The sequence below is a fragment of the Silvanigrella aquatica genome, assembly GCF_001907975.1.
GTDB classification, from domain to species: domain Bacteria; phylum Bdellovibrionota_B; class Oligoflexia; order Silvanigrellales; family Silvanigrellaceae; genus Silvanigrella; species Silvanigrella aquatica.
In genome coordinates, this window is the sequence record NZ_CP017834.1 from 451,016 (window position 1) to 508,686 (window position 57,671).

A 57,671-nucleotide genomic window follows, 5' to 3' on the forward strand; every position below is an offset into this window, starting at 1 on the left:
ATTCAATCCTTACAATATCTTTCTCAACTCTTAATTCGCATAATTACATTTTAACAGATGCTATTGAGATTATGAAAAAAAGAGCCAAGAAAGAGCCTTGTTAAAACAGCAAAAGAGATCCTAAGTCATAAGAAATACTCAGTATTAAAGGTAACTAAAAGCTTAAAAATATCAAGACAATCAATATATAAGATCAGAGACAAGGTCGTCTTTATGAGAAATTATTTAAAAGAAGAAGATAGTATTTTATTGCCTATGATAAGAAATATTATCGAAACAAGACCAACATATGGCTATAAAAAAATAACAGCCATGATCAATAATATTTTTCATGGTAATAAAAGAAAAGTTAATAAAAAAAGAATATAAAGAATCATGAAAATAAATGGTTTGTTATTGCCAAAAAATGAGATTCAAAGAAAACCTCATACAGGAACTGGTAAAATAATAACGTTACATTCAAACACGCGTTGGTGTTCAGATGCTTTTGAAATTAGGTGTTTTAATGATGAAAAAGTATATGTTGCTTTTTCTTTAGATTGTAGAGATAGAGAAGCAATAAGTTATGTTGCTTCAAAAGAACCATTATTAGGAAAAGATATACAAGAATTAATCATTAATTCTGTGGAAAAAAGATTTAATAAAATTAGAACCCCTAGACAAATTGAATGGCTCACAGATAGAGGCTCAATTTATAGAGACAAATTAGTACAACAATTAGCAAGGAATCTTGGTTTAAAACCATGTTACACTGCTCCTTACAGCCCTTCAAGTAACGGTATGGCTGAAGCATTTGTTGGGACATTTAAAAGAGATTATGTTTATGTCAATGATTGTTATTCTGCTGATTGGATTTTAGGACATTTAGAAGAATGGTTTTATGATTATAATCATCACGCACCCCATTCAGGATTTGCAATGTTGAGTCCTGTACAGTATCAAAATTCACATTAATCATGTGTCAACTTAAATGAGGTCCAAAGCAATTTGAAAAGTGAATGATGTAGGTAAGGCTAAATTTTTGTCTCGCGCATACATTATTACTTAAAAATAAATAAGTATTTACACCGAAAATTTTTAAGCCTATTTTTTTGGTAATCTTAATTAAATCAAAAAAATTTAGGTAATCAAATTAATTAAAATAATTTAATTTAAAATTATGATATTATTTATATTTTTATATAAAAAGTTATTTTAAAAATTTATTTAATATAACATCTTGACTTAATTTTTTATTATATATAGATAATTTTTTGATAATTTTTTTATTTCATAAAAAATTTATTAAAAATTATCAATAATTTATTAAAAATTGAAAGTATTTAAATATGAAAATATTGAGTGATATTTGTATCGACTATTTATCATTAAGAAAAAATATTGATGAAAATGGAGTAATCAATCTTACTAATTATTTTAGCAAATCAATTTTATCATTGTTGCAAAATGAAATTGTAGAGATTTTTACAAAAAACAAAAAAAGACGAGATATATACATGAGGGAAACAGATAATACTCCAAGAAAAATGTATACAGTATCTCAAAAAGCAATTTATGAATCATCCGATTTAATACCCGCATTTTATAGCTCTAAAGATTTAAATTTACTTTTAAATAAAATAACAGGCAAAGATATTTCTCCAGTACCAGTTGAAAGTGGTGAGAGATTTGTAATTAACGGATTAGAAAATGCAAAAGATACACATGGCTGGCATTGGGATGATTATACTTACGCTTTGGTATTTATTGCAAAAGCACCGAGCGTTGAATTTGGTGGCTATTTAGAAGCTATTCCAAATACATTAAATGAAAAAAATGAATCTAATGCTTTTACAGCTATTAATAATAATAAAATTGATAGACATTTTTATTCTGAGAAAAATATATATTTCATGAAATCCGATACAACTTTGCATAGAGTTACTCCAATTAATAATGAAAATTTAAGAGTATCTCTTGCTATGGCATGGGCAACCGATAAAGACTTAAGATTAGATTTAGATCATATGACTATAAAAAATCTATATGGAATTTAAAATTTAAAATTTAATATGAAAATATAAATAAATATAATAAAATTAAAATGTGTCTATAAATTCTGGAATAATTTAATTAAATAGAATAATTTAAAGGATTTTTTATGTATAAGATTGAAATATCTCCGTATTCAAAAACGTTTTATATAGAATGGAAAATAGATCCTAATAGTTATAAATTTAATATAAACTTTGACCAATATTTATATGGAGATTTAGACGTTTGTAAACTTGATAAATCTGTTAAAAAATTTGCATCAGAATATTTGTTATTTAATAGTCATATTCAGAATATAAATGATCATATTTATTGGGTGGCCAATGATGAAATTTTTGGAATTGATTATTATTCAAATGCACTATCTGATTATGGAATTCAAGAATATATAACGAGACCATTTAATTTAGAAAAAGGGCCTCTATACAGATTTTTAATAGCAAAGATTGATGAAAAAAAATATAGGTTCTTGTGTGTTATTCATCATATGATCATAGATGGTCTCTCTGCGAACAGTTTTATAGAAGAAATATCAAATTTTTATAATAAAGAAAATCATTTTAATAGTATTACATTTGAAAATCAAATATTAAAAATTAATGAATTTAATAATTATTTTAACAATCATATAAAAGAAAACATAAGTAGTTTTAAAGAATACTGGAATAAAAAAATACTTGATGTTGATTTTATAGATTTTAAATTTCTTAAATGTGAAAATAAAAATAAAATAAAAAATTTAAATGATAATATAAACTATCAAAGTAATATACAAAAATTATTAAATATTTCTGAGATTAAATTTTCATTAAAAAGCAACATAAATATTAAAAGAAAATTTAAAGTTACACCGTATATTTATTCAATGGCGATTTATGCCATTACTCTTCATAAATTTACAAGGAAGAATAAATTTTGTATAACATATCCTATTGGAATTAAAGAAGGATCTGAACTAATATTTGGTGCAAACGTAAATTTAAGTTTAATTAAATTTGATTTTAGCATATTAAATAATATTAGTGATGTAATTAATGAAATAAAATGTCAAATTTTAGAGTCTAAAAGTAGCATAAAGCATTCTTATGCCCCTATTTATGAAATTATTTCTAACAAAAATAAAGATATTTTAAAAATTTGTTTTGGAAATACAAATTTCAAAAATAAATTATTTAATTTTAATAATATTAATTGTGATATCATTAGGACAAATATAGAGTTGGAACATGAATTTTCCTTTGATATAGAAATAAATGATAATATTCATTTTCGAATTTTGTTTTCTGAATTAAGTATCAATAAATTTCTAATTAATCAATTTGCAAATACATATATTGAATTATTTTCAAAAATAAATGATGATATTTCAAATAATCTTGATAATCTTGATTTAATTGCCTATAAAACAGTTACACATGATGCATTGTCTAAGCAAATTAATCTTGATCATATAAAAGAGTATAAAAATGAAAATCTAATTCATAATTATTTTGAATACTATGCTAAATTATTTCATAATAAATTGGCAATAATTTATGGAATTAATAGCATAAGTTATGCAGTATTAAATGAAAAATCTAATCAAATTGCAAATTATCTCAAAAGTAATTATTTAATTTCGGGAGATGATTTAATAGCTGTTCTTCTTGAGCGTGATGAATTTTTTCCATTGTATGTACTAGGAATATTAAAGGCAGGAGGAGCATATGTTCCATTAGATCCTGAGGCTCCATTTGAAAGAAATAATTTTATTGTCAATGATTCAAAGCCAAAAGTAATAATAACAAATTCAAAATTTAAGAAAAATTTTGAAGATACTAATTTTAATTGTAAAAATTTTGAACTAGTTTTAATTGATACAGAAAAAACACAATTAGAGTTCAGTGAATATTCAAAAATAATTCCAAAATTAAACATTAATTCAAATAATTTAGCATATGTAATATATACATCTGGAACAACTGGCCATCCTAAAGGGGTAATGATTGAGCATAAAAATGTTGTAAATTTAAGAAATAATTTAAGTGATATGGAAATTAATGGAGACATTTTAGCTTATTCAAATTATATATTTGACGCAAGTATTTTTGAATTATGTGTCAGTATATTCAGTGGAAACTCTCTACATATTTTGAGCAATGAAATTAGAAAAAATACGATATTAATTGAAAAATATATATTAGAATTTAAAATTTCAAATGCTTTATTGCCACCAATACTATTAGAAAATTTGAATATTACAAATATTAATATGCTGTTTACTGGAGGTGATAAAACCTCCAGAAGAGTTGTTCAATCTTTTCTTGATAAAGGAATTAATTTCTATAATGCTTATGGACCAACAGAAATAACTGTTTTGTCGACTATTCATAAGTTTAATAGTGCGGATGAAAGTAACTTAATAGGCAAGCCCATATGCAATACGAGCGCGTACGTATTAGATGAGCAAATGAATTTGGTGCCCATAGGAGCCGTGGGAGAGCTCCATATTGGCGGTGTGGGTTTGGCGAGAGGTTATTTAAACAGACCTGAACTGACTAAAGAAAAGTTTGTAGAAAATCCGTTTCAAAGTGATGAAGAAAAAAGAACAGGCAAAAATTCGAGATTATATAAGTCGGGAGATTTAGTTCGTTGGCTTCCAGATGGAAATTTGGAATATATAGGTAGAAATGATTTTCAGGTTAAAATTAGAGGTTATCGAATAGAGTTATCAGAAATAGAGAATATAATTTTAGGAAAATCAGAGATAAAGCAAACCTTAGTAGTAGCAAAAGAGCAAAAAGGAATAGAGGGAATTTTAACAGGAAATAAATATTTAGTATGTTACTATGTCTCAGAAAGTAAGTTAAATGAGAATGATATATTAGCTTTTTTAAAGCAAAAGTTGCCCGATTATATGATTCCGAATTTTTTTATCTATTTAACAAATTTTCCAGTTAATAGCAGCGGAAAGATAGATAGAAAATTATTGCCAGAAGTAAATTTTACAAAGAGTAATAATTATGCATTGCCAAGAAATGCAATAGAAGAAAAATTATGTGAGATATGGTCTGAAATATTAGGCATCCCAAGTAACGCCCTAGGAATAAAAGATGATTTTTTTCGCTTAGGTGGTGATAGTATAATAAGTATACAAATATCTAGCAAAGTACGTCAAAAATTAAAAATAGATATAAGTGTAAAAGATATATTTGAGTGTAGAACAATTGAAGTGTTATATAATCAGGTTATTTCAAAGTATTTACAAGAGAAAAAAGAGATTAAAAGGATACAGCAAGAGGAATTATTGCCAATGGGTGAAGTTCCATTATTGGCAATTCAAAAATGGTTTTTTGATTCGAACTTTTGCAATAAAAATCATTGGAATCAATCCTTTTTAATAGCGACAACAGAATTAGATAGCAAAAAGTTAGAGTTAAGTATAAATAAATTAATACAACGACACAAAACATTTCAACTTAGATATAAGAATGAAAATGGAAAATGGATTCAGTACTATACAGATAAAATAGAATATCCCGAATTAAGAACATTAGATTTAAAATCAATTGGCTATGTTGAAGGCAGTAAAGAATTTGAAGAAGAGCTTCAAAATGTATTTACAAATTGGCAGAATGATTTTGAAATTACAAATGGTAAATTATATTCATTCGGATATGTTTATGGATATAAAGATAAAAGTGCAAGAATATATGTAGCAATTCATCACTTGATTGTAGATACAGTAAGTTGGAGAATTTTAACAGAAGAATTAAATGACATATATCTAGAAAAAGAATTAGAACTCAGAGGTTCAAGTTATAGACAATGGGTAAATTCAGTAAGAGATTATTCAGAAAAACATCATAATGAAAAAAGTTATTGGGAGAATATATTAAATAAATATAAATTTTATCATGAGCAAAATAAATTATATGAATTAAGCATTCAATATTCAGGAAACAGAAATTCATCATCAATTGAATTAACAGAATTACAAACAAATAATTTGTTATCTATGTGTCATGAAGTATATAATACAAATATAAATGATTTATTATTATCATCATTGCTTCTCACTTTAAAAGAGACAACAGATATAGACAATCATTATATATTGCTTGAAGGACATGGCAGAGAAGAGATAAATGATACAATTGATATATCTAATACAATTGGTTGGTTTACAACGCTGTATCCGGTTAATTTAGAGTTAAAAAGTGATTTAAAAAATACAATAATTAATACAAAAGAGATTTTAAGAGAAATTCCAAATAAGGGTATTGGGTTTGGTCAGTTTTATAATTATGATAGCAAAAATATTCCGAAAATAAGTTTTAATTACTTAGGTCAGCTAGATAATAAGAATAGCATGGAATGTACAAATGAAAATAAATGGTCAATTTCATGGGACTCGGCAGGAGTATCTGTAGATAAGCAAAATAAAGATGATTTAGTTATAAACATCAATGGGCTTGTTATAAATGGAGCGTTAAAAGTATATTTTTCATGCAAATTACCAATAGAAATAACAAATAAAATAGCAACAGTTTTTAAAGTATCATTAGAAAAGATAATAGCTCATACAATAAACAAAAATAGGTGTTATTTAACGAGTTCAGATGTTGAAAATATTATAAGCCAAAAAGAGTTAGATAATCTTCAGGAAGAGAAAGAAATAGAAGCAGTTTATTTAGCAAATAGTTTGCAGCAAGGATTTATTTACCATGCTCTAAATCAGGGTCAGGTTGATGATGCGTACTTTGTTCAAACAGTATGGGAATATAAACAAAGAATAAATATTGAATCTTTGAAGCAAGCTTGGATATTTGCAATTGAGAAATATCCTAGTTTAAGATTAAGATTCTCATGGGAGAACTCTCTACTTCAGATTATTGACAAATTTGGAATGTTAGATTGGAGATATATTGATTTATCTCATGAAAGTGATGATTTATTAATAAATGAAAAAATTAATGAGATTCAATTAAATGATAGAAATGAGAAATTTAAACTAGAAAAATCTTGTTTATTTAGAATATACTTAGTTAAACAATCTGACGAATTATATACTTGTATTTTTAGTAGCCACCACTCTATTTCTGATGGTTGGAGTAATCCAATTCTAATGAACTTTATTCATGAAAATTATTTTAAAATTGAAAATAGGGAGAAAATTTCATTTGAAACTGACTCAATTTATTTTTTATCTCAGAAATATTTGCAAATAAATAAAGATAAAGATACGAATTATTGGAAATCCAAGGTGAGCGAAATTCAAGAATTTTCAGATTTTAGAAATTTACTTAATCAATCATCAAAAAGTAGAGAAATTAACTTATATTCATATAAAAATATTTTAAATCCTAGAGAAATTAACTTATCAATTAGTGATATTAATTATAAAAATATTCAAAATATTAGTAAAAAAAATGGAATTACAATTAATTCGATTATTCAATATGCCTGGCATAAGACCCTAAGCATTTATGGGAATACAAAACAAACTATTGTAGGAATTACAAATTCAGGAAGAAATATACCTATAGAAGGAATAGAAAATTCTTTTGGTTTATATATTAATACTTTACCTTTAATTGTCGATCATTTTGATAATATTAGAATAATTGAGAAGATAAAAATTATTCAAGATAATATTAATGAAATTAATTCAAAATGGAATATTAATTTAGCAAATATTCAAATTAATGGCAGAAGATTATTTGATAGCATTTTTATATTTGAAAACTATCCTATGAATCTTTGTTCTAGTATTAAAATGAAATATAAGGAAAGTTTTGAAACTTTTGATTATCCGCTTGGTATAGTTGTAAATCAATTAAATGATTCGTTAAATATAAGTTTAAAATATGCAGGTGAAATATTTAATGAGCATATTATTAATAAAATGTTTTCTACAATGTATAATATTATTTTTAATATTGAATGTAATAAATATGAAAGTGAAATAAAATATATTGATTCAATTGAGTATATAAAATGCAATTCAATTAATGATAAATTTTTACAATTAAAAGACAAAAATATAGTTAGTGTATTTGAAGAATATGCTAAAAAATATCCAAAAAGAAATGCGGTAATATTTAATGGAAATAAATTTACTTATGAAAATATTAATGAAATTTCAAATAAAATAGCTAGATATTTAATAAATAATTTGCATGTTAATCAGGAAGATTTAATCTGTTTATTTCTCTCTAGAAACCAATTAATTATAATTGCGATTCTTGCAGTATTAAAATCGGGAGCTGCTTATGTTCCGATAGATCCATCTTATCCAGTGGAGAGAATTAAAAATATACTTGAAGATACTAAATCTAAAATTATATTAACTAATGATAAATATCTCGAAATAATTAGTGAAATTAATTCAAGCATTGGTATTGTATCTATTGATAATGATGATTTTAATAATTCATTGTCAAGTTATTCAAGTGAAAATTTGCAAATATCAATAAATGAAAAAAAATTAGCATATGTAATATATACTTCCGGAACTTCGGGTAAACCTAAAGGAATAATGATTGAACATAGGGGAGTTATAAATTTAATAAATGTTCTTAAATATGATCTTAATTTAATTAATAATCTATCTGTAAAAAAATGCGTACTTAATTCAAATTACGTATTTGATGTACATGTTTGTGAATTATGTGTTAGTATTTTTAATGGAAATTCACTTTATATTACTTCTGAAGAAACAAGAAAAGATCTTAATAAAATAAAGAATTTTATAATAGAGAATGAGATAGATGTATTATTTATTACACCAAATATACTAAATAATAGTGAAATTATTCCTGTTAAAACATTATTTTTAGCTGGTGATAAAGTTCCAAAAAATATAGTAAGAAATTATATAAATTCAGGAATTAATATAGTAAATTCTTATGGTCCTTCAGAAATAACAGCGTTTTCTAATAGATATTATCTGAGTAATGAATGTGAAAACAATGTTATAGGTCAATGTATTGAAAATACAAAATTTTATGTTTTGGATTCATATTTAAATCCCCTTCCAATTGGATCTATTGGTGAATTATATTTAAGTGGTGCTGGTATAGCTAGAGGTTATGTCAATAATATTGATTTGACAAATAAATCATTTATTTTAAATCCATTTCAAAATTTAGAAGAAAAAAAGTTAAATATTAATTCAAAAATTTATAAAACTGGAGATTTGGTAACTATTAATGAAAATAATGAATTGGAATTTATAGGAAGAAATGATTTTCAAGTAAAAATTAGAGGTCATAGAGTTGAATTATCTGAGATTGAAAATACAACACTTAATTATTCTATGATTAAACAATGTGTAGTTATTTCAAAGAAATATAATAATAATTCTTTAACTAATGATAAATATTTATTGGGCTACTTTACTTCAGATATAAAAATTGAATCAGAGGAAATATTAAATTATTTAAAAGAAAGACTTCCTGAATACATGATACCAAGGTCTTTTTTGCAATTAGATAAAATACCATTAAATCATAATGGAAAATTAGATATACATTCTCTACCAGAGCATAATTTATTAAAAAGTAACTCATTTTATCCACCAAGGGATGAAATGGAGAGTAAAATATGTCAAATAATATCTGAAATTATTGGTATTTCAAAAGAAACGGTTGGTATTAGAGATGATTTTTATCAGTTAGGTGGGAATAGTATTTTAGTAATTAATTTTGTAAATAGAATAAATAACGAATTTTCAATATCTGTAAATATCTCTGATATATTAAAAAATAAAAATGCCGAGAATATTAAAACATTAATATTATCAGAACAATGCACAAAAAATCAATTTGGATCTGAATATGAATTATAATGAGATAGTGTTATATATATATAATTTAAATGTTAAAGGTATTTTTATTTGGGAAGAAAATAATAATATTAAATTATTCATACCTAAAAATATTGAAAAACATGAATTTGATACAAATTTTATAAAGACAAATAAGGAAAAATTTATTCATGTATTAAAAGAAAATAATTTAAATACAAAAGAAATTAAAATTCTTAAAACTTCTTTTAAAAATACAGAATTATCTTTTTCTCAAGAAAGATTATTGTATATTGATAGATTGGATGAAGAAAATAATCATTATAATTTGCCAATATTATTCAAGTTTCCTGAAAACATAAATTTAAATTCACTTTTGAAAGCTTTAAATTTAATTTTAAAAAAACATGAAATATTAAGAACTATAATCAAGAAAGAAAATGGTAATTATTATCAAATAGTAGAGGAATGTATTAAAGAATGTGATGTTTTTTTTCATAAGAAATATGAAACAAAATCATCATTTGAATATGAACTATATAATGACTTTAATTATAAATATAATTTATTAAATGAGATTCCTATTAAGTTTTTTATTTATAGTATAGAAAATGATTTATTCTGCGAAAAATATTTATTGATACAAATTCATCATATTGCTTTTGATGGATGGTCATCTGGAATTTTAATCAGTGAAATTGATTATTATTATAGCTATTTTGAATCTCGAAAAAGTCAAGAATTAAATAATATTTTAGAAGATACTATTCAATATAAGGATTTTGCAATATGGCAAAAGCATTTTTTGCAAAATACTGTTTATAGTGCTCAATTAAAATATTGGAAAAATAAATTAGAAAATTTTGAAACTTTAAATTTGCCAGTTGATATTAATAGAAAAAGTAATAAATCTTATGGATTCGATATCCCATTTGAATTAGATTATGAATCTTCATTGAAATTAATAAACTTAGCAAAAAGTATGAATGTCAGTTTATTTAGCCTTTTATTAGGTGGGTTTTATATTCTATTAATGAATTATTGCAATCAAGATGATATTATAATTGGAGTTCCTTTAGCAAATAGAAATCACAAAAATATAAAAAGTACAATTGGATTATTTGTTAATACATTGCCTATCAGAATAAAAATAGATCCAAATTCTAAAATCATTGATTTTCTAAAATTGGTTGGTGAAGAAGTCGTAAATACACAAATAAATCAAGACATTCCTTTTGAGAAAATAGTTGAAGAACTCAAGGTTGAAAGAAATTTATTTAAAAACCCAATTTTTCAAGTAATGTTTACAATGGGGGATTTTGAAGAAAAAATTAGTAATTTATTATTACCATATAATGAAAAATATAATTATTATACCCCAGCTACTTTTGATTTAACTCTAGCAATGGAAGTTAATAATTCAAAAATTAAAGGCGCATTAAATTACTCAGTAAACTTATTTGAAATTGAAAATGTCAATGGAATAGTGAATTCATATATTGAAATTTTAAAAAGTATTTTATTGCTTAATGAATCAAAACAACAGTGTTATATAAAAGATATAAATTTAATTAATTCAGATCAGTATAATAAGTTTATTTTAAATAATAATTATAACTATAATTCTTTAAATAATTATAAAAGCATAATTGATATTTTTTATGAGCAAGTTAAATTGAATCCAAATGGAATAGCAATAATTTATAATGATATTTCAATTTCATATGAAAAATTAAATTTTATTACAAATCAAATTGCATTATATTTAAAAGAAAAATATTTATTAACTTCCGAATCATTAATTTCATTGTGTTTTGACAGAAATGAATATATTATTATTGGTATTTTATCGATTTTAAAATCAGGTGCAGCATATGTACCAATTGATCCAAATTTTCCTGATGATAGAATTAAATATATTATCTCGGATTCAAATTCTCTCTTAGTTATTTCTAACGAAAAATATCAAAATAAGTTAAGAGGTCTTTTTGGGGAAAAATATAATGATTTTATTCTTCCAATAGATTCTATAAAATTTTTGGAAGAAGTTGATTCAATGCCAAGAGATGACATTGAAGTAAAAAGAAATTTAAACAGTTTAGCATATGTTATTTATACATCAGGGACTACTGGAAAACCAAAAGGAGTTCTAATAGAACAATTGGGGGTTGTTAACTTAATTAGAGAGTTAAGTAAAAATTATGAAATGTCAAATGATACTGACTCAGAAACAATGGTATTATTGGCAAACTTTGTATTTGATGCCTCAATTGAACAAATATTTCTTGCAATATTAAATGGCTTTAGGTTATTAATTGTTCCAAATAATTTGTGGCTCGATAAGAAAGAATTTTTAAATTACTTAAATCATAATAACGCTACCCATATAGATGGAACACCAAGTCTCCTAAGTCAATATGACTTTAATTCATTAAAGTCATTAAAAAGATTAGTTTTCGGAGGCGAAAAGCTCAATTCGGAAATTTTTGAAAAAATTAAATCAAATTGTAATTTTAAAATTATAAATACATATGGACCGACAGAGGCAACTGTTACTGCAATTTTAAATACAGATCAGGAGAATCCAGTATATATTGGTAAACCAATTAAAAATGTAACTTCTTATGTTGTAAATTATAATTTAAAGCCTGTCCCAATTGGCGCAATAGGTGAATTATGCATTGGTGGAATTGCTCTTGCTCGAGGATATTTAAAGAATATTGAATTAACAGATTCAAAATTTATTTTAAATCCATTTCAATCAGAATGTGAAAAAATAATAAATATAAATTCTAAAATTTATAAAACGGGAGACCTTGTAAGATGGCGTTTAGATGGAAATTTAGAATATATAGGAAGAAGTGATTGCCAAATAAAAATCAGAGGATACAGAGTTGAGATTAGTGAAATTGAAAATACGATACTTTCTTATGAGAATATTAGCCAATGTGTTGTAGTTTTAAAATCAATGATTAGCGGTAATATAAATACTTCCGAAGTAAATTATTTAATAGCCTATTATATGTCAGATAAAAAAATTTGTGAAATTAGTTTATTAAGTTATTTAGAAAAGTATTTGCCAACATATATGATTCCTAGTCAGTTTATTCATTTAAATGAATTGCCTTTAACTGTAAATGGAAAAATTGATATAAAAGCATTAAAATATCAGCCAATTATTGAAAATAAGAATAATATTCCTCCAAGAAATATTCTAGAGGATAAAGTATCCCAAATATGGTCTGATATTTTATCAATTCCAAAGGATCAAATAAGTATATTTGATAGCTTTTACAAAATTGGAGGAAATAGTATTTTATCAATAATGTTAATTGATAAAATTAATGAGATATTTGATATAAACTTAAAAGTTTCTGAAATTATTTTAAATAATACAATTGAAAATATAGCAAGTATAATTTATTTTAGAGATAATTCCTTAAATTTAATTAGCAATATAAACTTTAGTATCAGTAATAAAAATATGTTTATGATTCATCCAGGAGATGGGGGCTGTGAAATTTATTTTTCGCTAGCTCATGCACTAAGAGATAATTTTAAATGTTACGGTGTCGAGTCTTATAATCTTTATAATGAAAATAAAATTTTATGCATATCTGAATTATCTGAATTTTATTTAAAAAATATTGATAAAATAATGGGTATCAATAAATCAGATGAGTATCATTTATTTGGTTGGTGTTTTGGAGGATTAATAGCGCTTCAGATTGCAAAAATTTTAGAAAATAGAGGTGTAGAAAAAATAAATTTATATTTATTAGATTCTTTTTTTATTGATAAAGATTTAAAATTAAATATAAGTGATATAAAGCCTGATAATGAAACATTAATAAATCATTTTAAATTGCTATATCAGGGTTTACCCATTGATAATTATTTAAATAAATTAGTTAGTAATTATGAATATGATGCGCAAGTTTTAAAGAATTATCATGAATTTAAATTGAAAAAATCTAAGCTTGTTTTATTTAAATCAATGATTAAAGGTGGTAATTTAGATGAATTAGAAGAGATTTTATTTAATAAAGAATATAATAATATTGATAAATTATTTGAAAATAAAAAAAATATTTATTTAGTTAAAATGCATAATAGTAATCATGATAATATTTTAAAGGATGAAGAATTAATTGTTAGTCAAATAATTAAAGGTAAAGGAAATTTTTGTGAATTTAGTAATTAAACTTGAAAATATCTCAAAATTTATTTATGAGAAAAAACATACTGAATGTAAGTCAATATTTTCAAAATTGAATTATTTGTTTTCTAGGGAAAACAGTGTAAAATATCTAATAAAAAATTGCAATATTGAATTATATAGAGGTGAATCATTAGCTATAATTGGTTTAAATGGTGCTGGTAAATCTACTTTGATTAAAGTAATTTCGGGAATTATGGAACCTAGCGAGGGGAATATAAAGGTATTAAATTATTTACCTTTCAAGAGAAATCCTAATTATTTAAAAAAAATTGGAGTTGTTTTTGGTCACAAAAGTTCATTAATATGGGATATTCCATTAAAATATAGCTTTGAATTACATAAATCTATTTATGGCATTAATAGTAATGATTTCAAAAAAAGATTACATTATTTATTAGAATTACTTTCATTAGATGAATGCTTGGATAAAAAAGTAAAATATTTAAGCTTAGGAGAAAGGGTGAAATCAGACTTATTAATGAATATGATTCATTCACCTGAATTAATAATTTTAGATGAACCTACTGTAGGCGTAGATATGGAATCAAAAATTATGATTAGAAATTTTATTAATTATGAAAGAGAGAAAAGTAAAACAACATTTGTAATAACATCACATGATCCTAGTGATATTGAAAATTGTTGCGACAGAATTAATATATTATCTAAAGGTGAAATTGTTTTTTCAGAGTTAACAAATAAACTCAAAGAATCTTATAATGAAATGACAAAATTTTCTGTAATAGATAATAATGATAAATTATTAAATTTATTAAATAAAAATGAATTTAATAATTTTAAAATTGAAAACTTTGTTAATCTTGGCTCTAAAATTAATATTATTGTTAATAAAAATTTTGAATCGAATTTTGCTAATTTTCTATTGCAATTAAGTTTAAATGATTTTGAATTAAAATCTATGTCTTTTGAAGAGATATTAGCCGATAAATTTAAAATATATAAAAATAATTTAATTATTGATGATGAGGAAGATTATGAATAATTGTAGTATTTTTTTGAATTCAAAAAAGCTATTCAAATTTATTAAAATTTACTCATATGAAGTTCTTTCTAATAAGGGATCTATATTTAGTGAGTTAATTGCTAGCCTTTTCTTTCCTATTTTGATTCAGCTATTGACATGGACATATATTTATTCAAAGAATGATGATATTCTTTTATATTCTCGTGAAAAGATGATTTTATATATTATTATTACTGTTTTTCTTGTTAATTTAAACAATGGGCATGATATTATTTATGAAACTTCAAATAGAATAAAATCTGGATTAATTGATACATATAGTATAAAGCCAATAGATTATAATAACTTTCAATTTTTTTCATTTATCGGCAAGAATTTTATAGTAATTGTAATATCATTAATAATTATATCATCAATAAACATAATTTTTGGAAATTTATTATTTTTATTCCCTGTCATTATATTTGTTTTGGTTTCACAATATATTTGCTTTCAATTATCTTACATATTTGGATTATCGAGTTTTTGGTTTGTCAATTATGGGTTTCTTACCTTTTTATATTATTCATTAACTAATATATTTGGTGGAGTATTATTACCAATAGAGTTTTGGCCAGAACCGTTTCAAACAATTCTTAGGTATAATCCATTCAGATTAACTGTGTCAGGAATTCCAGATTTAATTTTAAATCCAAATATCTATTCTTTTCTACAACTTTCAGCACTATTTTTATTTTATGGTATATTATTTAACTTAATAATTAAATATTTAAAAAATAAAGCTATAAATAAATACATCTCATATGGGGGTTAAATGTCAATAAAAATTTTATTTAAAACTTTATATTATAATTTTAAAACAGAGTTGAGTTATAAATTTGATTTTATTAGTGATTTTATTTTAACATTATCTTATTATACTTTTATACTCTATCTTTTTAAAATCATATTTTCTTATAATAATTCTTTTGATTTTTGGAGAATTGAAGATTTTTATATTTCTTTTTTAGTATTTTTATCAATGAATTTTATTTTAGAAGCTACAAGTGATTCTTTAAATGACTTTTTTGACAAGTTATTTCAAGGAAAAATTGATTCATATTTGTGTAAGCCGATTAAATTTTATTTTTTAATTTTTATCAGTTTTATGATGCCTACAAAAATTTTAATCGCAATAATTTTTAATATATATATGTTTTTTTACTTATATTTTAATAATTACTTTAATAGTTTTAAAAATTTAATATTGTTTTTAGTCTCTATTATAATTGTAAATATTATAAATATATTATTTACATTTATAATTCACTCATTAACTTTACTTTCAGATAAAAATTTATCTGTTGGAGTTATACAGTATAATATTATGCAATTGTGTTTTGTACCGCCAACAGTATTTAGTATAAGCACATTGACTACATTGGTCATAATATTACCAACAATTGTAAGTTCTGCTATTCCAGTATTAATCTTAATATACAGCAAATATTATTTCTTGTATTTATTGTTAATACCATTAATAATAATGACATTAATATCAATTATTATTATCAAAAAATTTATGAATTTTGTAAGATATTTTGGAGGATAAATTAAAATTTAGTAGTTTTGTTTTTTTAGTGAGATTTTAATAGGGTTAGTTAAATGATATATGAAAAATTTTATGAATTAAATGGTGATTTTGTATCTAGCGAGATTTTTAACAATATAATTAATAATTTTGATTACAAGATAAAAATAAGTGATAAAGTAAAAAATAATATTGAATCTTCAAGAAGAACATTGGATAAGTTCGTCAATGAAAATCGGATAATTTATGGCGTGAATACGAGTATGGGAGGATTTGTAAATTATTTAGTTCCAACTGAATTTGCTGAGGAATTGCAAAATAATTTAATTCATTCAGTCGCTTCAAATGTGGGTCAATATTTTAATGAAGTTGAAACCAGAGCCATTATGCTAGCAAGGATAATTTCACTATCTAAAGGAGCTTCAGCAATTAAATTAAGTAATTTTCTTACTTATGTTGAAATGTTTAATAAAAATATTTTTCCTTGTATTCCTGAAAAGGGTTCATTAGGTGCAAGTGGTGATTTAGGGCCATTGTCGTTTATTGCTTTAGCTGGAATTGGAAAATGGAAAGTTCGTTATCGAGGAGAAATAATTGACGCTCAGGAAGCATTACAAAGTGCAGATATAGTACCCATGAAATTGAGCTATAAAGAGGGACTTGCGTTAATAAATGGAACTTCAGCAATGGTGGGTACGGGGCTCCATAATTGGTTTAAAGCTAGTCAATTGTTAAAAATATATGACTTTGTTTCAGCATTGTCATTTGAAGGATTAAGAACAAAATTAAAGCCTTTTGATCCTAAGGTTCATAAGAGAAAATTACATACTGGTCAATTTAAAAATGCTCAAAATATTTTTAGAATATTAAGTACAAGTAGTTTAATTATTGATGAACAAAGTGAAGAGAAAAAAATTCAGGCTCAATGCACAAATAATGTAAAATGCTTAAACCATCAAATTGAAGATGCCTATTCATTAAGGTGTACTCCACAAATACTTGGACCAGTAATAGATTCAATGGAATTTATAAAAAATACTTTAGAAAATGAATTAAATTCCAGTAGTGATAATCCTTTAATTTTATCTGATGAAAATGATGTTTTTCATAATGGACATTTTCATGGACAATATATTTCAATGGTAATGGATTATTTATCAATAAATTTAACTACTATTTCAAATCTCTCTGATAGACGAATTGATCGTTTTATGGATAAAAATAATAGTAATGGACTCCCTCCTTTTTTATGTAAAGAAAACCAAGGGCTGCGTTTGGGATTAATGGGTAGTCAATTCATGAGTACCTCAATTACTGCTGAAAATCGTTCTCTTTGCGTTCCTTTATCAATTCAAACCTTAACTTCTACAGGTGATTTTCAAGATATTGTTTCAATGGGCTTAATTGCATCTAGAAGAGCAAGAGAAATTTTAAACAACACATATTATATTGTAGGTTTAGAATTAATATGTGCATGTCAAGCAATTGATATAAGAGAAGGTCAACATTTAATTTCAGATTTATCGAAGATTTTATATAATGAAGTAAGAAAAACTTGTCCTTTTTTTAATAATGACATTTGTATAACTCCATATATTGAAAATATTATAAGCATATTGCAAAATAATAGATTTATAAATGAATTAAATGAAATTCTTATTAATCGTATTAGTAATTAAAAAATAAAGGTATTAAATAATGAATAAATTAAATAGTATTGGATTGTCCATTCCAGAAAAAAATTTTATTGTTGATATTGAACATAAAGTTATGTTTAATCCAATTTCATTTAGCCCCTCAAAAGAAGGGGCTATAGGCGATGAAATTATATCTCCAAAATATTCTGAAATTAATAATTATACATGGAAAAAGCTTTTCTATAATCAATTTAATTGTATTAAAAATGATGTATGTGATGAATTTATAAATGGAATTAATTTATTGAATATTGATAGAAAAAAAATTCCAAAACTTTCGTCAGTTAGTAAAAAACTTAAATCAATTACTAATTGGGAAATTATGCGCGTAGAAGGATTAGTATATCCAAGATACTTTTTTGAGCTTCTTGCAAATAAATTATTTCCATGTACTGATTTTATAAGAGATATTTCAGAATTAAATTATATTAGATCACCAGATATTTTTCATGATCAGTTTGGACATTTACCTTTAATTTCGGATCATAAATTTGCAAATTTTTTTCATTTATTTGGATTAGCTGGGACTAAAGCAAAAAATGATGAAGAAATTGAATGGTTTAATAGAATTTATTGGTATACGGCTGAATTTGGTATTATGAAAAATAAAATAGAAAACTCATCTAAAAAAATATATGGAGCCGGATTAATTTCTTCTAAGTCTGAATTTATGAACTTTTATTCAAATAATATTGAAGTATTTCATTTAGATATCGACTATATGGCAAAAAATACTATTGTTGATATAAATGATTTCCAAAAATACTTTTTTGAGATTGAATCATTTGAAGAGTTAGAGTATAAATTCACAAATTGGGCAACAAAAAATGAATTTTTATGAATTAATATCTGGGTAATAAGAATAATTTAATATGAAAAAATACAATTTTATTAGAATAATATTAATATTATCATTTTTTGTTTTCTCATGTAATCACAAAAAATTTCATGAAGTTAATCAAAATGAAAATATAAACAATTTGAAAAAAATTTTTGATGACTATTATTTTCAATTTAAAGATATTGAATATTTTTCAGCAGTATCATTTACTATGCAATGCAATGGTTTTAACAATAGTTTACCTATTACCTTTCAAAATGGTTATAAAATTAATAGTAATAGTTTTTCTAGTGATGAAAAAATTAATTTAAGAAGCATTTTTCAAATTGGTAGTTTAACTAAGTCAATTATATCTATTTTATTGCTTCAAATTATGAATGATCCATTATACAAAGATAAAAATATTTCGTTAGAAGATGGAATTGAAAAGTGGATTAATATTAATGATTTTCCATCTCTTTATCCTTGGAGAAATGTTACACTTTTACAATTGCTAAATATGACAAGTGGGATTCCAGATTATTTAAAAAATTCAAAATTTTTAGATACTTTAATTAATAATCCTGATAAACACTTCTCAAAAAGTGAATTGTTTAGTTTTATTGATGGTAATAATTATATTTCGGAAAGTAATTTTGAATATTCAAATTCGAATTACTTGATTCTTGGAGTAATAATTGAGAATATTACTAAAAATTCATTAGAAAATGAAGTGTATAATAGAATTATAAAAAATTACAATATTCATTCTACCTTTTTTCCTTCTCATTTTCCTGATCAAAATTTGAATATTAATCTTGTAAATGGATATTATTATGATTTTAATTCATTAATTCTACCTTTAAAAACAAATATTTCAAATTACAGTTTGTCTTATGCAAACTCAGCTGGAGGGATGTTATCAACTACAGAAGATTTTAATTATTTTATTCAAAATGTATTTAATTCAAAAAGTATTTATTTAAAGAAGTTTTTAATTGATATGGCTGTAGAAATTGAAAGAGATCACGATTTTTCTGAATTCTATTCAATGGGTTTTGGAATTAAGAAAGATTTAAAAAATGAAGAACTTTCTTTTAAGCACACTGGAATGACTTTAGGATTTCGAAGTATGTTTACATATAATCCTGATTATAATTTATCTATGGTAATTTTTGTTAATAGTAGTATTGATAATGAAAATATTGAAAAACTAATTCATTTTTTAAATGAAGAAATATATTCAAGAAATTATTGTAAAAAATTATAATTACTTTTTGTAAACGAAAATATATTTAATTAAAATTTTTTTGATTGTTTACTAATTACAAATAAAGGAAATATAAAAGTGAAGTTGACTTTGAAAGTTAATTTAATAATTGCAACTGCTGCATTTAATTCATCAATTGCAGCGCATAATTTAGATAGACCAATTGTTAATTTAAGAGTGTATTGCGCTGATAGTAATGGAAATTGGAATTGGCTAAAAACTAATGATCGTTTTGAAACTTTAAATGGATTTTGGAATACTAGCCAAAGAAGCTGTAAGTTTAATATGACAGATTATCAATCTGATAGTTATAGCTATTTTATTGCTCTGGGAGGTGAGCAAGAAATAAATAAACTTGTTACTGCTTGCAGGAAAAAATTTACGACTTTAGCTACTCCATATGTTTATTATGTAAATGGTTCATCTAGTTGGTTTCCAATTGCTTCTCATGAAAATAGAATATTAAATGGTAGAATTACAATTAAATCTATTTTGCCAACTTCCTTTATTCCTATAAAAAGTAATTTAAATTTTGATATGATTTATCCAAATAAATTATTTATCACTAAAAGTGATATTTCTAATGATCCAAATTGCTTTAAATAAAATTTCAATTTTCCGATAAATAATGTTTTTTGAATATATTAAATATTTTATATCGAAAAATATGATGAAAATTCTCAATATATAAAAGAATACAATATTTAATTCATTTTCGTTAAAAACCAAGCGTAGTGTATTTTTTCGTTTCTAAAATCTTGAGGCAAGGTTTTCTTAGTAATATTTTCAATTTTAAAATTATTTGAAAAGAGTTCATTATCAAATTTAAAGCTACGCAGGTTACAGGAAAAAATAATTTTTCCGTTTGGGGTTAACATTCTTTCGCAGTGTTTTAGAATTTCTACATAATCTTTTTGCACATCAAAGCTATCTTGCATTTTTTTAGAGTTAGAAAAAGAAGGGGGGTCTACAAATATAAAGTCATATTTTTTCGCTTTTATGCTTGCTTTAGGCAGCCATTCCATAATATTTTCGCGGAGAAAATCGTGATCATCAACTGGAATGTTATTTAATTTAAAATTTTCTTTAGCCCAATTTAAGTAAGTATTGCTCATATCCACTGTTGTAATGCTTTTTGCATTTCCCATAGCAGCGGCAATACTCACGGAACCGGTATAAGCAAATAAATTTAAGAAATGCGTATTATGTGCGTTCTTTTTTACAATTTGTCTGGTTTTTCTATGATCTAAAAATATTCCACAATCAAGATAATCAGATAAGTTTACAATAAATTTCATATCTCCTTCATGAATAATTTCTGTAATACCTTGCTCTGTTTGTCTTTCGTATTGTGAAATTCCTTTTTGCTTTTTTCTCACTTTTAAATAGATATTATTTTCTTCAACGCAGAAAACATTTTTTAAGGTAAGAATCACTTCGTCTAATTGAAGCTTATCTGCCATTTCAAATTCTTCAGGCATGTCTTTTTGATTTTGTGAGCGTTCATATTGATATAAAACCACGGATTTAGAGTATAAATCTACAGCAAAAGGATATTGAGGAATATCCTTATCATAAACACGGTAGGCGGTGATATTTTCTCTTTTTGCCCATTTTTTAAGGAAATTATAATTTTTAATAATTCGGTTTTTAAACATTGATTCCATTGTGTTCCATCTGCATTTCGACGTTAAAATAGGATAAGTTGGCCTTCTTCCACCACAACTTGAAGTTTTTCAGGTGCGACAGGCTCATAACTGTCATTGATTTCAAGGCAAAATTCAACAAATATTCCTGCCACTTTTTCAAACAAAAAAGGGATTACCAAAACAGGTGACGAGCTTTTATAGTCTAAAATGTGAAACGGGTCGGTTAAAACAGAGGGTACGGTAATTTCGAACGTCATGCTTTTTTTCTTTAAAAACTGTTGCTTTGCTCTACCCATAATTTGGTTGCAAAGTTCACCGCACATATCTGCAATGGCTGTGTCATCTGTTTTCGCATTGGGTCCTAGCATTTTATATAAGCAAGATATGAGGATTTTTTTTGTTACGTTAATGGACATGGAGCCTTTGATTTGAGAACTCGAGAGACCAATTACAGCACTGATTTCGCTTAGGCTGTCGTTTCCTGACTTCAGGAAAGGCTTTCCTGCATTGACGCTTATGCTTCCTATGGATTCAAAAACATGGATGGTGGATTCTAAAAATATTTTCAAAATATCGGGTTCAAAGGCTCCATGATCTCCTTTATTGGGATTGATAGCATATTGAATTTTTTCAGATAATAATTTGTAGCGATAAGGTTTCACAAAAATATGATTAATACCAAGAGAACTAAATTTATTTAAATCTTCTTTATTAGGTGATGATGTTGTTATAATAATGTTTGTATTTGAATGTGCAGGATTTTTTAAAAATGAATTAATAATATCAATGCTACTCATTTCTTTGAAGCTATGGTCAACAACAACCAAATCAAATTTCGACTCTGCAAGCACTTCTATTAGAGGTTTTGAATTATCAAAAAAATAGGCTTCATGGCCATCTGTAGACAAAAAATGGCTTAAATTTTCTATCGATTTTTTGGAGGATTCAGCAATAAATAATTTTGCCATATTAATTTCCAAGAGTAACATCCATAAATTAAAATGAAGCTCACCCTCAACAACCTCTCAGTCGATTTCCTTTCATTTAGTTCTCAATTCTTGGTAAGGCATATTCTTCAAATAAGCCCCAGCAACGCATATCTTTACTATAAAATGCCAACATAATTCCCACATCTGACCAATATTTGTACCTTGCATTCCAATAGGTGTAGTAACGGAGAAATAAGTTTGATGTCTTTCCGCTGACTAAGGAATCAGGAGTAGGCAAAAAGTCGTCAATAAAGTAACACTCTCCCGCTTGTTCTAGGCGCAAAAATGGCAAGTTCACAGGAGTGGGAGGGGGACCTCTGACTACGGGGGGAGTGTTGCATCCATTTATTAAAAGACAAAAAAGAGCGAAAATAACAAGTCTTTCTCGTCTTATCTTTTTTGTGTATGTTGATAAACGCGATTGCATTTAAGCTCCTTTCTTACAAGCTAATTATCGGAAAGGTTTATCATTTGTTTAATTGCTCGAACTATAAATTTTAATTTTTTTGTGTGCGATGCGGCTTGCTTCTTCAGATGGAAAGGTGAAAATGTCTAATCACTACAATCTCCCCCTTAGAAAAAAAAGACTTTATTTAAGTGAAGAATTTAATCCTCTTGATAAAAATGATGTCAAGCAACTCATCGCATCTTTATCAAGTGAAATTCCAACGGATTTTAAAAGTGCAGCTTATTGGTATGGATTATTTCATGAAGCCTCCTGTGCTATTTCTGAGGCTCATACAAAATTAGAGCTTAAATTGAGTTTTGACTTTCATGATAAAGAAGCAGAAAAAGAGTTGAATGTTTTTGAAGAGCATATTTTATCGCAACTTCTCTCTGTGCGCAGTGAATTAATGGATATTTATTCTAATTCTCCCTGGCGCAATGCTATGCATGTTTATGATAATGATCGTGTTATAAAAGACTTATCCGTAAGAAGAAGTTATACAAATAATGAAATTTCATCGTTGCAAATCGAAGAAAATCAACTGATTCGTGAATATAAGAAGTTTGCTCATGGTGCGAAAACCCTATTTGAGGGAAGAAGCACTCTTGTTTCGGCAGTGATTGGAAAATTAAATGATAATGATCTTTACATAAGAAAGTCGGCATTTTTATCTTATTGGAATTTTGTGAAAACAAATGAGGAAAAATACCAAGAAATATTTGAATCTTTATTAATAAATAGAAAAAAGCAAGCGGAATGTGTAAAAGCGCATGATTACATTGATGTTGCTTTTGCTGAATTAGGGCGCATTGATTATGGAAAAAATGAATGTGCTGAATTTAGAAATTCTATTTTACATGAAGTTATTCCCCTTGTAAAAAGCTTATCTGTTTTGCAAAAAGAATCCTTAAAATCCGATTGTATTTCTCCCTGGGATATTTCTATTTGGCCTCAACTTATGCCTGAAAAATCTCCTGCAAATGGAAATTTAAATAGTTTAATGGCAGCAATGCAAAATATCACTTCAAAAATTCATCCTGCCTTTGGTAAACTCTTTCATGAAATGCAAAAAAATAATTTAATTGATGTGTTTCCTAGACAGGGAAAAGCCCCAGGCGCTTTTTGCGTGACTTTTCAAGAAAGCGGTTATCCTTATGTTTTTGCGAATTTCGGGGGATCTTTTCGTGATGCTATGACCTTTATTCACGAGTTTGGCCATGCTATTCATGGATATGCGGTGTCAAATATCGGTAATGTTTTATTAAGGCATCCAGGTTTTGAATATTGTGAAGTGGCCAGTATGGGGCTGGAGCTTTTAGCTAGTCCTTTTTATTCTGACTTGTGGGTAAATAAAAAAGACTCACAGAAAGCTCTGTCTTACCAACTCTTTCAAATGCTCAATTTTTGGCCTTTTATGGCCATGATGGATGAATGGCAGCATAGAGTATATTCTTTAAAAGAAATTCCATCGGCAGAACAGCGGAATAAAATATGGAGTGAAGTATCTAAAAAGTATCGTCCTCATGTGAATTGGGATGGTTATGAAGACTTCGAAGAACTCGGCTGGATGAGTCGTCCTCACATTTTTACATCACCATTTTATTATATTGATTACGGTATTGCTCAGTCTGGAGCTCTACAACTTTGGAAAAAAAGCAAAGAAAATTATTCCATAGCAGTGCAAAATTATATTTCTGGTTTAAGCTTAGGTGCGCAAAAATCATTACAAGGGTTGTTTGAAGCTACGGGAATAAAATTTGATTTTAGTAGAAAAATAATGAAAGAACTCTCTCATGATATTGAAAAAGAAATTATGAAAATATGTGAGCAGTAGTTTTATTAAGGAAGATAATCCGTTAAATTTTCTTTTTTTAAAACATTTTGTACTGCAGGGCGTTCAAAAACTCTTTTCATATAACTTGTTATATTTTTATGCCCGACAATGCTTATTTTTACCCACTTTGTCCATCCTAAAATAGTAAAAAGATAAGCGTCGGCAATGGTAAAATGATTGCCTATAATATAATCTTTTCCTACAAGATTTTGCTCAATATAATCAAGTAATGAGTGTATTTTCTTTGCTGCAAATTCTTTAATTTGATTTTGAGCTGATTCTGTATCTGCCATTTCCTTAGATTGAAAAAAGGGGCTAAAAGCTTTTTGTAAATCAGAAGCAACAAAAGCAACCCAGCTCATAGTTTGATTACGCTCAAAGGAATCCTTTTCTGCTAGGAGCTTTGCTGTTGGATTTTGATCTGCTAAATATTCAAGAATAGCAGCATTTTGGGTTAAGGTTTTTCCTTGTTTTGTTATTAAAACGGGAACTGCTCCTAAAGGGTTAACTTTATTAAGTTCCGCGACATTCTGATCTCTTTTCCAACTGACTTCTATAGGAGTGTATTCTAATCCCAGTTCTTCTAAAGCTATGTGGCAAGCGGTTGAACAAGTTGCGGTTGAAAAATAAAATTTCATCATTTTAATCCCTTTCTTGCAAATTGCGTTCTCGGACACTCTATCATCATTTTTTAAAATGAGGATCCATAATAAAAATAAAAAGTCATATTTATTTTCAGGTAATTAAAAATAAATATGACCTTTTAAGAGATCCTTCGCTTAGAAGTTCTATAATGAGTTTATTTTATTCATCATCCTCTTCTTCGTCGAAATCGTCGTCCTCGTAATCGTCGTCCTCGTCATATTCATCATCGTCGTCTTCGTCATATTCTTCATCATCATCGAAATCGTCATCGTAATCGTCTTCATCTTCATAGTCATCATAATCATCATCATCATCGTCGTCCAAATCATCATCTTCAAAGTCATCATCGTCGTCGTCCAAATCATCGTCGTCATCTTCGTCATCGTAATCATCATCTTCAAAGTCATCATCGTCTTCGTCATCGGCTGGTTTAGCCAATTCTATTGGCAAAATGTGTTGTTTTAAGATATTCTCATTGTTGTTATCTGCGAAAAGAACCATCAGAACCTCCAGGAATAGATCAAAATTTGTGTCACTTATATATACTTTATTTAAAAAAGCAACCGAGATATAACCTACAGTTACATACCGCAAAAAAATGTAATCAAATCTTCTTTCTCAGTGCAAGATCTAGACTCATATTTATGCTGACTTTTAAAAATCTCCTTTGGCATTAGCTATTTCTAATCTATTGAAACAATTTGAATTTCAGTAGCAAGCTTTTTTAAGCGTTGGATATGATCTTTTTCAAGCAAGGCCTTCTCTTTTTGGAGAAAGTCTAAATTTTTTTCTTGGGTATGAATTTCAGATAGAGATACGGATTTTCCTAAAGAGCTTTGCGAAACTTCGCCTTTATCAGGATAGCTTTGCGCTGTATTATACTTTTGGAAGCTCTGCATAATATTTTTTTGTGCATGGGAAATCTTGCCTGAAGTAGGAGATTTCTTTTGTAAAATATTTTGTGGATTTGCTGATTTATCCACTTTTTCATTATGATTTATGCCTTTTAAGGAGGGTTTGGGTGTATATTTACCTATAAAATCTGCATTTTGAAATTGAATTTCATAAATGCTTTCCCAATATAATTCAATGTCTTTTTCATTAAATGATAAATAACTCTGGTTTTCTGGTGAGTCAGAAAATTGAATTCTATTTTTGTCAAAATGCTCTACTTTGGCATAGCCGAGTCGTGCGGCCAGAGTTTTACTTTTTTGTTCCGTGAGTGCGACAAACTTTTTAAAGAAGCTCAAGTCAATTTGATGTGCATTTGTATTTATATTTTTGCTGGCTTGAATATCTGAAGCTGTCGTTATTACCTGTTTTTCTTGTATAGCTTGTGTTGTTGCTATTTCAGGTTTTTTGGGGGGCAAGGGAGTGCTTATATTTCGATTTATCTGCGGAGCAGATATAGGATTATTTGAAATGAGGGAAATAATTTCCGATGCCGAAAGCCAGTCTGCTCTTGAAATGCAATCGATAATGATGATTTCAGCCCATGCTAATCCCGCATTTGTTCTAGCGATGTCTCGAACGGCATTGGCAAGAAGTCTAAATATTTCGCTGATAGCTGCAAGACTTAAATTTTGGCTAGATTGTTCTAAAAAGTCGTACTCTTTAGGTAAGAGTTGCGTCAGTTTGAGAGCTCTTTCTTTATGATTTAAGCTTTTTATGATCATTGTGTTTCTAAAAAGCTGTGAAATATTGTCAAGTAGCGTAGCAATATCTAAGCTTGCTAAATCAGCTTGTTTGGTTAATTCGAGGGCTTCACCTGTATTTTTTTGGCAAATGGCTGAGAATATTTTTTCTGCTATTTCTTCGCCTTGAACACACAGCCCTTTTTTAGTTTGCTCTACGGAGATATAAGAATGGTTGCAAATAGCAATAATTTGTTCCATGAGGCTTAAAGAGTCGCGTATGGAGCCTTTTGCTTCGCGGGCAATTAAGGTGATGGCATCATCCTCAAAACCTATTTTTTCATTATTCAAGATATTCTTTAAATGTTGTTCAATGACATGTGTTTCAATTTTTTTGAATGAAAATATCATGCAACGAGAACGTACTGTTATAGGAACTTTATGTAATTCCGTAGTTGCTAAAATAAACACAACCTGCGGAGGGGGTTCTTCTAAAGTTTTTAACAGAGCATTGAAAGCTCCTGCGCTGAGCATATGAACTTCATCAATAATAAAAATTTTATAGCGTGCCGAGTTGGGAAAGAATCGTGTGGCTTCGCGTAGTTCACGGATATTGTCGACGCCTGTGTGTGACGCTCCATCAATTTCAAGAATGTCATCATGAGCGCAAGCTGTAATTTGAGTACAGTGAACGCATGTTTGGCAAGGTGTAATTGTAGGGCCTTGTGCACAGCAAAGTGATTTTGCCAGAATACGAGCGCTTGATGTTTTTCCTGTTCCTCTCGTTCCTGTAAATAAAAAAGCATGAGGTATTTTATTATGCGACAGCATTTTTTCAATAGAATTTGACACAACCTCTTGTCCTACAAGGCTTGAAAAGCTTTGGGGGCGTGTTCGTCTTGCAAGAACAATATAATTTTGCTCATTATTATCTGTAAGTTGATTCCGTTTCAAATTGATGTCTGTAGGCATACTTTGGGTACCAAGTGAAAATTTAAAAACAGGGCATAAATGGGGATATGTGGCAGAGCCATAAAGCCATTCCTTCATTTACAAGAAAGGGATAAGCCCCAATTGTTCATCAGTATGTGTGCTTGAAATCTAAAAATCAAGAAAGAGAGAGGGGCAATAATACTTTTTGCTTAAAATGGATTCGGTGTAATTAAAACAGTCAATAAGGAGGAGTATGGGTCAAAGTTTTCCAATCTATCCTCAGGCAAGGAACTATTGAGCTTTGAATGAAAGGTAACAATTCAAATTCTAGAAAAAACAAAATCACTTAATGGTAATCTATTTATAATTAATTAACATAAAATATTATCATTTTAAAATTAATTTTATATAAATAATAATTATAAAAAAATAAAACAACTGAAATAAATATTAGATTTGTTTGAGCAATCAGATTTTTATAGTAATTTAAAATTGAAGTCTAATAAAACAAAAATTTTTATATATTAGATAGATCGATAGAGGCTATTGATTTTTTTAAATTGCTAGGTACAAAGGATTGTTTTATAGTGAAAAAGAATTCAGTGATTAAGTTTTATAAATATATAATATTTTTCATTCCTATTATTGTTTTTTTGATAGCGTTAAAGCTAAATATTGACATATATATTAATATTCATTTTGTATTAACTCTTATTGCAGTTGAATTAATTATAGTTAAATTTTTTGAATTTAGAAATAACTTTGATAATTTTACAGAATCACATGCTCCAGAGGTATTAACTACAATTGGAATTGCAGGGTGTTTTATTGGTTTAATTATCGGTTTTTTTCCTATTGCAAAGATGTCGCTTTTAGAAAATGAAAATGCAGATATTTTTTCTAAAATTCCGGCTATTATTTCAAGCGTGACTCTGTCCTTTATATCATCGGCAATAGGAATTATTTTCTCTTTATTAATTAAATTTCAGCATAAAAAAATTAGCGATAGAAAGAAATTAAACTCTGAAAAAAATAAGTTAGAAATTCTAATTGAAGAAATTCAGTTACTAAATAAAAATATATTGTATTCAAGTAATTATTCATTAATTGAAGAATTTAAAAGTTTTCGCAAAGAAAAAAATGAACAATCTGCAGATTTAAAAAAGATGATTGAAATTAAAATAGATCAATTAATTGAAAATTTTAAAATTTTTTCCAATCATTTAGTTGAGAATAATATAAATGCAATAGTGAAAGCATTGAATGAAGTAGTGAAAGATTTTAATTCAAAAATCACAGGGCAATTTGGTGAGAATTTTAAAGAACTCAATTATGCAGTTAAAGATTTGGTTGTTTGGCAAAATCAATATAAAGATGAGCTTGCAATAATGAGGTTATCTCAGCAACAAGCAGTTGAAGATTTATCAAATGCTGCAAAAAGTCTTACAGATATTGTAAGTAATACAAAAATATTAAGCCAAATTTCAAATGAATTTCAAGCAATGATTGTTCAATTAAAAGCAAATTTTGATGGTACTTCAGAATCTCAAAAAAATTTCTATGAAATTCTTACATCTATGAAAAATGTAATTCCTGGATTTACTAAAAATACCAACGATTTAATATTTGACCTTGATTTAAATGTCAAGCAATTATTTGCTAATATAGAGTCCCATGAAAAGAATTTAGTTTTAAATTTACAAAAAAATCAAACCGAAATGAAAGATATTTTAATTGAATCGATAAAGGCAAATAATCAAGAAATATCATCTCTTATTAAAATTGTTTCAGAAGATATGTCTGATAAGGTTAAAATTCTTGATGCAGCTTTAGAAGCTGAATTAAATAAATCACTAGAATCGCTTGGAAGGGTATTAGGTGCATTATCGGAAAAATTTACTACCGATTATTCAGATATTACCGATAAATTCAAGAATTTTTTAAATGCAATTCAAGAGTTTAAGCCTGAAATTATGAATAGGGTAAATTGAAAATGTTTTATGAACAAAATTCGGGATCAAAACAATCTCATTGGATTCCGCTGAGTGATATGATGACTGGTTTAATGTGCGTATTTTTATTAATTTCTTTAATATGTATAATTGAACTTCAGTCTAGAGCGAAAGTTGCAATACAACTTGCCCAAGATTTTCAAGGTGCTAGAACAGATTTAGCGAACGATTTTAATAAGAATTTTGCTAATGAATCTTCTAAATATGGTGGAATATATTTAGGAAATACAGATTTTAGATTTACAGGAAATACTTTTTTGACGGGTAGCTATGAATTAAATGAGTCATTTAAGCATTATTTAAATAATTTTTTTCCAAAATATCTTTCTATTTTATTAAAAGAACAATTTAAAAAATATATAATTGAAATTCGAATTGAAGGGCACACTTCTCCTTATTGGACAGATGCAAAAAGTGAATTAGATGCTTATATAAAGAATATGGCACTTTCACAAGCTCGAGCAAGAGCAACTTTGGAATATATACTTAACATTGATAGTCCTATAATTAAAGATAAAAAAAATTTTTCTTGGCTCAAAGAAAAATTAACTGCAAATGGTCTTTCTTCTTCGCGTCCATTAAAAAAAATTAATACAAATAATATTGACTACTCAGCTTCTCAGAGGGTTGAGTTTAAAACATTATTACTTCCTGATCCTAAAATTGCTTGTAAACTTGAAAGTTTTTCAAAAAATCAGAATTTAAATTGTTTGGAAAAAATTAAATGAAATTAATTAATTTTTTAGAATTTGAACCATTGGTTAAAAATTGTCATAATATGAAAGCAGTTATTGGCGAGAAATTTAAATCTGATTTAGAAAATAAATTTTCTTTGAACTTAAATTTTCTAAATAAAGACTCTATAGATAATTTAATTATTCTTAAAAATTTTGATAATATTTTTAAGAATGATGATAATACTTTGCTTTTTGGTAAAAATAAAAGGGTTGTTTTATATATAAGAGAATTTATAAAAAAAGATAATTATTCTTATCCTAAGTATCATATTTCTGAATGTGATATTATAAAGAAATTTCGTTATCAGAATAAGTCAAATAGGTTTGTTATACACACAAAAGATGATAATAATTTTCATATTAATGAAATTGAAAATAATATTCCTAAAGCTATAATTGTTAAATTAAATGTTTGTACTTACTGTCTCAAAAATATTAATTGGAATGAAAAAGAGTTTACTCTTAAAAAGTTTTTTGAGAAATATCCTAGAAATTTGGTAAAAAATACTCCAGAGTTTACTTCTGATACAGCTGCTTTAAATTATTACTCATCGTACTGGAACGAAATAAGCAGAAAAACAAAAGAGGCAAATAATTTTAAATGTGAAGAATGCGGAATTTATTTAGGGGCAAAAGAAAGCTTAAATTTTTTACATGTTCATCATGTCAATGGTGATAGAAGCGATAATAGAACGAAAAATCTTCAAACTCTATGCTATGAATGTCACTCTAATAAGCCTAACCATGAGCATATGAAAAAGGATAATCAATTTGTTCGATTCCAAAAATTAAAAAGTAGTTTTTTTTAATGATATGACTAATAAAAAGTCTACCCGGCAAAAAAAAAACAACCATGAGGGGTGGTTGCAAGCTGATCTTACCTATCCTTATAAACACCGTTGCTGCCTTCCGACTCTGGCGGATTCATTAAAAGGATACTAAGGGCATACAACCACCTCTCATGGTTGCTTTGGGAAACAACAAAGAAAGACAGATGGCGGAGAGAGAGGGATTCGAACCCTCGTTACGGTTTTAGCGTAAACACGATTTCCAATCGTGCTCCTTCAGCCACTCGGACACCTCTCCACTGGAATCACTTCCGTACCTGACTGTTTAAAAAATTGCAAGCTTCTTTGCCCGAAAAAATAAACTTCTTGACCTTATTCAGAATTTGCACTATGTGCTAGCTTCCGACTCGTGTTGAGCCGTGTTTATGGCGTGGTAGCGCTTACCTAAAAACTAAGTGGCACAATCATTGTGGCACTAAAAGCGTATAAGGAAAATTGTTGTGAGTAGTAAAAACTATGCGGTAGTAAAGATTTTTGGCCGTCAATACAAGGTATCTGAAGGGCAAAAAATCAAAGCTAACTTTATCGATGCTGATGTAGACACCACAATGTCTTTTTCAGAAGTTTTAATGATGAATAAAGGTGGAGAGCTTAAAATTGGCGAACCACAAGTGAACGGCGCTAAAGTAACAGCTAAGGTTGTTGCGCATGGTCGTGAAGATAAAATCCTTGTTTTCAAGTACCTTCGTAAAAACAAATCAAAGAAAATGCACGGCCACCGCCAAGATTTTACGACTTTGGCAATCACAAGCATTGAAGGTTAATTGTTCTTTTGTTGATAAACTAAAGATATAATTAGATATTTTTCTTCTAACAAAAATCTCCTACACAGTGGGAGCTAAATTAAGGGATTTGTACAATGGCAAGTAAAAAAGCCGGTGGTTCAACCAAAAACGGACGCGATAGCAATCCAAAATACCGTGGCGTTAAAGCTTATGGTGGAGAATCTGTAAGAGCAGGTAACATTATTGTTCGCCAAGTGGGAACAAAAATTCACCCTGGTTCCAATGTAGGTATGGGAAAAGACTACACTTTATTTGCAAAAATTGATGGTGAAGTTAAATTTGAGCACATTAACCGTGAGCGTCAATGTGTGAGCGTTTATCCAGTAGACGCAAAAGCGTAATTATTTACGTTTCTTAAAATTATTTTCTAATCCTTTTTGATAAAGGCCAAGGTGCGTTTATAGTTTCTATGCGCATCTTGGTTTTTGTTTTATCTCCTTCCTTGATGTAAACAAGTTATTATTATTCTTAGCTTTTTTATATAAATGAGGGGTGCTGTGCAGAGGCCTTTCTACATTCACAATTTATGAATGCTTATTCTTATTCCCATGGTGGCTAAATTATGAAGTTTATTGATACGGCTGAAATCAAAGTAAAAGCAGGAGACGGTGGGCTCGGAATGTCTCACTTCCGTCGTGAAAAATATGTACCCGCCGGAGGTCCCGATGGGGGCAATGGCGGTAGTGGGGGCGACATTTACTTGGAGGCAACCAATGGCCTTTCCACATTACTCGATTTCAGATACCAGCGCTTTTATGAAGCAGAAACCGGCGGAAAAGGCGGCACAAATAATAAACAAGGACGTTCTGGTGATAACCTCACTCTTAAAGTTCCCTGTGGCACGGTCGCTTTTGATTGTGAATCTGGTGAAATTATTGGTGAAGTATTGTATGAAGGACATCGACTTCTTGTTGCCAAAGGGGGAAAAGGCGGAATAGGCAATACTCTTTTTGTAAACTCGCGCAACCAAGCTCCTACAAAAACAATTCCACCTGGAATTGGAGAAAATCGTGCTATCCGTTTGGAACTCAAAATGATAGCAGATGTGGGCATTATTGGCAGTCCAAATGCAGGGAAGAGCACACTTATTACAGTGATTTCCGCAGCGCGTCCCAAGGTGGCAGATTATCCCTTTACCACTCTCGTTCCGACATTGGGTGTTGTGAGTCATAAAGAATCTACGCCCTTTGTTGTGGCAGATGTGCCTGGTCTTATTCCTGGAGCGAGTCAAGGAAAAGGTTTGGGACACGATTTTTTACGCCACATTGAAAGAACCTCTGTCCTTATTCATCTAATTGATGGTAGTCAAGACACAGCAGAGTCTATGATTTCTGATTATGACGGCATTCTGGAAGAATTGTCTTTATACGATAAAACTCTCCTACTGCGCCCTCGGATCACAGTTGTTTCAAAGGTGGACTCCCTTGCAGGCGAAGAAATTGAGGGTCTGACAAATTTGGAAGCTCTAAATGGATTTCGAAATTATCTCAAACTTAAAAGAACTCCATTTCTTGAAATCAGTTCTGCATTCCGCGTAGGTATCACAGAGTTACTTGATAAAGTAATCGAACTTTTAAGTTTAAATAAAAATGGAGAAATAAATCAGTGAACGCAAATACAATGAAAACAACAATTACTGTGGGCGATAAAGAGCTTTCCCATGAAGACCTTGCCATGCTTGCCATTGCGGTCGCTTTAGATAAAAAAGCAGTTCGTCCTACTGCGATGGACTTAAGAAGTGTAGGCGCTTTTACAGAGCTTTTTTCTATTGTCAGCGCTTCTAACCCAAGACAAGTTTATGCTGTGGCAGAAGCTATCAGACAATTCTTTAAAAGCCGCTTGGGTATTATGCCCGTCTCTGTTGATGGTCTTGAATCCTGCACTTGGGTTCTTATCGATTATGGATTTTTATTTGTTCATGTTTTCCAAGAGCCCACTCGTGAATTATACCAACTCGAGCAGCTTTGGAGCAAAGCGCATATTATTCCTGTTTCTGAAGAAAAGTGCCAAGAATTATATCAAGAAGTTGTTGAAAATACGAATACCGTTCTTTCTGGAGAATCGGAATTTTCTCAAAACTCCATGGCGTGATTTTCAACAATGCGCTATGTTGTTTTAACTCCTTGGAAAATCCCACAGCAGTCTCTGCTTTTTGATTATGTACAAGAATTTTTAGATCGCATCTCTAAGTACACGCCAACGACTCATATTTATCCTTCCTCTTCTTTAGCGCAGGAAGATTTGGCTGCTTTTTATACAAAAGAGTTCAAAAAATTATCTGTGGAAAATCCTCTTTGCATCGCATTTGATGAAAACGGAGCCGCTCAAAATAGCTTTGAGTTTGCAAAACGTCTCGATCAATTCGAACAAAAAGGTGAAAAAATGGTTATTTTTTGTTTAGGCGGAGCCTATGGTCTTCCGCGCGAAATAAAAGCTCTTGGGAGAATTCATCTTATTTCTCTTTCAAAAATGACTTTCCCTCATGAGCTCGCATTGGGTATATTGCTCGAACAAATTTATAGAGCGCGCTGTATTTTAAGCAATCATCCCTATCATCATGGAGATATCTCCGCCTTGGCTCAGACATTTTCCAAAGAAATTCGCCAAAAATAAGCATTGTTACATTTAATTTTATAGTATTTGGAATAAATTTTGCGCTGTTACCTTTGTGTTTCTGAATCAAAATTAAATGATCTTATTTTCTGTCACAATTGTGAAAAAAAATTGCAGAATATTTTGTGGATCTCTTGTGCTCGATGTGGAAAGGATTCTTGTTATGGTTGTGAAGAGCTAAATGAATTTAGAAAAGTTTTTAGCCTTATTACCTATTCGTATGGAATTCCAGAAATATTAGTACTTGCCAAAGATTATCAAGATTATAATGCGCAATTATTATTTAAAGAGATGTTTTTTAATAGAACTAAAAATTATTTAAAACAACTTATAATCCATGAGCAGTATAATTGTATTTTGATTTCTCCCTTAAGAAAAGAAAGAATCATGAGTTCAAATTGGCATCCCTTTATTTTTTTTGAAAAAATATTAAATGATTTAAAAAAAGAACTTGCTGAAAGGCAAATATTTTTTCAGATATTAACTCCTCTCTTGAAAAAAAAATCTCATAGGCAAGCAATGACTCCTTCGCATAAAAGAAATGAAAATTCTGGAAATAAAGAAAATTTAGAGATTTTTTTTAGCACAGCAGATCAAAAAAAAATTTCTACTGAGATATTTCATAGAGTTTTATTAATAGATGATGTTTTAACATCTGGACAAACTGCAAAATCCATAAAAAAAGTTATTCCATTTTCATTTGAAGTTGATAATTGGGACTTATTTACCTTGTTTCGTTCTCATCAATCATAAACCCCATATTTTGCAACTTTTGTAAGCAATAAGATGCGATAAAAATCCTTTAAACTCTATTAAATGTATTTTATACAATAAAAAACAGCTCTAATATCTCATTGGTGATTAAAAAAGGTGCAAAAATTAGTCAGCTCATCTTATAAAAGGCGCTTATTTTTATGACAATCTATTGGACAAAAATATATTTACTTAATTACTATCCTATGTATATCAAGAGGAAATTAAATTTATTTATTAATTTGTTACGATAACAATTTTTTGGCGCGGTAGCAATTTTTCTTTCATGCTCAATTTCGATTTGATAGGTTGGAAGTAATGGAGCTTAAGTCTCTTAATTATATTTGAATATTATTTTTCGAAGTCTTTTATTATATAATACAGGTACATTGAATGAGATTATTAAAAAGTTTTGGAACAATTTTCTTACTTTGCCTTGTTTTTGTGGGTTGTACGACGACAAAAAAGGAATGGGGCTCAAAGAGCGAAAAGGTGTTTAGCAATTATGTTTTTTATGAAAGCGGATATGCTTCCTTTTATGGGAGACAATGGGCAGGAAGATCCACAGCAAATGGTGAAAAATTCGATCCAGATATCTTAACTGCAGCGAGCAAGACACTTCCTTTTAATTCCACTGTCATGGTTAAAGATGTAAAAACAGGGAGATATGTTGTTGTGCGTATTAATGATCGAGGTCCTTATGTAAAAGGCCGTGTTATCGATTTGAGTTCTGCCGCCGCAAAAAAATTAGGAATCAGTCGGACGGGTGTGGCTAAAGTTCATATTTATCTTGTTAGTAATTAATTCTTACCTTTATTTATCTAAAATATAATTTTTTTACTTTATATATCTAAAAACTATGTGAATATCTAAATTTTACATTTCTACAAATTAATATTATGAAATGACTCCATAAAAAAATATTGTTACCTAAAAATATAACTTTACATTTTTTACCACCATATTCACCCCAATTAAATCCAATAGAGCATTTATGGAGTTTCATTAAAAGAAATTATTTAAGTTTTAAAAGATACATAGACATTGGTGAAGTTATGCAGTCAGGAGTTGATGCTTGGAAAAATATAAATCAAAAAATTGTGAAATCAATTGGTTTTTCATAAATGATTTTTTTGAGGATGCAAGAACATTTAGGACGGCGTATAATATTTATTTTTTAAAATAAAAAAGTGAATTAATAAGATTTTGTTGAAGATTAAAGGTGTCAACTACAAAGTGGCCTGACAGTTTTATGCGCGATTTTTTTTTGCGTTAACTTCACAAGCAAACTATAAGCACAGGGCACTATAAATAATGTGAGTAGTGTAGATGAGAGCAATCCGCCCATAACTGTAATGCCCATTGCATTTCGACCGCTGCTGCCTGCACCTGAAGAAAAAATAAGAGGGATCATACCTGCAATCAAAGTGAGCGTGGTCATAAGAATGGGCCGGAAGCGAATGAAAGCAGCTTGTAAAAGCGCTTCATCAACATACATACCTTCAGCTACTTTTTGCTGAGCAAATTCCACAAGCAATATAGCATTTTTTGTAACAAGCCCCATGAGCATGATAATGCCAATCATGCCATTTATGGATAAAGAATGTCCCGTAACTAATAAGGCAATAAACGAGCCTGAAAAAGCTAAGGGAATGCTTAGCATAATAGCAATGGGGGCAATGAAATTCTCAAACTGTGAGCATAGCACGATGAAAATAAACAGGGCTGCAAAAAGAAGAGATGAGGATATTGTTTGTACCATATCTTGTACGTCTTTTGCTTGCCCATTGAAATTATTTGAAACCCCCAATGGCTTTGTTTTATCAATAAATTCATCAATTTGTTGTGTTATTCCATTTAAATCATTTCCCGAATATTCTGCTGATATTGTCATTTTTGCATTGCCATTGAGATGATAAATATTTGGTTCAATTTCTACTTTTTCAAGTGATGCTACGCTGGATAGCAAGACAGGTTTCTTATTCTTAGATATAATATGAACGCCTGAAATATCGGTTAATGTATAATGGTTATCTGAAGGTAACAGCATTTTTATATCATAATATCTACCATTAGAATAAAAATCACCAACCCGAACGCCTCCGTATAATAATTTTAAAGTTTTTGCCATTTCATTAATATTCACCTCTAAATCGGCAGCTTTTAAATTATAGGGGATAATACGTATTCCATAAATTGGATCTTTTGTTGAGTTTCTTATCTGAGTGACTTCTGGTATGGTGCTCATAAATTTAATTATTTCATTAGAATATTCATTCATTAAATCATAATTACTAGACATTAAATCTATTTGTATAGTTTCGTCACCACTGCTTCCAAAACCTATTTTTTCAAAGGGAGACCGAATAAATTTTTGTGCATCATTTTCAATAAATTCTGAAAACTCATTCTTTGTAAAATTTCTTTTATTTATATTTACAAGAGTAATATAATAATAAATTTTATTTTTCGAAATATTCATTACGACATTTTTGACTCCCGGATAATTTCTAATATGTTTATCTAATTCTTTACCACGTTCAATTGCAGATTTTAGAGGAGTTCCTTGCTGCAACTCAAATTTAAATTTTACAAAACTATTGTCTTCAGATTCATTAAAAATAATGGGAACAAATTTGAGAAAAATAATACTGATTATAAATATTACTATGGCGCTAAATACTGTGGATTTTTTGTATTTCAAAAAAAATCTTAATATTATTTGATAATAATTTTGAAATTTTTCAAATTTACTATCAAACAATTTCTTATATTTATTCTTATTTTTTTTATTATATTGAGATTCTATAAGCATTCTACTGCTCATCATAGGAACAAGAGTAAAAGCTACAAATAGTGAAATAAGAACGGCCGTGGCGACAGTAATGCCAAATTCAAAAAAATATTTTCCTAAAATACCATCCATAAAAGCAACTGGAATAAAAACAGCAACAACAGCAAGAGTGACGGCAATTGCTGCTAAGCCAATTTCCTGAGTTCCTTCATCCGCAGCTCGAAATGAATTTTTTCCAAGTATTTTATGTCTGTGAATATTTTCAATCACAACAATAGCATCATCAATTAAAATGCCAACAGACAATGTAAGTGCCATTAAAGTAGTATAATTTATTGTAAAATTAAAAATGTATATCATTCCTAAGGTACCAATGAGAGATGTAGGAATAGCAACGGAACAGATTAATGTATTTCGCCAGTCATGCAGAAAAATAAAGACAACTAATATTGCAAAGAAAGATCCTGTTAATAATTCTATAATGCTTGAATGATAATCGGAAGTAATATATTCAGATTCATCGTTATTAATTGCAATATTTATTTTATTATTATTTTCTAGTTTGATTTTTTCAATATATTCTTTAATTTTATTGGAAATTTTAATAATATTTCCTTGGTGATATTTAATAATGTCAAGTGATATTATTTTGTTTCCATTTAACTCACTATAACTTGTCTTTTCGGCATGAGTGTCTTTTATGGATGCAATATCTTCTAATCGAATAAGGGTTTTGTCATGAATGATAAGGGGTATTTTGGCAATTTTATCTAATGAATCTGGAATATTGTAAGTTGATAAATGAAAGGTATTATTTTTGTTAAGCAAAACTCCTGAGGGCTTATTTATAATGATATCATTTAAGCTACTTTCTATTTCGGTTGGTGAAATTTTCATTGCATTTATAATAGATGAATTTAATAGAATTTGAATTTCCCGAGTTTCATCTCCCACTATTTGAACGGCGGCCACACCATCAATATTTAGCAATTGAGGTTTTAAATTTTCTTTTACATAATATGATAAATCTTGAAAAGAATAATGAGAAGAAGAGACGCTGATAGTAAGAATACTTTTCGCATTGCTATTATCTTTTTCAATTATAGGAGTTTCTGTGCCCTCTGGAAAATTAATTTGACTTAATTTATCACGGATATTTGAGATAGATTTGTCAATATTTGCTTCTAAATTAAACTCAATAAATACTTCAGCCCCATCTTGATAAGCAGTCCCTTCCATCTTTTTTAAATTAGGTAAGCCTTTAAATTCCTCTTCCATGGGTTTTAATAATATTTCTTCTGCTGTTTTTGGATTCACTCCCTTATATTTTATATAAACTGTGGCAAAGGGATAATCGACATTTGGATTCGCTTGAATGACAAGTTTATTAAAAGAGAACAATCCAAAAATGATAATTAAAAAATTGAGCATTATAGTAAAAATAGGTCTTTTTATACAAATTTTTGAAATTAGCATGGTAAACTCTTTATGAAATTAATTTGAGCAAGAATTCTAAAAATGCACGAATATTTAAACGAAAAATAGGCAATAAGCCTTTGAGACTATTTTATATAACTTTATTTATAATTTTATGCAATATTATTTAAATATAAAAAATAATTATGATATTTTTTAATTTATCGATAAGCTGTTTAATTTTGTTTATTTAGTAAGCAATTTTGGAGTTGGATCGAGTAAAGAGAGGGCACGTTTCTTTATCAAAAACTGAAATTTTCTCCCAAGTAAACTTGTCTTACTTTTTCATTTGTAGCCACATCATCGGGTAAACCTTGGGCAAGAATTTGTCCTGCCGCAAGAATATAGGCTCTTCCGCAAAGAGATAAGGTTTCTCTCACATTGTGGTCGGTAATTAAAACGCCTAAATTTTCTTCAGCGACAAGTTTTTTTATGAGCTCTTGAATTTCTGCCACAGTCACGGGGTCAATTCCGGCAAAAGGCTCGTCCAAAAGTAAAAAACGCGGTGATATAACTAAGGTGCGGGCAATTTCAAGTCGTCTTCTTTCGCCGCCGGATAAACTGATTCCAAGGCTTTTTCGAATATGGCCAATGCCAAATTGTTCAATAAGTTTTTCGAGTAAGGCAGGCCGTTGCTTTCTTGGAGTTCCCCAAACTTCCATAATGGCGCGTAGATTATCTTCTACAGAAAGTTTACGAAATACGCTTGAATTTTGGGGTAAATAACCAATTCCCATGCGTGCTCTTTTATGAATGGGGAGTTCTGTAATGTCATTGCCATCAATGAGGACATTTCCCGAGCTTGGTTTTAATAAACCCACTGTCATATAAAAGCTTGTGGTCTTGCCCGCACCATTGGGGCCAAGTAAGCCTACAACCTCTCCACTATTTACAAAAAAAGACACGTCATCCACAACAGTGCGATTGCCAAACTTTCTTATGAGATTTGAAGAAATAAGTTGGTTTTTTATCATTTCGTAACCTTATCTTTCGGAGTATCTGAAAAGCTGTTACCTTTGCTTATTTTGGAGGAGGAGCGAGGATCAAGGGTTCCATGGGGTTCTTTTAAATTTATGTCGCCCGAATCTAAATTGATTTCAATATATTCGGCATTAATAAATTCTTGTGCTTTCCATACTTTCGCTTTGCCTTTTAAAATCATAATACGTTTGGGTACCAAAAATTCGATGGTGTTTGCTGAGGCTTTAATTTCTGGGGAATTATTTGAATTCTTTTTTAAAATATGAACATTTCCCGTAGCAATTGCTTTTTCAACAGAGGTTGAGCTTGAGCCAAATGAATTGCCAGGTTTACCAATAATTTGCGCTTTGTCTGAGGTGAGTTTTGTATCATCTTGAATAATGACGACATTGCCGACAAGATTTAAAATACCTGTTTTACGTGATCCTTCTGCAGTTTTACCTTCAAAATATACCGGTGCATTTGCATTATGTTTCGCAAAATCAGAATTTAATAAACCATTATCGTGTTTTTGTGCCTGTTGTTGTTTTGGTTTTTTTTCTGTTTCGTTACCATTTCGAATGGTATTATTTGAACTGCGATCTTCTTTTTCTGATTGTGATTGAGAAGGAGAATAATTTTCAGGTATAGTATTTTCAAAGTCAGCATATATGGGGCGGGATAAAATAATTAAAATAAAATATAAAGCACTTTGTTTTAAGTTGTTTGATTTTTTTATAAATAGAAACATTTTATAAGCCTTTTTTTATTCGTTATGACTTTTATTTAAATGATTTACTTTGAAATTACCATCAACATGTGATTTTATTTTAAATTCTTCATTTTTAATCGAATAATAAAACCCTTTGCCCCTGATTTTACCTTGCGGTCCTTCTGAGATAAAGTTTTTTGAAGAATGAATCATTTCTTTCTCCATATCAATAAATACATGTTCAGCTTGGCCTTGATTGCCTTCAAAATCAAATAAAACATCGTCAGGTAACACCGCACTTTGAATTTTACTATGGGCGCCTAAGGGGAACTGTGAGGAATTGCTTGGGTCGCCCTCGTTTGCAATTTGCCCAAAGGCCTTTTGTGTCTTTATAGTAATTGTTGCTTTTTTATTTTCATCATAAGCCTGGTATGTCAGATGCCCCTCAGCTTCAAAGTGGTTATCTGTGTAATAGGTGATTTTATCTCCAGAGAAGGAATATTTTAATTTTCCATCTTGATAAGAGTTTGTATTAAAGTTTTTTATGGTGCTAGTGGGTAAAATATTATTTTCAAAATTCAACTGAGAATTTAATTCATTTGCTGAGAGTTCAAGATATTTTTTTTGATACCATAATGAAAAAATAATAGTAGAGATAAATATTATGGCATATAAGCGACCTAGCATGAAATTAGCCTTAAAAATGATTTTAAAACAGCAGCTCCACCAGGGCTTGCAAAGCTTTCTGGATGAAATTGAACCCCAATTCTTGGAAACATTTTATGCTCTGTCGCTAAGACAAAGCCCTTTTCATCTGCCAGTGCTAACATACTTTTGGAAAAAACGGGATCATTTGTTTTGCATCCTAAGGAATTGTAAAACACAAATTTTTGATTGAGCACGTTGTTTTCAAAATATTTCGAGGGAAGATTTTGTTTTATAAGAATTTGGCGTCCGTGAATTGGTTTTTCCTCTATTTGAGTAATAACACCGCCTTCGGCATGGAGTAAAATTTGGTGACCCAGACAAACTCCCAAAAATGGGATTGCATGAGGAATTTTATGATAGAAATTAATTGATTTTTTATATTCGGAAGGGTGTCCCGGACCTGGCGAAAAGATGATCGCATCAATGTCTTTAAAAGAGGTCATTGTCTCTAATTTATCAAAGGAAATAACTTGAATATTGATATTCTCAGATAAAAACCAGCTCGTTAAATTATTTGTAAAAGAGTCATAGTGATCAACAAAAAGTATCATGATAATATTTCCTCTAAAACCGGTAAAAATGAAGATAATTTTATTTCAAACTCCTCAAACTCGAGTTGTGTTTCGGAGAGAGTCGTGATGCCGGCTCCTACTCCAAAATAGAGTCCTCTTTCACCCAAATAAACGCTACGGATGAGAATTGTCGAATCAAAATCTCCATTTACTTCAAGTATACCGCAAACTCCTGTATAATATCCTCTCGTGTTTTGCTCAAGATGGGCAATGATCTCACATACTCTTTTTTTAGGGGTGCCTGTGATAGAGCCCGCAGGAAGCATTTTTTCAAGGCAGGTCGCCAGATTTTCTTCTTTTTTTAATTTACCTAAAATAAAACTTTGCATTTGAATCAGAGAGCCCGATATGCGCGCATAAAAAGGGCGAAAGACGGTCACGCTTTCGGGCATGCAGACTTCATAGAGGTCGTTTCTCATGAGATCGACCACCAAGGTATGTTCATAGATTTCTTTTTCAATACTCCATATTTTATGAGCATCTACTAATTTGGGTTTGCTCTCTTTCGATTTGAGAGTGCCTTTAATGGGTTCTGTTGCGATAACACCTTGACTCATACAAATAAATCGTTCTGGAGAAAATGAGGCCAAGGCATTTGTTTGATCTTTAAAATAAATACCAAAACGTGAAAAAATGTGGATCCAAGAGTTAAAAAAATCTTGGCTTGAAATAAATTTATTTTCTCTAGAAACTGTTTCTGTCGTGGTTATATTTACTAAATAACAATCTCCTTTATTTAAATTTTTTTTCACTTTATCAATGATATTGACAATGTTTTTTGGAATTTTAAATGCAAAGCTTGATTTGGATTTTTTATGTGTGCTTATCGTTAGCGGATTGTGAAATAAGAATTTTATTTTTTCTATATAAGAGTTGAAAAAAGATTCTTTTTCATGATAGTTTATAAATTGTAAAATGACATTATCTTTTGTAATTTTAGCTTTTATTTCAAATTTTGGTTCAATTATATAGGATAACTCTTCATTATAGGAATCAAGATACGGAGTCATAAAAAAAAGGGGGCTATTGTTCTTTTTTTTAAGTTGGTTACAAAATTCTACATGATTTTTTTTAGAATAAATAATATTTATATTGCAAAAAAATCTTAAGCTGATACAGTCTCCAGCTTTATCATAAATATTTATTAAATTATTAGGATAAATATTTGTGGCATTGAAATTGTTATTTATAGGATATTCGTAACCTTCACAATTATGGATTTGAAAATGCATCAGAAATTTATTTTGAAAATGATCTTCCAAGAATTGAATGATATTTTGAATATTTTGTGAGTAATTCTGGAGTTGAGTTTTTAATTTATCGGATAAATTTATAATATTCTCATAATTTTTCATTGTTTTGATACCTAATTCGACTCTGATCACTATCAAAATAAAGAGAAAGCACAATTTAAGGTATTTATAGATTATAAATACCTTAGAATTGAAATATAGGATAATTTTCGATAATTAAAGTATTTATAATAAAAATTATGAGTAACCATCTAGAAAAACTTCAATATGCAAGATCTGTGATTCTTGTTTTTGAATATGCTAAATTGTATCATATAATATTTTTTTAATAATTTAAGATGTTTATGGTGTTTTAGATAGGGTGCTCTGTATATAGAAATGAGACTAGGGTAAAAGAATCTAGGGGAGTTTATTTCTAGAAAGACCTAACTTAAGGGAGTTTTTATGAAGTCAAAAGCAGAGATCTGCAAAAATTGGTTACCACGTTACACAGGAACAAAAATTGAAGATTTTGCTGATCACATTTTACTCACAAATTTTCAAACCTATGTAAATCGCTTTGCTGAAATTACAGATTCGCAAGTGGTGGGATTAGATAGAGCTATGCCCAATGCCACATGCAAAAAATCTAATGTGTCTATTATTAATTTTGGTATGGGCTCCGCCAATGCCGCCACAATCATGGATTTGTTGAGTGCCCGCTCTCCTAAAGCTGTCCTCTTTTTAGGAAAATGCGGAGGCTTAAAACAATCAACAGAAATCGGTCATTTTATTTTACCTATTGCCGCCATTCGCGGTGAAGGAACTTCTAACGACTATTTTCCTCCCGAAGTGCCCGCTATGCCCTCCTTCAAACTCCACAAGTTTGTTTCGCAAAAAATTGTCGAAGCAGGCTATGACTACCGGACAGGCGTTGTCTACACGACAAACAGAAGAGTGTGGGAACACGATCAAGCTTTTTTAAAGCATCTACACAGCATGAAGTGCATCGCCATTGACATGGAAACCGCAACCGTTCTTATGGTCGGTCTTTATAACGAAATTGCCCGCGGTGCCTTACTCGTCGTCTCCGATGTTCCCATTACTCCCGAAGGCGTTAAAACGGAAGCCGGTGATAAATCTGTTTCTGCAAAATGGACTGACATTCACATTAGATTAGGAATCGAAAGCTTGAAAGATTTGGAAGCCAAAGGCGAGCCCATTAAACACTTTAAGTATTGATAGGGTGTGGGCTTTAGAAATTAGAGGAGATTTAAATTAATTGATTTCAAAATATCAATCATGGATTGTAAAATGTTATTCATTAATTTCGTAATATTGTTTCATTATATTATGAATAAATAAAGTATCATCTTTCGATTTTTGTAAATTTTTAATAACCGATATTTGATCTTCTTTTGATCTGTTTTGGCTTATTTTAAATTTTGATTCAATGGATTTAATCTTAAATTCAAACGCATTAATTTCTGAAATCATATCATCTAATAATGAAGCTGGAAAATCATTCATTGTCCATTGAGATCTCTCAAAATCTCTAATTTGATGCTCTAAAATAGTTTTGATATTTTGTTTATCGGTTATTTTATTAATTTTTGCTGTTAATTTAATTGTGCAGTAATTCCATGTGGGTACATTCATACTTGGATTACGGTACCAGGATGGTGAAATATAAGAACTATGGCTATTAAATATAAGATGCGAAATATCTCCTGTTTTAGCCATTTTGCAGACTTCATTGCGGATCGATAAGTGACCAACTAATTTATCTCCAAAAAATGATATTGGAATATTTGTAACTTCTAAACATTCATTATTATAGATTAATAATGCTAATGGATTATTTTGAATTAAAATTTTGTTTAATTCGTCATTTTTATTTTCAAATTCATGTGGAATAAACATTGATATTTTTCACTCCTTGAATAAATTCATTATCTACATATTATAAGTTTTTTGCGGTTTCAAGAAAAAGAACAATGTTGCCGATATAAATATTGGTGTGATCCCTTCGCGAGGACGATGGAATAACCCAACAACAACTTGCAGATAAAATAGAAAGTAAAAAACAATTTATCAGCTCAGTAGAAACAGGTCGCGAAAAAGTAGGCCTTGATTATGCGAATCGCATAGCAATTGCCATGGGATATTCTTTAGCACCATTTACGAAAATTTTAATTAATGAACAATTAAAAGAGTATGATTCCACCCTTGAAATTGATGTCAGAAGCAAAAAGCAGGCTAATAAAATGTAGCAGATGGTATTTTATCTGACAATCTCCCTGTTTAAAAAGACTCCCAAAATTGAAATTGTCTGTCAGTTAAAATTCAATTCAACTTTTTTGAACAGCCTTTTTTTGTTAGGCCAAGCTTTTTTCTAACATAATGAGCGTTTTAATAAGAGCTTCTGGCAATATGATAATTACTCTTTTATAGCTGATGACTTAATAACAGAGGAGAATCTTGCAGTAGAAGATTATAAACTGCTTTTATGCTATGTAACGAGTTAAGATGAAAATTACTGAGTAGAAAGTTCAAATGGTTAAAACATGGTTCAAATTAGACTGACAAAAAAATTTTCAAGTGATCTTAAAATCAAAAATATTCCGCTACCTAAAGCTATACATTCAATTTATGATAATTGGATTATAGATAATTTAGTTTTAAATCGAAAGAAAATTGCGATGGCAACTCATCTTGAGCCTCGACTGACATTCTTTTTTCCCTATACTTTAATAGGTGGTGCAAAAAATATAGTTGCATTTATTGAAGAAAAAATTAAGAATTTTATATTAAAAAATAATTTAAAAATTGATTTGAATAAGATAAATATTATTTTTAAATATATTTATTATTGTAAAAATACGGATAATAAATCTGTTGTTTCAAATATGACAGATTTAAAAAAAATATTTCTCGCACATGTTTATGGTCATCAATTTGATAAACTGAATTGGCAGGAATTAAATGATATAACAAATGATTCCATTATAAGTTTTAAATCCTCTGAAGAAAAATATGTATCACCAAGAGAAAGAATGATTAAATTAATTAAAAGTTTGTAATATCTTATTCCCAGGGCATTGACTCCCAATGGAAAAATTGATTTAGGCTATTTTCAATGATACAGTATTGATCTCCTTTAGAATTCTTTCGTGTGTATTTTACTTTTGCTTTATTAAAAATTAATTTAATAGCATTAAATAATTCCTCATCTGCTTCATTATTATCATAGCTTTCTTGAAGAATATGAGTAAGTGAATTGTCCTTATGTTCCTTTAAGTAAGATTGATCCAAAGCGTAATGAAGCATTCCTGCTACAATAACTGAAATTCGATGCGTACGAGCGTTTGGCACTAATATTTTAATCATATTAACCCAAACATCATATACTTCAGAGCCAACAAGCTTTTTTAAATTATTTTCTTTATTCATTCTTTTTGCCATTCTAATCTTTGTCCGTGATGTTTCTTTAAGAGCCCAATCAGTGTCCAAGTTTTCTTTTATAATTTTTACAAGTCCTGTGGCAATGTGTTTTAAAATTTTATCACCTCATACTTTAACGGCGGAATTATTGATCTCAAGCGCATCATAGAATGTTGTTTCATTTAAATAATTTGAATACTGAACAATCTTTATATACGTGGGGAAATGTGAAGATTTACAAAGAATTGATGTTACATCAACAGATCATCCCCACATACGTGGGGAAATGTAGCCACCCCATGCGACCGCTTGAGAAATTCACGGATCATCCCCACATACGTGGGGAAATGTTGAACCCTTACAATATTTACTGGGTAAGCCTCGGATCATCCCCACATACGTGGGGAAATGTCGGGCTTCCTGTTGGCGAGGGTGACACTGTCCGGATCATCCCCACATACGTGGGGAAATGTTGAATATGGATCAACTTTGCTTCGATCAAATCGGATCATCCCCACATACGTGGGGAAATGCCTGAGGTCGTTCTTATGACTTCACATGATGGCGGATCATCCCCACATACGTGGGGAAATGTAAAATTATAACCTAAACTTGGTAAAGAAAACCGGATCATCCCCACATACGTGGGGAAATGGTACGTCTTTGTTTTCAGAAAAATCGAATATACGGATCATCCCCACATACGTGGGGAAATGAATGTAAAAAGGGATTAACTATGAGTCGTGAACGGATCATCCCCACATACGTGGGGAAATGAATTGCCAACAGAACAAAGAATTATAAATAATCGGATCATCCCCACATACGTGGGGAAATGTTGTGCCCCAAACCCATCCCGTTAAATGCCTACGGATCATCCCCACATACGTGGGGAAATGTAATCAAATTGATGTTGAAATTTACGCAATGGCGGATCATCCCCACATACGTGGGGAAATGTTCAATTACTCTTGAGTCAGAAATTGAAATACCGGATCATCCCCACATACGTGGGGAAATGATCTTTTAATTCAACATCATTACCCTTATTATCGGATCATCCCCACATACGTGGGGAAATGTTATTTTCATCATCTTTTTTAAGTTCGACTTCCGGATCATCCCCACATACGTGGGGAAATGGAAAAATTCAACAGAGGTTTAGTTGTTCAGCCCGGATCATCCCCACATACGTGGGGAAATGCTAAAAATTTAGAGGCAGGATAACCAAGTTCTCGGATCATCCCCACATACGTGGGGAAATGCTTTCATTGAGTAAATCTCGCACACTGCAACCCGGATCATCCCCACATACGTGGGGAAATGAAAAGGAGAACGTTATGACGATTTTTAGTCAACGGATCATCCCCACATACGTGGGGAAATGTCTCTCGGTGGTGCTGTTGCTATATTACATGCCGGATCATCCCCACATACGTGGGGAAATGAATTTTATTATCAACACCTAACCTATGACAATCGGATCATCCCCACATACGTGGGGAAATGATCAACAAAAAATCATAAAAGAAACAAAAACACGGATCATCCCCACATACGTGGGGAAATGTATGAGTAATGCAAAGAAAATCAATGATAAATCGGATCATCCCCACATACGTGGGGAAATGGCAGTTAGGGATACTATTAATTTTAAAGCTTCGGATCATCCCCACATACGTGGGGAAATGATTGGAAGAAAAGATGATGAAGGTTATAAAGCCGGATCATCCCCACATACGTGGGGAAATGGCGCAAAGAGAAGCAGAAGATGATGAAATTTACGGATCATCCCCACATACGTGGGGAAATGTAATCAAGTAACAACTCAGAAATCGAAAAGTTCGGATCATCCCCACATACGTGGGGAAATGCTCAGCCAAATCCTTTTGATTTACTACAGATCCGGATCATCCCCACATACGTGGGGAAATGTTCAACTTTTGAAGGTAGAAATTCATAAATAGCGGATCATCCCCACATACGTGGGGAAATGAACTTCAATTATTTTAAATTTTTTGTAATCTTCGGATCATCCCCACATACGTGGGGAAATGGAAAGAATCTCGGAAATGGTAAACCAGTGGAACCGGATCATCCCCACATACGTGGGGAAATGACATTCTTTCATGTTAAAAGAGAAACAGCACACGGATCATCCCCACATACGTGGGGAAATGCCACGAGTTTATCGCTTCGCTAGATGATAGTCCGGATCATCCCCACATACGTGGGGAAATGATGCGTTCTGTCTATTGTTCTTGTATTACATTCGGATCATCCCCACATACGTGGGGAAATGTTTAAAATTAGGGCATTGAAGACGTCTTCTAACGGATCATCCCCACATACGTGGGGAAATGATATGACTATATATTAATTTTAGAAATTATTACGGATCATCCCCACATACGTGGGGAAATGAATAAGCGTTACTTTATAGCGTTTATTTGTTCCGGATCATCCCCACATACGTGGGGAAATGTTGTCTTGATATAATTGCAGGAATATCACCACCGGATCATCCCCACATACGTGGGGAAATGCTTTTAATTTTGCACCAGCAAGATCATTTAAAAGGATCATCCCCACATACGTGGGGAAATGATGATATTCAAGTAAAAAAAGCACATCTATATCGGATCATCCCCACATACGTGGGGAAATGTATTTTGATGCGATTTCAAATAGAAATACATTAGGATCATCCCCACATACGTGGGGAAATGAAGGGATTTTACCATTTCTAACGCATCATTTTCGGATCATCCCCACATACGTGGGGAAATGTAGCAGTGTCAGGTATATATCTTATTTATACACGGATCATCCCCACATACGTGGGGAAATGTTCAGATAATCAAATTTATTAAAGCGACAGATCGGATCATCCCCACATACGTGGGGAAATGGTTTAGCAATTCTCTCATAACATCTTTTCGATCGGATCATCCCCACATACGTGGGGAAATGAAATTGAGGCTATGAGAGCGCACCTTCTAAGCCGGATCATCCCCACATACGTGGGGAAATGTCTATACCCTCATCTTTAAGCAAATTTGAAAACGGATCATCCCCACATACGTGGGGAAATGCAGAACAGCTTGCAAATATCGTACCATAAAATCGGATCATCCCCACATACGTGGGGAAATGGCGCTTCTCTAATCGCTCATATCTCGCTTTCTCGGATCATCCCCACATACGTGGGGAAATGGATTTAAAAATGGATTTTCCACTTGAATAAGGCGGATCATCCCCACATACGTGGGGAAATGTTTTCATAAAATTGTGACAGGCTTTTTTAATTTCGGATCATCCCCACATACGTGGGGAAATGTTTTTTTTGTATTCTATTTCTTCACTAAGTGACGGATCATCCCCACATACGTGGGGAAATGAACTTCTGCCACAGGAACTTCTGCCACAGGAACGGATCATCCCCACATACGTGGGGAAATGCAACTTTTCAAAAAGCACATCTAAAACATCATCGGATCATCCCCACATACGTGGGGAAATGTTAATCAACAGAGAAGTAACATTTGCTAAAAACGGATCATCCCCACATACGTGGGGAAATGTTGCTCAACCGAGTTTTTATCTCTGTTACTTTCGGATCATCCCCACATACGTGGGGAAATGAATTTGAGATTTGCTGATCAAGAATTTGAAGACGGATCATCCCCACATACGTGGGGAAATGTGTTATTAGACTCCAAATCAAAGACATTATATCGGATCATCCCCACATACGTGGGGAAATGTGTACATATGGGAGCAAAAAAAGCAGGAGGGACGGATCATCCCCACATACGTGGGGAAATGGGATATGCAGCAAAGGATATTCCGAGAGTAGATCGGATCATCCCCACATACGTGGGGAAATGTATCCCTTAGAACAACAAAAGAAGCGAAAAATCGGATCATCCCCACATACGTGGGGAAATGAGATTAATATTGCTTCTTTTCTTAAATTAATACGGATCATCCCCACATACGTGGGGAAATGTACAAAAAATGTTCTGCACATTCATGTTCCCACGGATCATCCCCACATACGTGGGGAAATGCCTTAGAATTGATGCTGAAACGTTAAATCCTACGGATCATCCCCACATACGTGGGGAAATGATTAAGACATTTCAGATAAAAGTTTAATAATTTATCATCTATGTCATGTAAATATATAAAATATTCATATTCACTTTTCAAATAACGTAGTTCCATTAGTTTTTATTAAGCCTTATAAGAGTTAATCCATCAAATTCAATAGGTTGTCTTTTTGAGTCCCCAAACGTAACAAGTTCGTAGCCCTGTTCATTGTTGTAGTTATAAATCAGAGTTCCTTTGCCTCCGTTTGATTCCTCTTGGCATTTCAACCAAATTTTTTCACGTACCAAAGCAGAGATATTTCCAACAAAGACTCCAGCTTGAGGTTCAATAAGCCAACGACTTAGTTCTCCTCTCAATCCTTGGGGGACGCATTCAAGAATGATGATCACCATGATTCTTTCCACCTGCTGTTACAGAGTTTTCACCTATAAGAAATCCAGGTGCTGCGGGATCTGTATCAAAATTTTTTGAATTAATCTCATTTAATCCAAGTAATTCTTGAATGTCTTCTACAATACGTGAAAGAATTCGTTGCTTTTTGAATTCATCTCGAAGTCTGAGGCGCACAGTTCTTTCGAGATCTTTTGGTTTATTAACTGCAATTTCAATTCCAATTGGAATTGTTAATTCGGCCTTATATAAATCGCCAATGTCATAGACAAAAGAGAGTTGTTTACCGCAATGAATGAATCCTAAAGCGGGAGAGAGACCCAGAGCGACAATAGCAGAATGACAAATTCCATATAAGCAGGCATTACCGGCGGCTATAGCTCGATTATACTCATCTGCTTTATTCCAGTCTTTGCGATCGTAATCACGGCCTTTCCATTTAAGACCATATTTCTCCATTTCTTTATGATAAATTCCTCGCACTCTAACGCCTTCTTTGCCGCGAATTTGTTCTAGGGTGAGTTGTTTAGGTAAAGGATCGGAAAATCTTTTTTGATACATTTTTCTTGCAATTTCAATGCGACTTTCATTATTAATGGCTAGTTTTGCTTGTAAATAAAGAGCTGATGACGATCTTGTTTCTCCTGAACCACTTGCGTAAAAGCGCACACTTTCTTCTCCTGTCCAGGCAATTAAGCATCCATTTTCAACTGTTGTTTTTATTGCTGCATGAGTAATTTTCGTTCCAGGACCGAGCATTAATAATGTTAATGAAGAAATTGGAATTTGAGTTTTTCCCGTTTCATCAAAAACGGAAATACTTTTATCATCTTGCTCAATAATGCCTTGCTCAATGTAGAGATAGCTTATGCTATCTCGAATTTTTGGCAGAATAGTCAAGTCTTTCATTAGTGCATTCTTTTTATTGAAAGCAAACCAAAACCTAAAATTTTGGCGTTACCAATTCCATTTTCAATGGTACTTTTAAATAAATTAGAGTCTTTCACCTGAAGTAAACCTGAAAATAAAATAGAATTATGAATGCTAGTATGTTTTTTATTTTTAACTACTTCTAATTCTAATATTGTTTCTTTAAAATAATTTAAATTTAAAGGTGAAAATCCATGAAGCTTGCCTTTTCTTTCAAGCCAATGTGCAATTTCATCAACATCATTTTCATCATCTTTAGTTTTTGTAATAGGAATTCTATGGCCTTTCTTTTTTTTATCTTTTAAAAAGGTTACATTTTTTGTTGGATTAGCTCTAATTTTAAAAAAGAACATTTCTCCTTCATTAGGATTTAAATTAATAGTTTTTAAATGAATTTCATCTTTAAAATAATGAGAAAAATTAAATTGATTTCTGAATCTTTCTAAATTTGGTTGAAAGTTTGTTTGAACTATGAGGTAAGGAGATTTTGAATTTTTACCCTCTAAACGCCATAGGATTCTTTTTTTTGTAGATTCGTTCTCTTGCAAATGCTCAATTTTTTGGTGAATTTCATAGTTTAAGTTCGGCGAATTTAGAAATCGAAGCAAGTTGAAATTTTTGTTATCGATTTTATTAAATTCAATTTTCATGAAGTATAGCATTTTTTTGTTCCTTTAAAGGAAAAATCGTATCTTGTAATTTAATTAAATCTATTCTATCTTCAAAGTAAGTTTTTTTAGAAAATGTTCTATCTTCATAAGAAATAACATCATCAAATTCAGACTTACTATTTAATATTTTATTTGTAATATTTGTTTCTTTATAGCATAAATAGTCACCGTTTATGCTCAATAAATCTTCTATGCTACATTCTTTTAACGCATTTTTATAAATAAAAGGACTGGCAGGGGGACAGCATTTTCGTCCCAGAAACACATGCCATTTTGGGTATTGCAAAGCATATTTTATTTTTTCTAATAATTGATTATCACCTTCAATTATGGCCAAAAAATGCCAATCAATTAAATAGAATCGATCTGTGAGTTCTGTGTCCTTAATTTTTCCGTTACATTGAGAAACATCAGAAATAGTATGGTAATCTTTTAAAATAAATTTAGGTTTTTTCTCAAGACAAACTGTCGCAAATTTTAATTGAGATAATTTGCTTAAATAATCAATATTATTTCTTTCAATACCAAGTGAACTTGCAATAATTCCAATGACACCAGACTTGCTGGGAGCAAGGGAAGTACTTTTGAAAGTCAATTTGCTTTCTACTCCCCAGGCTTGCATTGGCCCTTGCAAATTAATACATAAAGACCAATATTGCGTCATTATTTACTCCAAATATTTTCTTTTAAAAATTGATTTAAATTTTCAGAAAATTTTGATCCCACAATTGGAATTTTAAGTGAACTTTTTTCTTGTTTTATATTTAGAGCTTCTGCGAAAAGGCTATAACATATATTTTTTCTTTCCTTTTCCCATTCAAACAAATCATTTAATTTTTCCAGATATTCAAATAATTGAAAACTAGATTTTTCTGCTAAAGATATTTTAGAGTGCCTTTCCATTCTAACAGGTTTTAAAAAGGCATTAACCAAATTAATGGGCTGTTTTTTTGAATAACTAATTAAAACGGAATCGGGATATGTGGAAGGAGCTGTTGAGTTCTTTTTGCCTGTTGGTATGGCGTTAACAAACGTTTCTATAAAACTATTTACACATTTCAGCGTTAATTCTTTATCATTATTCAAATTTTTAAATAATGTTTCCATACTGATACAAGCGTATCTATAAAAGCATGGGCTTGCAATTTGCGTATAACCCATCATGCTTGCTCCCGCATCGGCTCTTTCAGCAGAGTTTGCTAAGTCATCCAAAGCTGTATAGAAGTCGTCTTCAATTAGAATTTCGTTGGTTGAAATAGCATGGGCAAACTGCACGGCAGATTCCACATTTAAAGTTACTTCCGATGCCGCCATCCTTCCAAATAAGCTAATGTCAGGGGCTAAAGGGAAATTTAATCTTTCCTTATTAAACTCTTTTGCTGAACTTACTGGGTCAAAATTTTGTTTTTTTAATATTTGAGTAGCAAGAGCTAATTCTTTTTCACTTGTAAAGAATAGGGTTTTTAATTTATCAAATTCATTATTTTCAGCTTCAAATAATGTAGGTCCTTTATTTTTTTGCTTTCTTTGTACTTCCATTTCTCCAAGACCAACATTTTTTAAAAATTCATTGACGCTTTTTCTATTTTTTTCTGTATCAAATTCTTTACCTGCCAAATTAAAAATTTCACTTGCCATTTTTTTTGTACGAATACCATGATCGTAGTTTATATTTGAAAAAAATTCGTCATGCTTTCTAATTGCATTTTTCCAACATTGGGAAGATACTCTCTGTCTTTTGAATCCTCCAAAATCAATGGTTTTAAGTAAGTTTGTATCATCACGATTTAAATTAATTCCTGAAAACTGTTGTAATACGGATATTTCAAAAAACATACTTTCTCCTTTGTATAAAGAATTTATTTTTTATTTTTTTCATCTTTTGCGACATACTTATAAAATGATTTTGACCACTTATATTGAATTTTTTCATCATACTCCCATAAATAAAGGTCAACATATAATAAAGGCCAATCTATATACAATTTTCCAAATGTACTTAAGAGTGAAGAGATAACGGAATACAATTGATTTTCAATTTGAGATAACGGTGTAGAAAGAAGCTTTAAAAATTTTTTTTCAACATTTTCCACAGTACCAATCTCTTCTTGGGCTAATAATTTTCCTAAGGAATAGCCAAAATTTTTGCTTTCTGCTTTGAAATTAGAATTTTCAGCATTTTCGTCTATTTCAAATTTCAAACAGTATGCTCCTAAATCGGAATGTATAGGAATAATCATTTTTAAGATATTAAAGAAATAATTATTACTTAATATTGAATACTTTTCATCTTCAATAAGTCTAAGTTTATTTAAAGAATGTAAAATATAGTGTTCATTATTGTTATTTTTTCTTGATCTTCTTAAATGTGCAATAATTTCCTTTGAGATAGGAGTATTTTCTTTCTCTCTTTCTTCAATTAAATTTTCAATGCGATGAGCAATTGAATAAAGATATTTTTTTGCCTCGTCATAACTAAAACTATATTGTTCCGACATAATGAATTCCTTTATATATCATTCCCATTAATTTATATTTAGTAGATTTATGTGGAAAATCTTGTATAAATTTATCGGCTGCTCGCAGCTTAGCTTCTCTAATTTTCTTTTCAAGCTCCTCTGAAAAATGTTCGAAATTATTTACAATTTTTTCAAAAACAAAAAAGCTATTAAAATATAAAGTTATAAAATTCCAGTATTCCATAAACGCAGAAGTGTGCTGAAGATACGCATCAATATCTTCTTTTGCCATTTCCTTTTCTCCATTGGAGGGTAATTTTTTTAAAGAATCTTTAAAATTTGCATATAAGTAGGTCTGATTTTTTTCTACTAAAATTATGCACTTTTTAAGTTTATTTAAATTTTTTTCATCAATTAAATCTGTAGGAATTTTAAATAAGGATCGAATAGAGCCAAAAATTTTTGCTTTATCAGAATAAAGTCCTAACGCTTCAAGCTCAAACGTCTCATTAATTAAAAAAGTTAACTCCGAATTTTTTTTGATTAATGAAAAGCGATGCAATACATTATCTAAATTGCGCCAAAGAACTTTATCTTGATTTGGTTTTAAATAGATATCTTCTTCTTTACTCGTTTTCGTAATAGCAACATTCAAATAATATTTTTCAATATCATCGTCTTTTTTAATTCCTTGAGCAATTTTACTAAAACAAGCATAGGGTTGATTGTTGTTTGAATCGTATTCCCAATATATTTTAATAATGCGCTCATAACCAAATTTTTGATATACCTCAGCTCCTGTCAGTGTTTTAAATTTTGCTAGCATTTCTACGCCATGATCAGGGCATTCCCATATGGGGGTCAGAGCAATTCTTTTTAATTCTTCATTTTTTTCATTATAAATATTATTTATATTGACATTTATAAATATAGAGTCAGC

At 29.6% G+C, this 57,671-nt stretch carries 46 protein-coding genes, 1 tRNA gene, 2 pseudogenes and 1 CRISPR repeat array (1 of these 50 cut by a window edge); of the genes and pseudogenes, 27 read left to right on the plus strand and 22 right to left on the minus strand.

Features of this window, described 5'->3' with window-relative positions; all coding sequences use genetic code 11:
* The first annotated feature begins 213 nt into the window (after positions 1 to 213).
* The 12 genes from AXG55_RS01965 to AXG55_RS02020 all read left to right on the plus strand — a co-directional run bounded on the left by AXG55_RS01965 (position 214) and on the right by AXG55_RS02020 (position 20,993).
* Positions 214 to 369, plus strand: a complete 156-nt coding sequence (locus tag AXG55_RS01965) for an IS3 family transposase (RefSeq protein ID WP_148696468.1) — start codon at positions 214 to 216, stop codon at positions 367 to 369.
* 27 nt (positions 370 to 396) lie between these two features.
* Positions 397 to 954 (plus strand): DDE-type integrase/transposase/recombinase, encoded by a 558-nt coding sequence (locus AXG55_RS01970; protein WP_233231305.1) that lies wholly within the window; start codon positions 397 to 399, stop codon positions 952 to 954.
* A gap of 374 nt (positions 955 to 1,328) precedes the next feature.
* Complete coding sequence (locus AXG55_RS01975) at positions 1,329 to 2,036, plus strand: HalD/BesD family halogenase (RefSeq protein ID WP_148696470.1); 708 nt, start codon at positions 1,329 to 1,331, stop codon at positions 2,034 to 2,036.
* Positions 2,037 to 2,140: 104 nt separating this feature from the next.
* The gene (locus tag AXG55_RS01980; RefSeq protein ID WP_148696471.1) at positions 2,141 to 9,865 is read left to right on the plus strand and encodes a non-ribosomal peptide synthetase; all 7,725 of its coding nucleotides are present in this window, start codon (positions 2,141 to 2,143) and stop codon (positions 9,863 to 9,865) included.
* Positions 9,855 to 14,027 carry a non-ribosomal peptide synthetase gene (locus tag AXG55_RS01985; protein WP_148696472.1) on the plus strand — a complete coding sequence of 1,391 codons (4,173 nt, stop codon included), beginning with the start codon at positions 9,855 to 9,857 and terminating at the stop codon, positions 14,025 to 14,027. The genes AXG55_RS01980 and AXG55_RS01985 overlap by 11 nt, the downstream gene beginning before the upstream one ends.
* Complete coding sequence (locus AXG55_RS01990) at positions 14,011 to 15,048, plus strand: ATP-binding cassette domain-containing protein (protein WP_233231306.1); 1,038 nt, start codon at positions 14,011 to 14,013, stop codon at positions 15,046 to 15,048. The genes AXG55_RS01985 and AXG55_RS01990 overlap by 17 nt, the downstream gene beginning before the upstream one ends.
* Positions 15,049 to 15,061: 13 nt before the next feature.
* Positions 15,062 to 15,844 (plus strand): ABC-2 family transporter protein, encoded by a 783-nt coding sequence (locus AXG55_RS01995; RefSeq protein WP_233231307.1) that lies wholly within the window; start codon positions 15,062 to 15,064, stop codon positions 15,842 to 15,844.
* Positions 15,845 to 16,621 carry an ABC-2 family transporter protein gene (locus AXG55_RS02000; protein ID WP_148696475.1) on the plus strand — a complete coding sequence of 259 codons (777 nt, stop codon included), beginning with the start codon at positions 15,845 to 15,847 and terminating at the stop codon, positions 16,619 to 16,621.
* Between the two features lie 53 nt (positions 16,622 to 16,674).
* Positions 16,675 to 18,279 carry a phenylalanine aminomutase (D-beta-phenylalanine forming) gene (locus tag AXG55_RS02005; protein ID WP_148696476.1) on the plus strand — a complete coding sequence of 535 codons (1,605 nt, stop codon included), beginning with the start codon at positions 16,675 to 16,677 and terminating at the stop codon, positions 18,277 to 18,279.
* A 19-nt stretch (positions 18,280 to 18,298) separates the two neighbouring features.
* Entirely contained in the window at positions 18,299 to 19,138 is an 840-nt protein-coding gene (locus AXG55_RS02010) for a phenylalanine 4-monooxygenase (RefSeq protein WP_148696477.1), read from the plus strand.
* Positions 19,139 to 19,277: 139 nt separating this feature from the next.
* Complete coding sequence (locus tag AXG55_RS02015; RefSeq protein WP_233231308.1) at positions 19,278 to 20,387, plus strand: serine hydrolase domain-containing protein; 1,110 nt, start codon at positions 19,278 to 19,280, stop codon at positions 20,385 to 20,387.
* A 78-nt stretch (positions 20,388 to 20,465) separates the two neighbouring features.
* The gene (locus AXG55_RS02020; protein ID WP_148696479.1) at positions 20,466 to 20,993 is read left to right on the plus strand and encodes a hypothetical protein; all 528 of its coding nucleotides are present in this window, start codon (positions 20,466 to 20,468) and stop codon (positions 20,991 to 20,993) included.
* A gap of 98 nt (positions 20,994 to 21,091) precedes the next feature.
* On the opposite strand, the gene AXG55_RS02025 is transcribed toward AXG55_RS02020, so the two are convergent.
* From AXG55_RS02025 to AXG55_RS02035, 3 genes are all read right to left on the minus strand, one after another.
* Positions 21,092 to 22,054: a class I SAM-dependent methyltransferase gene (locus AXG55_RS02025; protein WP_148696480.1), complete on the minus strand. Its 963-nt coding sequence runs from the start codon at positions 22,052 to 22,054 to the stop codon at positions 21,092 to 21,094.
* A gap of 23 nt (positions 22,055 to 22,077) precedes the next feature.
* Entirely contained in the window at positions 22,078 to 23,004 is a 927-nt protein-coding gene (locus AXG55_RS02030; protein WP_233231309.1) for a chemotaxis protein CheX, read from the minus strand.
* 76 nt (positions 23,005 to 23,080) lie between these two features.
* A complete protein-coding gene (locus AXG55_RS02035) occupies positions 23,081 to 23,452 on the minus strand; it encodes a hypothetical protein (protein ID WP_148696482.1) in 372 nt (123 codons plus the stop codon).
* 121 nt (positions 23,453 to 23,573) lie between these two features.
* Between AXG55_RS02035 and AXG55_RS02040 the strand changes: the two genes are divergently transcribed.
* Positions 23,574 to 25,307: a M3 family metallopeptidase gene (locus AXG55_RS02040; protein ID WP_233231310.1), complete on the plus strand. Its 1,734-nt coding sequence runs from the start codon at positions 23,574 to 23,576 to the stop codon at positions 25,305 to 25,307.
* Positions 25,308 to 25,312: 5 nt separating this feature from the next.
* Here the strand turns inward: AXG55_RS02040 and AXG55_RS02045 are convergent, their stop codons facing one another.
* The 3 genes from AXG55_RS02045 to dnaX form a co-directional block, all read right to left on the minus strand.
* Complete coding sequence (locus tag AXG55_RS02045) at positions 25,313 to 25,948, minus strand: glutathione S-transferase family protein (protein WP_148696484.1); 636 nt, start codon at positions 25,946 to 25,948, stop codon at positions 25,313 to 25,315.
* Between the two features lie 163 nt (positions 25,949 to 26,111).
* Positions 26,112 to 26,453 carry a hypothetical protein gene (locus tag AXG55_RS14780; protein WP_233231311.1) on the minus strand — a complete coding sequence of 114 codons (342 nt, stop codon included), beginning with the start codon at positions 26,451 to 26,453 and terminating at the stop codon, positions 26,112 to 26,114.
* Between the two features lie 182 nt (positions 26,454 to 26,635).
* Positions 26,636 to 28,558: a DNA polymerase III subunit gamma/tau gene (gene dnaX / locus AXG55_RS02050; protein WP_233231312.1), complete on the minus strand. Its 1,923-nt coding sequence runs from the start codon at positions 28,556 to 28,558 to the stop codon at positions 26,636 to 26,638.
* A gap of 548 nt (positions 28,559 to 29,106) precedes the next feature.
* Here dnaX and AXG55_RS02055 point away from each other — a divergent pair.
* The 3 genes from AXG55_RS02055 to AXG55_RS02065 are packed head-to-tail and all read left to right on the plus strand — an operon-like array spanning position 29,107 to position 32,077.
* The gene (locus AXG55_RS02055) at positions 29,107 to 30,510 is read left to right on the plus strand and encodes a hypothetical protein (RefSeq protein WP_148696486.1); all 1,404 of its coding nucleotides are present in this window, start codon (positions 29,107 to 29,109) and stop codon (positions 30,508 to 30,510) included.
* Positions 30,511 to 30,512: 2 nt separating this feature from the next.
* Complete coding sequence (locus AXG55_RS02060; protein ID WP_148696487.1) at positions 30,513 to 31,259, plus strand: OmpA family protein; 747 nt, start codon at positions 30,513 to 30,515, stop codon at positions 31,257 to 31,259.
* Positions 31,256 to 32,077, plus strand: a complete 822-nt coding sequence (locus AXG55_RS02065; RefSeq protein ID WP_148696488.1) for an HNH endonuclease — start codon at positions 31,256 to 31,258, stop codon at positions 32,075 to 32,077. The genes AXG55_RS02060 and AXG55_RS02065 overlap by 4 nt, the downstream gene beginning before the upstream one ends.
* 186 nt (positions 32,078 to 32,263) lie before the next feature.
* On the opposite strand, the gene AXG55_RS02070 is transcribed toward AXG55_RS02065, so the two are convergent.
* A tRNA-Ser gene (locus AXG55_RS02070) sits at positions 32,264 to 32,354 on the minus strand.
* A 202-nt stretch (positions 32,355 to 32,556) separates the two neighbouring features.
* On the opposite strand from AXG55_RS02070, the gene rplU reads away from it, so the two are divergent.
* The 8 genes and pseudogenes from rplU to AXG55_RS15110 all read left to right on the plus strand — a co-directional run.
* Positions 32,557 to 32,880: a 50S ribosomal protein L21 gene (rplU, locus tag AXG55_RS02075; protein ID WP_148696489.1), complete on the plus strand. Its 324-nt coding sequence runs from the start codon at positions 32,557 to 32,559 to the stop codon at positions 32,878 to 32,880.
* A 95-nt stretch (positions 32,881 to 32,975) separates the two neighbouring features.
* Positions 32,976 to 33,242, plus strand: coding sequence for a 50S ribosomal protein L27 (gene rpmA / locus AXG55_RS02080; RefSeq protein ID WP_148696490.1), 267 nt, complete (start codon positions 32,976 to 32,978; stop codon positions 33,240 to 33,242).
* A gap of 221 nt (positions 33,243 to 33,463) precedes the next feature.
* Entirely contained in the window at positions 33,464 to 34,510 is a 1,047-nt protein-coding gene (gene obgE / locus AXG55_RS02085; RefSeq protein ID WP_148696491.1) for a GTPase ObgE, read from the plus strand.
* Positions 34,507 to 34,992 (plus strand): ribosome silencing factor, encoded by a 486-nt coding sequence (gene rsfS, locus AXG55_RS02090; RefSeq protein ID WP_148696492.1) that lies wholly within the window; start codon positions 34,507 to 34,509, stop codon positions 34,990 to 34,992. Before obgE ends, rsfS begins: the two co-directional genes overlap by 4 nt.
* A 9-nt stretch (positions 34,993 to 35,001) precedes the next feature.
* Complete coding sequence (locus tag AXG55_RS02095) at positions 35,002 to 35,514, plus strand: 23S rRNA (pseudouridine(1915)-N(3))-methyltransferase RlmH (protein ID WP_148696493.1); 513 nt, start codon at positions 35,002 to 35,004, stop codon at positions 35,512 to 35,514.
* Positions 35,515 to 35,553: 39 nt separating this feature from the next.
* Positions 35,554 to 36,267 (plus strand): hypothetical protein, encoded by a 714-nt coding sequence (locus tag AXG55_RS02100; protein ID WP_148696494.1) that lies wholly within the window; start codon positions 35,554 to 35,556, stop codon positions 36,265 to 36,267.
* Between the two features lie 393 nt (positions 36,268 to 36,660).
* Positions 36,661 to 37,071 carry a septal ring lytic transglycosylase RlpA family protein gene (locus AXG55_RS02105; protein ID WP_148696495.1) on the plus strand — a complete coding sequence of 137 codons (411 nt, stop codon included), beginning with the start codon at positions 36,661 to 36,663 and terminating at the stop codon, positions 37,069 to 37,071.
* A gap of 131 nt (positions 37,072 to 37,202) precedes the next feature.
* Positions 37,203 to 37,310: pseudogene (locus tag AXG55_RS15110) on the plus strand (transposase); the annotation flags it as partial.
* 182 nt (positions 37,311 to 37,492) lie between these two features.
* On the opposite strand, the gene AXG55_RS02115 reads toward AXG55_RS15110, so the two are convergent.
* The 6 genes from AXG55_RS02115 to AXG55_RS02140 form a co-directional block, all read right to left on the minus strand.
* Positions 37,493 to 40,537, minus strand: coding sequence for an efflux RND transporter permease subunit (locus AXG55_RS02115; protein WP_148696496.1), 3,045 nt, complete (start codon positions 40,535 to 40,537; stop codon positions 37,493 to 37,495).
* 242 nt (positions 40,538 to 40,779) lie between these two features.
* Complete coding sequence (lptB, locus tag AXG55_RS02120; RefSeq protein ID WP_148696497.1) at positions 40,780 to 41,511, minus strand: LPS export ABC transporter ATP-binding protein; 732 nt, start codon at positions 41,509 to 41,511, stop codon at positions 40,780 to 40,782.
* Positions 41,508 to 42,248, minus strand: coding sequence for an LptA/OstA family protein (locus AXG55_RS02125; RefSeq protein ID WP_148696498.1), 741 nt, complete (start codon positions 42,246 to 42,248; stop codon positions 41,508 to 41,510). The genes lptB and AXG55_RS02125 overlap by 4 nt, the downstream gene beginning before the upstream one ends.
* Positions 42,249 to 42,263: 15 nt before the next feature.
* Positions 42,264 to 42,896: an LPS export ABC transporter periplasmic protein LptC gene (gene lptC, locus AXG55_RS02130; RefSeq protein ID WP_148696499.1), complete on the minus strand. Its 633-nt coding sequence runs from the start codon at positions 42,894 to 42,896 to the stop codon at positions 42,264 to 42,266.
* Entirely contained in the window at positions 42,890 to 43,468 is a 579-nt protein-coding gene (locus AXG55_RS02135) for an aminodeoxychorismate/anthranilate synthase component II (protein ID WP_148696500.1), read from the minus strand. Before AXG55_RS02135 ends, lptC begins: the two co-directional genes overlap by 7 nt.
* Complete coding sequence (locus tag AXG55_RS02140) at positions 43,465 to 44,844, minus strand: chorismate-binding protein (protein ID WP_148696501.1); 1,380 nt, start codon at positions 44,842 to 44,844, stop codon at positions 43,465 to 43,467. The genes AXG55_RS02135 and AXG55_RS02140 overlap by 4 nt, the downstream gene beginning before the upstream one ends.
* A gap of 342 nt (positions 44,845 to 45,186) precedes the next feature.
* Here AXG55_RS02140 and AXG55_RS02145 point away from each other — a divergent pair, with 342 nt between their 5' ends.
* The gene (locus AXG55_RS02145; protein WP_148696502.1) at positions 45,187 to 45,963 is read left to right on the plus strand and encodes an AMP nucleosidase; all 777 of its coding nucleotides are present in this window, start codon (positions 45,187 to 45,189) and stop codon (positions 45,961 to 45,963) included.
* A gap of 75 nt (positions 45,964 to 46,038) precedes the next feature.
* Here AXG55_RS02145 and AXG55_RS02150 read toward each other — a convergent pair whose 3' ends face one another.
* The gene (locus AXG55_RS02150) at positions 46,039 to 46,644 is read right to left on the minus strand and encodes an FMN-binding negative transcriptional regulator (RefSeq protein ID WP_148696503.1); all 606 of its coding nucleotides are present in this window, start codon (positions 46,642 to 46,644) and stop codon (positions 46,039 to 46,041) included.
* A gap of 116 nt (positions 46,645 to 46,760) precedes the next feature.
* Between AXG55_RS02150 and AXG55_RS15115 the strand changes: the two are divergent.
* Both AXG55_RS15115 and AXG55_RS02160 read left to right on the plus strand, forming a co-directional pair.
* Positions 46,761 to 46,994: pseudogene (locus tag AXG55_RS15115) on the plus strand (helix-turn-helix transcriptional regulator); the annotation flags it as partial.
* A gap of 294 nt (positions 46,995 to 47,288) precedes the next feature.
* Positions 47,289 to 47,804, plus strand: a complete 516-nt coding sequence (locus AXG55_RS02160) for a DUF6933 domain-containing protein (RefSeq protein WP_148696504.1) — start codon at positions 47,289 to 47,291, stop codon at positions 47,802 to 47,804.
* A gap of 4 nt (positions 47,805 to 47,808) precedes the next feature.
* Here the strand turns inward: AXG55_RS02160 and AXG55_RS02165 are convergent, their stop codons facing one another.
* From AXG55_RS02165 to AXG55_RS02200, 8 genes are all read right to left on the minus strand, one after another.
* Positions 47,809 to 48,186 (minus strand): hypothetical protein, encoded by a 378-nt coding sequence (locus AXG55_RS02165; protein ID WP_148696505.1) that lies wholly within the window; start codon positions 48,184 to 48,186, stop codon positions 47,809 to 47,811.
* A 239-nt stretch (positions 48,187 to 48,425) separates the two neighbouring features.
* A CRISPR array of direct repeats spans positions 48,426 to 52,299; the repeat unit is 29 nt; unit sequence CGGATCATCCCCACATACGTGGGGAAATG.
* Between the two features lie 95 nt (positions 52,300 to 52,394).
* Positions 52,395 to 52,673 (minus strand): type I-E CRISPR-associated endoribonuclease Cas2e, encoded by a 279-nt coding sequence (gene cas2e, locus AXG55_RS02170; RefSeq protein WP_148696506.1) that lies wholly within the window; start codon positions 52,671 to 52,673, stop codon positions 52,395 to 52,397.
* The gene (gene cas1e / locus AXG55_RS02175) at positions 52,654 to 53,580 is read right to left on the minus strand and encodes a type I-E CRISPR-associated endonuclease Cas1e (protein WP_148696507.1); all 927 of its coding nucleotides are present in this window, start codon (positions 53,578 to 53,580) and stop codon (positions 52,654 to 52,656) included. The genes cas2e and cas1e overlap by 20 nt, the downstream gene beginning before the upstream one ends.
* Entirely contained in the window at positions 53,580 to 54,263 is a 684-nt protein-coding gene (gene cas6e / locus AXG55_RS02180) for a type I-E CRISPR-associated protein Cas6/Cse3/CasE (protein WP_148696508.1), read from the minus strand. Before cas6e ends, cas1e begins: the two co-directional genes overlap by 1 nt.
* Positions 54,241 to 54,936 (minus strand): type I-E CRISPR-associated protein Cas5/CasD, encoded by a 696-nt coding sequence (gene cas5e, locus AXG55_RS02185; RefSeq protein ID WP_148696509.1) that lies wholly within the window; start codon positions 54,934 to 54,936, stop codon positions 54,241 to 54,243. The genes cas6e and cas5e overlap by 23 nt, the downstream gene beginning before the upstream one ends.
* Complete coding sequence (gene cas7e, locus AXG55_RS02190; RefSeq protein WP_148696510.1) at positions 54,936 to 56,108, minus strand: type I-E CRISPR-associated protein Cas7/Cse4/CasC; 1,173 nt, start codon at positions 56,106 to 56,108, stop codon at positions 54,936 to 54,938. Before cas7e ends, cas5e begins: the two co-directional genes overlap by 1 nt.
* 23 nt (positions 56,109 to 56,131) lie before the next feature.
* A complete protein-coding gene (locus AXG55_RS02195) occupies positions 56,132 to 56,770 on the minus strand; it encodes a type I-E CRISPR-associated protein Cse2/CasB (RefSeq protein ID WP_148696511.1) in 639 nt (212 codons plus the stop codon).
* Positions 56,754 to 57,671, minus strand: the 3' portion of a protein-coding gene (locus AXG55_RS02200; RefSeq protein WP_148696512.1) for a type I-E CRISPR-associated protein Cse1/CasA. Its footprint extends 591 nt past the window's final position; the window shows 918 of its 1,509 coding nt (coding positions 592–1,509); its start codon lies off the right edge, out of view; the stop codon is at positions 56,754 to 56,756. The genes AXG55_RS02195 and AXG55_RS02200 overlap by 17 nt, the downstream gene beginning before the upstream one ends.

Excerpts from the sequence above, each read along its gene's own strand:
- AXG55_RS01980 (WP_148696471.1), top strand. The coding sequence starts at position 2,141 with ATGTATAAGATTGAAATATCTCCGTATTCAAAAACGTTTTATATAGAA.
- AXG55_RS02165 (WP_148696505.1), bottom strand. The coding sequence starts at position 48,186 with ATGGCAAAAAGAATGAATAAAGAAAATAATTTAAAAAAGCTTGTTGGC.
- cas1e (WP_148696507.1), bottom strand. The coding sequence starts at position 53,580 with ATGAAAGACTTGACTATTCTGCCAAAAATTCGAGATAGCATAAGCTAT.
- AXG55_RS02045 (WP_148696484.1), bottom strand. The coding sequence starts at position 25,948 with ATGATGAAATTTTATTTTTCAACCGCAACTTGTTCAACCGCTTGCCAC.
- lptB (WP_148696497.1), bottom strand. The coding sequence starts at position 41,511 with ATGATAAAAAACCAACTTATTTCTTCAAATCTCATAAGAAAGTTTGGC.
- AXG55_RS02135 (WP_148696500.1), bottom strand. The coding sequence starts at position 43,468 with ATGATACTTTTTGTTGATCACTATGACTCTTTTACAAATAATTTAACG.
- AXG55_RS02000 (WP_148696475.1), top strand. The coding sequence starts at position 15,845 with ATGTCAATAAAAATTTTATTTAAAACTTTATATTATAATTTTAAAACA.
- AXG55_RS01985 (WP_148696472.1), top strand. The coding sequence starts at position 9,855 with ATGAATTATAATGAGATAGTGTTATATATATATAATTTAAATGTTAAA.
- AXG55_RS02105 (WP_148696495.1), top strand. The coding sequence starts at position 36,661 with ATGAGATTATTAAAAAGTTTTGGAACAATTTTCTTACTTTGCCTTGTT.
- AXG55_RS02095 (WP_148696493.1), top strand. The coding sequence starts at position 35,002 with ATGCGCTATGTTGTTTTAACTCCTTGGAAAATCCCACAGCAGTCTCTG.
- AXG55_RS02060 (WP_148696487.1), top strand. The coding sequence starts at position 30,513 with ATGTTTTATGAACAAAATTCGGGATCAAAACAATCTCATTGGATTCCG.
- cas5e (WP_148696509.1), bottom strand. The coding sequence starts at position 54,936 with ATGACGCAATATTGGTCTTTATGTATTAATTTGCAAGGGCCAATGCAA.
- AXG55_RS02140 (WP_148696501.1), bottom strand. The coding sequence starts at position 44,844 with ATGAAAAATTATGAGAATATTATAAATTTATCCGATAAATTAAAAACT.
- AXG55_RS02010 (WP_148696477.1), top strand. The coding sequence starts at position 18,299 with ATGAATAAATTAAATAGTATTGGATTGTCCATTCCAGAAAAAAATTTT.
- AXG55_RS02025 (WP_148696480.1), bottom strand. The coding sequence starts at position 22,054 with ATGGAATCAATGTTTAAAAACCGAATTATTAAAAATTATAATTTCCTT.
- AXG55_RS14780 (WP_233231311.1), bottom strand. The coding sequence starts at position 26,453 with ATGGTTCTTTTCGCAGATAACAACAATGAGAATATCTTAAAACAACAC.
- cas7e (WP_148696510.1), bottom strand. The coding sequence starts at position 56,108 with ATGTTTTTTGAAATATCCGTATTACAACAGTTTTCAGGAATTAATTTA.
- dnaX (WP_233231312.1), bottom strand. The coding sequence starts at position 28,558 with ATGCCTACAGACATCAATTTGAAACGGAATCAACTTACAGATAATAAT.
- AXG55_RS02035 (WP_148696482.1), bottom strand. The coding sequence starts at position 23,452 with ATGCAATCGCGTTTATCAACATACACAAAAAAGATAAGACGAGAAAGA.
- lptC (WP_148696499.1), bottom strand. The coding sequence starts at position 42,896 with ATGCTAGGTCGCTTATATGCCATAATATTTATCTCTACTATTATTTTT.
- AXG55_RS02150 (WP_148696503.1), bottom strand. The coding sequence starts at position 46,644 with ATGTTTATTCCACATGAATTTGAAAATAAAAATGACGAATTAAACAAA.
- cas6e (WP_148696508.1), bottom strand. The coding sequence starts at position 54,263 with ATGCTATACTTCATGAAAATTGAATTTAATAAAATCGATAACAAAAAT.
- rpmA (WP_148696490.1), top strand. The coding sequence starts at position 32,976 with ATGGCAAGTAAAAAAGCCGGTGGTTCAACCAAAAACGGACGCGATAGC.
- AXG55_RS01975 (WP_148696470.1), top strand. The coding sequence starts at position 1,329 with ATGAAAATATTGAGTGATATTTGTATCGACTATTTATCATTAAGAAAA.
- AXG55_RS01965 (WP_148696468.1), top strand. The coding sequence starts at position 214 with ATGAGAAATTATTTAAAAGAAGAAGATAGTATTTTATTGCCTATGATA.
- AXG55_RS02160 (WP_148696504.1), top strand. The coding sequence starts at position 47,289 with ATGGTTCAAATTAGACTGACAAAAAAATTTTCAAGTGATCTTAAAATC.
- AXG55_RS02195 (WP_148696511.1), bottom strand. The coding sequence starts at position 56,770 with ATGTCGGAACAATATAGTTTTAGTTATGACGAGGCAAAAAAATATCTT.
- AXG55_RS02145 (WP_148696502.1), top strand. The coding sequence starts at position 45,187 with ATGAAGTCAAAAGCAGAGATCTGCAAAAATTGGTTACCACGTTACACA.
- AXG55_RS02115 (WP_148696496.1), bottom strand. The coding sequence starts at position 40,537 with ATGCTAATTTCAAAAATTTGTATAAAAAGACCTATTTTTACTATAATG.
- AXG55_RS02005 (WP_148696476.1), top strand. The coding sequence starts at position 16,675 with ATGATATATGAAAAATTTTATGAATTAAATGGTGATTTTGTATCTAGC.
- AXG55_RS02125 (WP_148696498.1), bottom strand. The coding sequence starts at position 42,248 with ATGTTTCTATTTATAAAAAAATCAAACAACTTAAAACAAAGTGCTTTA.
- AXG55_RS02040 (WP_233231310.1), top strand. The coding sequence starts at position 23,574 with ATGTCTAATCACTACAATCTCCCCCTTAGAAAAAAAAGACTTTATTTA.
- AXG55_RS02030 (WP_233231309.1), bottom strand. The coding sequence starts at position 23,004 with ATGGCAAAATTATTTATTGCTGAATCCTCCAAAAAATCGATAGAAAAT.
- obgE (WP_148696491.1), top strand. The coding sequence starts at position 33,464 with ATGAAGTTTATTGATACGGCTGAAATCAAAGTAAAAGCAGGAGACGGT.
- AXG55_RS02065 (WP_148696488.1), top strand. The coding sequence starts at position 31,256 with ATGAAATTAATTAATTTTTTAGAATTTGAACCATTGGTTAAAAATTGT.
- cas2e (WP_148696506.1), bottom strand. The coding sequence starts at position 52,673 with ATGGTGATCATCATTCTTGAATGCGTCCCCCAAGGATTGAGAGGAGAA.